The organism is uncultured Streptomyces sp., assembly GCF_947488945.1.
Taxonomy (GTDB): domain Bacteria; phylum Actinomycetota; class Actinomycetes; order Streptomycetales; family Streptomycetaceae; genus Streptomyces.
Genome location: NZ_CANLBS010000008.1, coordinates 1 through 57,671, shown reverse-complemented (window position 1 = coordinate 57,671; position 57,671 = coordinate 1). Strand labels below are relative to the sequence as shown.

Here is a 57,671-nt window from a genome sequence, read left to right as displayed (position 1 = left end):
CGGGGGACGAACCCGTCCCGGCCGAGGACGGTCTCCAGCGCGTCCCGGACCAGCGGATCGCCCTTTCCCATGGCGTCGAGGAGGGCGGCGCGGCCGGCGGGCGCGGCCAGCCGGGGGGTGACGTCCACGAACAGCCTGCCGCCGGCCGCGTGCATCGGCACCATCGCCGTCAGCTTCCACATCGACAGCCCGAGGGCCCTCATGGGGTCCGTCATCATCTGCCCGTGGCCGACGGAGACGTAGACGTGGTTCTCCCCGTCGTCCGCTTCGGGGACGGGGAACAGCGTGGTGATCGGCCGGCTCTGGACGATCCGGAACCCCTCGTCGTCCAGGCACCACTCGATGTCCTGGGGGCGCCCGAAGTGCGCCTCGATCCGCCGCCCGGTCTCCACGAGCGCCACGGCCTGCGCGTCCGTCAGCGCCGGCCGGTCCCGCAGCCGGGGCTCGACCTCCACCTCCCGGATGCCGCCGGACGGCACGGCGCGCACGGCACGCTCCTTGACGGCGACCGTCCTCGCGACGACCTCGCCGTCCCGCACGGTGAAGACGTCCGGGTTCATCAGGCCGGAGACCAGGGCCTCGCCGAGGCCGAATCCGGCGTCGACCACGGCGGCCGTGCGGTCGCCCGTCACCGGGTCGGCCGTGAAGAGCACGCCGGACGCCTCGGGGAACACCATCCGCTGCACGACCACGGCCATCAGGACCGTGCGGTGGTCGACCCCGTTGCGCAGCCGGTAGGCCACCGCCCGCTCGGTGAACAGCGACGCCCAGCACCGGCCGATGTGCCGCAGGACCGACGCGGCGCCGACCATGTTGAGATACGTGTCCTGCTGGCCGGCGAAGGAGGCCGTCGGCAGGTCCTCCGCCGTCGCGCTGGACCGGACCGCCCAGGCGGCCCCGTCGCCGTGCCGGGCGAGGGCGTCCCGCACGGCCTCCCCGAGACCGTCCGGCAGCGGAGCCTCTTCGAGGACCCGCCGGATCTCCGCGCTCAGCGCGGAGATCGCCTCCCGGTCGTCCGGGCCGAGACCGGACAGCCGGTCCAGCCGTTCACCGAGCGAGGGCACCCGCGCCGCGACGTCCCGGAAGGCGTCCGTCGTCACGCAGAAACCGTCCGGCACCCGGATGCCGTCGATCCTCGACAGCGCCCCCAACTGGGCGGCCTTGCCGCCGACGGTCCCGAGCCAGGTCCCGTCGACCTCGCGCAGCTCGCGTACGTACGCCCCGCTCATCGGGTCGCCCCCCGTGCCGCGCCGCCCGTACGCGTCGCACGGCCCGGTCCTCCGCCCCGCCGTCCGCCCACGGGGCCGACATGGTCGCGCTTCCCGTGTCCCGACATCACCACACGCATGTCGTGCCCTCGTTTCCGCTGGTCGTGGCCTCGGCCGGACATTCTGTGCCCCGCGGGGGGCCTTGCCGCAAGGCCCCCCGTGCGCGATATCCTGACCGTGGCAGGGAGAGGGTTCTCCCTGCCCTTGTTGTTTTCGGCGCACGGGGTGCGGAGCTGTACGACGGACGCCGTGCCGGACGGACGTGGTGCCTCGCCCTGGGGAAGCGCGCCGCCTCTCTCCCCTCCCTGCCGACCCCTTGGCCCCTCCCGTCCCCACCGGTACCCGCGACCGGTGTGCGGTGGGTCACGTTCGCGCGTGGCGGGGTGTGCACCCGCTGTGAAGGTCGGGCATCCTCTCCCGGCGGCCGTGCGAGGGGGCACGGCCCGGTGACCGACCGGGGGAGAGATGTCGAGACAGACGGGCGAGGCGAGTGAGCGGGGAACGGACCGCGGGCGAGGGGTGATCGAGGGCGCGTTCGCCCTCCTGGAGGCGTTGCGCAGGTGCGGCGGGGAGGCGGGGCTCACCGAGATCGCGGCGGTGTGCGCCCTGCCGAAGGGCAGCGCGCACCGGCTGCTGGAGCAGTTGCTGCTGGTCGGCGCGGTGGAGCGGCGGGGCAGCCGCTACCGGGTCGGCTCGCAGCTCTACTGCCTCGGACAGGCGTGGGAGCCGCACCCGGGCTTACGGGTGGCGGCCCGTCACCCGCTGCACCGGCTGCGGGCGGCCACCGGGGCGAGCGCCCTGCTGACCGTCCTGCACGACGGCCGGGCCCTCACCGTCGCGTCCGTGCCGGGCGAGGCGGAGCCGCTGGTGCCGGTGCGGAACGGAATGAGCTTCCTGCTGGACACGGCGGCCGGCCAGGTGCTGAGCGCGGAGAAACGCAGACCGGCAGCCGGCTCCGGGGGCCGGCTGCCGGGGGCGGTGCTGGAGCGCGGGGAGGTCGTGGACGGGGTGTGCTGCGCGGCCCTGCCGGTACGGGGCCGGGACGAGCGGACCGTCGCCGCGATCACCGTCATGACGCTCTCCGCGCAGAAGCTGCAACGGGCGGCCCGGGAGGCGGCGCAGGCGGGCGCGGCCGTCACCGCGGCCCTCGCTCGGGCCGGCGTGTCCTCCCCCCGCCTGCCACCCGTCCTGCATTACTGACGGATCGTCAGGGGTGGGGCCGTGCCGCGGACAGGCTCTCCCCGCGCGGCGGTTCCGCTCAGCGGAACGCGCGTAGAACGGTGGGCCCGCGGTCCGGCAGTCTGTTCCTCGAGCCGGTCGGGGGACCGGCGACCACCTGAGACTACGGGGGACATCATGAACGTCCGACGACTGACCACCTTCGCCCTCGCGGGCGCGCTGGGCCTCACCTCCCTGGTGGGCGCCGCGGGCGCCGCCCAGGCCGATCCGGTCGACTACGTGCAGATCCAGCTCGTCGACCTGTACTGCAACGACGAGAGCGAGGGCGACCACGACGAGGCCTACCTCAACATCGCGGCGAACGGCGGCAAGGCCGTGAAGCTCTGGCCCGCCAACGCGTCGTACCAGACCATGGGCACCGGCTACCGCCGCGCCCTGGACGGGAGCAACGGCAACGGCCTGCTGGTGCTCGGCAAGACCGAGTCCCGCACGCTCTCGCTGTGGGACTACGACAGCACCAGCAGCGACGACCGGCTCGGCTCGGTGACCGTCACGGGCAACGAGTTCGGCGCGGAGACGCAGTACCGGGTGCTGGAGGGCTCCGGCGGCGTCTACACCCTCGCCTACCGGGTCGTCGACATCTGATCGGACGGGCCGGACGGGTCCGACCGCCCGTCCGGCCCGCGCGGCGGAGACGCGTCCCACCGCCCGATCGGGGGAACGCATCGCCGGACCTACGGGGTGCGCGGGGGAGCGGGGAGGCACAGGCACATACGGGGGACGCACCGGGCGTCATCGGCCGACGGGCCGGTGGCGCCCGGTGCCGTGCGGCCCGGCCCCGGTGGCCGTGCCGGTGCGGGTGGCCGTGCCGGACGGGGCGGTGCACCCCGCCACCGTCCTCCGGAAGCCGGAGAGCCGGAGCACCGTGAGCGCCTGAGCGGCGAGCGCCGGCGGCGTCGCTCTCCGCTCAGGCGCTGGCGGCCAGCACCGGCAGCCGGCCGCCCAGTGCCAGGGAGAAGCGGTCCGTCACCTCCTCCAGCGCCCCGGCGGTGCCGGGCGCCACCCGCAGGGTGCCGTCCTCGCCCACCGTGAGGTCCTTGTCGAGGGTGAACCAGCCCGGCACGATGTGCGCCGCGCCCATCGAACTCAGCACCGGGCGCAGCGCGTAGTCGATCGCCAGCACGTGCGCGGTGGAGCCGCCGGTGGCCAGCGGCAGCACGGTCTTGCCGGTCAGCGCGTACTGCGGCAGCAGATCGAGCAGGGTCTTGAGCAGCCCGGAGTACGCCGCCTTGTAGACGGGGGTGCCGATGACCACGCCGTCGGCCTGCTCGAACAGCGCGGCGGCCGCGACGATCGCCGGATGCCCGAAATCGGCGCCGAGCAGCGCGTCGGGGGGCAGGGTGCGCACCTCCAGCGAGGTGACGTCATGGCCCTGGTCCCTGAGCCGGTCGTCGAGATGCCGCACCAGGCGGGCGGTACGGGAGGTGGCGGAGGGGCTTCCGGAGACGGAGAGGATGGCGGCCATGGGACGACCTTTCGGGGTCGGAAGACTTTCGGGGTCGGGCAGAGGGGTGTGCGGGGCGGACCGGGCGGGGCCCGGTCGGGGAGGACGGCGACGTGCCCGGCCGCCCGCGCGTCGGTCACGGTCCGGACGGCCTCACCAGGAGCTCGACCGCACGGCGACGGCCGGCACCAGCGCGGTGCGCAGGGCCTCCAGGAAGGTGACGATCTCGGCCGCCACGGAACGGTGCTGAAGGTCGTTCAGCACATCGTGACGCGCCTCCCGCACCACCGACAGGCGCGCCCGGGTCAGTCCCTTCACCGCCGCCGCCATCGCGTCCAGGTCCGCGAGAGGATCGGCCTCGCCGGCCAGGAACAGGGCCGGGACGCCGATCGTGCCGGTGCACGCGGCCGTGAGCAGGGACGCGGGCACCGCCTCGCGGAGCGAGCCGCGCCGTACGAGTGCGTCGTCGGTGAGGACGCCCCGGTGAACGGGACAGGCGGTGCGCACGTCGAGCTCGCCCTCCCAGTCGTCGCCGGCCGGGACCGGGGCGTCCGGCGCCGGGAGCCCCGCCAGGACCACGGCGTCCGGCGTCCGGCCGCCGCCGTCGGCCGCACCGCCGAGCAGCGCGGCTATGGCGACCGCCCCGGTGTCGGCGCCCACCACCACGACGGGGCGCACCACGCCGTCCCCGTCGGCCGTGTCCTCGGCCGCTCGGTCGAGGGCGGCACCGAAGCGCGCCAGCCACCCCGCCGGATCGTCGGCCGCCCCGGCGGGATCGGGGGCGTCGAGGACGCGGACCCGGTAGGCGTCGGCGGCGAGCCGCCTGCCCAGCCGGGCGTACGTCGCACGGGACTCGCCCCGCCCCGGCACCACCAGGATCGTGCCGCGTACGCGGAGCCCCTCGGGCGTCCGGTGATCGGTGTACTCGGTCATGTCGGTGCTCCTGGGGTTCGGACGGTACGGGGAGGGGACGGGGGAGCGGTGCGGGTGAGGGGTGCCGGGAGAGGCTGCGCGGGGGGCGGTCACGCGCTCGCCGCACCGGCGGGCACGGCTCGGGCGGGCACCGCACCGGTGGCCGGCGGGCCGAGGTGCCGGCCCGTCACCCGGTCCAGCACCGCCCCGGCGCCGCCCGGCGGCAGTGTCGCGCCGCGCCAGGCCACGTGCTGGTCGGGCCGCACCAGGACGTGGGTGGCCCCGCCCGCCCCGTACACCGCGCGCGCCGCCGGATCGGTGAGGTGGACCACGGTGAAGGGCAGCGAACGGCCCACCGCCTCGGCGGCGAAGGCGTGTTCCACCGATCGGTCCTCGACCAGCACCAGCAGCGCGAACGCGTCGCCCATACGGTCGTGCAGCGTGCCGCCGTACGGATCGACCGGGCCGTCGGGCGCCCGGTGGCCCGGCCGCGCGTCGTCCTCGTAGACGTCGGCGCGCCAGGGCGGCTCCGACTCCCGTTGGCCGGGCTCGTACCAGAGCACGTCCGAGGAGTCGTACCGCTCGTCGAAGGTGACGCCCGCCCCCTCGGACCGGTCGCGGCGCAGCCGTTCGCCGATCTCGGCGCGGCGCCGGGCCGCCTCGGGGCCCGTGTCCGCGTCGTCCGGGACGCCGCCCCGCCGGATCTCGGCGAGCGTCGCCTCCCTGCGCAGCGACTCCTCCAGCGCGTGGTCGGCGACCCGCTGGTCGTGCGTCCGCCGCTCCTGGTCGTACGAGTCGAGCAGGGCGGGCGGGGCGTCGCCGGCGATCACGGCCGCCAGTTTCCACCCCAGGTTCACCACGTCCCCGATCCCCTCGCCGAGATTGCCGCCCGGGGTGCGCACGTGGGCGGCGTCCCCGGCCAGCAGCACCCGGCCGCGCCGGAACGTCTCCGCGACCCGGGTCGCATGGTGGAAGGTCGTCGCCGAGACCAGTTCCAACCCGGCGTCGAACCCGAACGCCGCCCCCGCCACCCCCAGCAACTCCCTGTCGGTGGGCTCGTGTTCCAGTGGATACGGTCCCGCGTAGACACGCCATTCGCGGGTCGAGACCGCCGCCAGGAAACCGGACGCAGTGGCGTTGACGACGATGTTGGTGGCGTTCGGTGCGGCGCCCACCCGGCCGGAGATGTCGCCGGTGCGGACGATGAGCCGCAACCGCTTCTCGGTCGCGTACGCGCCGGTGCGGCCGATACCGGCCAGCCGGCGGGTGGTGGAGCGGGCGCCGTCCGTGCCGAGGACGTACCCGGCCCGGACCGTGCGCCGCTCCCCGGAGCCGACGCCCACGATCTCGGCCTCGACGCCGTCCGCGTCCTCGCGCAGCGCGACCAGCTCCCAACTGCCCGCCACGCTCACCCGCTGCTCCTCCAGGTGCTCCAGGAACACCCGCTGGAGCACGGTCTGCGGCCGGCGCAACGCCTCGCCCGCACCGGCCCCGCGCGCCGTCCCGCCGGTGAAGGACGGACGGGCGGCGGGGACCAGTTCGTGACCGGCGAGCGAGGTGACCCAGCGCAGGCCCTGGTTCCATTCGGGCGGGTAGGTCCACGCGTCGCGGATCCGGCGCAGCAGCCCCCAGCGGCGGAAGTGCTCGACCACCCGGGCGGTGTGGCCCATCGCGCCCGCCCGGACGAGCGTGGCGGTGCGGGCCCGGTCGACGACAGCGACCTCGACCCCGCGGGCGGTCAGTTCGACAGCCGCCGCCAGACCCACCGGGCCCGCACCGACGACCAGCACGTCCACCGAGGCCGGTGGTGCGCCGACCGGGAAACGGACGGTGTGCACGTCGCGGCCACCGGTCGGCGACAGTCCTGTTCCCTTCTGTCCCTCGGCCATGTCCGCGCCCTCAGCCGTTCAGCGCGTGGGCGCCGGCGGCGGTGTGGCGGTTCTCGGGGACGGGCAGGCCCAGGTGGCCGCGCAGGGTGTCGGCCGTGTACGCGGTGCGGTACAGCCCGCGCTTCTGCAGGAGCGGCACGACGCCGTCGACGAACAGGTCGAGTTCGTCACCGGTGCGGAAGGCCAGGTTGATGCCGTCGAACGCGCCTGCGTCGAACCACTGCTCGATGGTGTCGGCGACCGTCTCCGGTGCCCCGACGAACGGCGAACGCCGGAACTCACTCAGGGAATCCGCTACCTGACGCAGCGTCAGATTGTTCTCGCGGGCCCGCTGGATGATGGCCGACGCCCCGGTCCGGCCGCCCTTCTCGGCGAGGTGCGCCACGTCCGGGAACGGCGCGTCCAGATCGTGCACGCTGAAGTCGTACGCGCCGAACGACCGCCCCAGCAGGGCGAGATTGCGGGTGAAGTCGTTGTCCTCGTCGTGGATCTCCCGCTCGCGCCGCAGGGCCGCCTCGTCGGTCGCGGCGACCACCGGGGAGCCGTGGATGAAGATCTTGATGTGCTCGGGGTCGCGGCCGTGGGCCGCGGTGCGCCGCTTCACGTCCGCGTAGTACTCCTGCGCCTGCTGGAGCGAACCGCCCGGCGCGTAGACGCCCTCGGCGACCCGGGCCGCGAGGTCGCGGCCCTCGTCGGAGACGCCGGCCTGGAAGATCACCGGCTGGCCCTGCGGCGAACGCGAGATGTTGAGCGGACCCGCCACCCGGAAGTGCTCGCCCTCGTGGTCCAGCGCGTGCAGCTTGGCCGGGTCCAGGAAGAGGTCCCGGGCCACGTCGGCCGGGAACGCGTCGTCCTCGTAGGAGTCCCACAACCCGCGCGCCACCTCCACGAACTCCAGGGCCCTGCCGTACCGGGTGGCGTAGTCCAGGTGCTCCTCCAGCCCGAAGTTCCGCGAGGTGCCGGTGTCGAAGCTGGTCACCACGTTCCACCCGGCGCGCCCGCCGCTGATGTGGTCGAGCGAGGCGAACCGGCGGGCCAGGTTGAACGGCGAGTTGTACGTCGAACTCGCCGTGCCCACCAGTCCGATGTGCCGGGTGTGGGTGGCCACCGCCGACAACAGGGTCAGCGGCTCCAGCCGGTTGAGGTAGTGCGCCGGGTAGGTGGCGTTGATGAACTGGCTGTCGACGATGAACAGCGCGTCGAACAGGGCGTGTTCGGCCGCCTTCGCCTGCTGGATGTAGTGCTGGACGTCGATGCTGGAGTTCTTCGCGATGCGGGGGTCCTTCCACAGGCCGTGCTGGCCGGGACCGCCGACGCCGTACGGGTGCAGGGCGAGGTGGATCGTGCGGGACATGGGGTGGTCCTTCCGTCGGAGCGGGGAGGCCGGGGGGCCGGGGATGCGGGGTCAGGCGTCGAGGAGGGCGCGCAGCGCCTCGCGCTCGGCCCGGCTCGCGGGGGCGGCGCGCAGGGTCGGCGCCGACCCGACGAGCAGCCGGGTGTACGGGTGGCGGGGGTCGCCCACGACGTCGCGGGCGGCCCGGTCCTCGACCAGTTCGCCGCGGTGGAGGACGGCGATGCGGTCGGCGGTGCCGGCGACCGAGCCGAGGTCGTGCGAGATGAGGACGAGGGCCGTGCCGGAGTCGCGGAGCTCCTTCAGGATCTCCAGGACCTGGACCCGGTTGGCCGAGTCGAGGGCGCTCACCGGCTCGTCCAGGATGATCAGCCCGGGTTCGGTGACCAGCGCGCGGGCCACCGCGACCCGCTGCCGCTGCCCGCCGGACAGCTCTCCCGGCAGCCGCTCCAGCAGTTCCCCGGAGAGCCGCACCCGGTCCAGGAACGCCCGTGCCCGCGCGGCCGCCGCGGCCCGCGGCACGCCCTGGACGAGCAGCGGTTCGACCAGTGATTCCTCGATGGTGAGGTCCGGGTCGAGGCTGCGCAGCGGGTCCTGGAAGACGTGACCGAGGACGCCGCTGCGGCGTAGCGCCCGCCATCCGCGGCTGCCGTACCCGGTCACGTCCTCGCCGCCGACCACGATCCGGCCGGCCGAGGGGCGGACCAGGCCGAGCGCTGCCCGCGCGAGGGTGGACTTGCCCGAGCCGGTCTCGCCGATGAGGCCGACGGCCTCGCCGGGCGCCACCCGCAGCGACACCCCGCGCAGCACGGTGCGCCGCCGGCGGCCCCGGCCGTAGTGCACCTCCAGGCCGGTGACCTCCAGGGCGGGACCGGGACCGGGGCCGGCGGACGGGCTGCCGGAAGGTTCGGGGGTCACGACGGGTCCTCCTTCGGGGCGAGGAACTTCTCCAGGCCGTAAGCGTCGTGTTCGGCGATCAGCAGCCGGGTGTAGGCGTGCCGGGGCTCGTACAGCACCTGGTGCGTCGGCCCCTGCTCCACCACCTCGCCGTCCCGCATGACCAGCACCTCGTCGCACAACTGGGCGACGACGGCGAGGTCGTGGGAGACGACGAGCAGGGCCAGGCCGTCCCGCTCCCGGAGTTCGGCCAGCAGGTCGAGGATCTCGGCCTGCACCGTCACGTCGAGCGCGGTGGTGGCCTCGTCGGCGATGAGGACGCGCGGTCCGGCGGCGATGGCCGCCGCGATCAGGACGCGCTGGAGCATCCCGCCGGAGAGTTCGAAGGTGTACTGGCCGTACACCAGCTCCGGGTCGCGCAGCCGCACCGCCCGCAGCAGTCCGACGGCCCGGCGCTTCGCCTCCCGCCGTTTCAGGCCCTGCTTGACCCGGACGACCTCGGCGATCTGGGCGCCCACCCGGATGGACGGGTTGAGATAGGACGCCGGGTCCTGGAAGACCGCGCTGATGGTGGTGCCCCGCAGTGCCGTCCAGGCGGCGGGCGTCAGCCCGGCGATGTCGGTGCCGGCGATCTCCACCGAGCCGCCGGTGATCTCGAAGTGCGGCGGCAGGATGCCGAGCGCGGCCCGGCAGGTGAGCGTCTTGCCGCTGCCCGACTCGCCGACGATGCCGACGGTCCGGCCGGGGGTGAGGGAGAAGCTGACGCCGTGCACGATCTCGCGGTCGGTGGCCCGGTCGCCGATGCGCACGTCGCGCACGGTGAGCACCGGGGGAGCGGTGGGGGCCTGGGCGACGGCCGCCGGGCTCCCGGCGGCGGTGTCCCGGTCGTCGTGCGACAGCACCTTCTGGGACAGGGGCGTCATCGGGTACCTCCGGAGTGGACGGGGCGGTTCCGGTCGGGGCGGCCGGCGCGGGCCCGGCCCGCCAGGGCGAACGCCCGGCCCGCCTCGCCGGAGACGTCGCGGATCGCGTCGGCCAGCAGATTGCTCGCCCAGACGGTCACCATGATCAGCAGCGCGGGCGCCAGCGGGGCCCACGGCCGCTGGCCGAGGTAGCCGAGGTCGGAGGCGAGCAGCCCGCCCCAGGTCGGCGCGGGCGGCTGCACCCCGATGCCGAGGAACGTCAGGCTGGAGACGATGACGAACCCGACGCCGATGGTCTGGGCGAGGGCCACCGCGATCGGCGGCAGCACCTTGACCCACACGTGCCGGCGCACCACCCACCCGACCGAGGCGCCGGAGACGATCGCCGCCTCCACGTACGGGGAACGGGCGACGGCCAGCGTGGCGGCACGGGACACCCGGTAGAACAGCGGGGACACCAGCACCCCGGTCACCAGCATGGCCTGGGTGATGCCGTTGCCGAGGAGCGCGATCACCGCGACCGCGAACAGCAGGAACGGCAGGGCGACCAGGGTGTCCGCCAGTCGGAGGGTGAGCCACTCGAAGACCCGGCCGAGGTACACCGACAGGATGCCCGGCACCGCACCGACGGCCAGCGCCGTGAACGCGACCTCCAGCGACCCGAGCACGCTGACGCGCGAGCCGTCCAGCAGCCGGCTCAGCACGTCCCGGCCGAGGTAGTCGGTGCCCAGCCAGTGCGCCCAGGAGGTGACGGCGAGCGTGTCGTCGCTGGTGGCGAGCGGGTCCTGCGGCGCCAGCCACGGCCCGAGGAGCGCCAGCAGCGCGACCGCGGTCAGGATGGCGAGGGCGATCCGGCCGGAGGTGAGGGTAAGGACGCGGCGCACCATGTCACACCCCCCGCTGCGAGGCCGGCGTCACGCGTGCCAGCACCAGGTTGACGATCAGGTTGAAGGAGACGACCAGCACGATCGAGACGACCAGGACGCCTTGCACCGCCGGCACGTCCCCGGCCTGCGCCGAGTCGTTGGCGAACCGGCCGAAGCCCTGCAACCCGAAGATCCACTCGGTCACCACCGAGGCGCCGACCAGGGCCGGGAACTTCAGCCCGAGGGTGGCCAGCGTCGGCCCGAGACCGTTGCGCAGCACATGGCCGAAGAAGATCCTCCGCGGGCCCAGTCCCCGTACCACCGCGCCCGTCACGTAGTTCTCGCCGTACGCCTGGACGAGACCGGTGCGCATCTGGCGCGCCACGTCGGCGACGACGTCGCAGCTCAGGGCGAGGGCGGGGAGCGTGATGTGCGCGAGCCACGGGCCGAACCCCTGCTCGGCCGGGACGTAGCCGGCCGAGGGGAACAGGCCGAGGCCCACCGCGAACACCGACACCAGCACGATGCCGACGACGAACGGCGGCATCACCGAGATGACGGTGACCAGTCCGGTGATGGCGCGGTCCAGCAGTGTGGTGCGGCGCAGCGCGGCGACCGTGCCGAGCACGAAGCCGCCGACGACTCCGATGACCAGCGCGAACGTGGCGACGGACAGGCTGACGCCGAGGCCCAGGCCGATCAGGGTCGAGATGTCGGCCCCGTTGACCCAGCTCGCGCCGAGCTGCCCGTGCAGCACGCCCGAGAACCAGTCCCCGTACTGCGCCAGGAAGGGCTTGTCGAGGCCCCATTGGGCCTCGACGCGGGCGATCGCCTCGGGGGTCGCGTTCTCGCCGAGCTGGATGCGCGCCGGACTGAGCCCGCTGAGCGACCGCAGGGCGAAGGTGACGAACGTCGCCACCAGGAACACCGGGACGAACAGGGCGACCGACCGGGCGAGGACCGCCAGGACGCGGCCGAGCGAGTGCCGCGCCCTGGCGGCGGCGACCCCGCGACGGCGGGCGGCCCCGACCGGAAGCGTGTGCGTCGTCATGGAGGTGCCTCCTCTCTGGAGGTGGGGAGGGGGACGGGCCGGTGGTGGTCAGCCGCCGGAGAGGGTCACGCCGGTCCAGTCGAGGTGCGCCGGGTTCTTCGGCAGGTCCGAGAGGGCGGCGCTCTTGGCCAGCAGGTTCGGCGAGGAGTAGGTGAAGACCAGTGCCTTGCTGGCCAGGCCCGCCCGGGTCGCCGCCCGCAGCGCCCGCGGATACTCCGGTGCGTCCAGCGGGGTCTGACGGACCTTCGCGGTCGCTTCGGCGAAGCCGTCGGGCTCGTACGGGGTGGAGAGGTTGAGGGGGCCGTCGGGTCCGAAGTGGGCGGTGAGCGTCTGCACCGCGGAGTCGCGGCCGGTGGTCCCGTACAGCGACAGAGTCAGGTCCTTGGCGAAGAACGGGGTGGCCCAGTTCTTGTCGATCTTGATGGTGACCTTGATGCCGACCGCCGCGAGCTGGGACTGCACGATCTCGGCCTGCGGGTCCTCGGTGGGGATGACCAGGTCGAGCGTGATGTCCCCGGCCGGGTGGCCCGCCTCCGCCAGCAGTTTCCTGGACTTCGCCGGGTCGTACGGATAGGTGTTCTCCGACTCAGGGTCGTAGGCCACGTAGCCCTTGGGGAACGGCTGGTCGGTGGCCTCGCCGTAGCCGAAGGTCAGCTTGTCGACGAACTCCTGGCGGTTGATCGCGTGCCGTACCGCATCGACCACCCGGTCGTCGTCGAAGGGCGCCTTGTTGACGTTGAGGCTGATGTTGGAGGCGTTGAAGCCGGGCTGCACGAACACGTCGAGGCCGGCCTTCTTGGCGGCGTCGGCCTGACTCGGCTTGATGTCGGCGAAGTTGTAGACCCCGGTCTGCAGACCCGAGACCACCGTCGACGCGTCGGGCGCCGAGGTCAGTTCCACCTGCTCGATGTGGATGTTCTCCGCGTCCCAGTAGTCCGGGTTCTTCGTCAGGACGGCCTTGGTCCCGGGGACGAGCTGCTTCACGACGAACGGGCCCGCGCCGACCGGGTTCTGGTCCAGCTTCTCCGGTGTCTTCGCTGCCTTCGGGCTGGCGATCTGGAGGACCCGCTGACCGAGCAACTGGGGTATCTGGTAGTCGACCTGGCTCAGTTCGAGCACCGCGTCCAGGCCCTCGGCCCGCACCGACTCGATCGAGGTCAGGTCGCCGAAGAGCGCCGAGTTCTTCTGTTTCTGGGCCCGCTCGATCGCCGCCTTGACGGCGGTCGCGTCGACCGGCAGACCGTCGCTGAACTTCAGCCCCGGCCGCAGATGGAAGGTGATCCGGTCGCCCTCGTCGTTGTACTCCCAGCTCTCCGCGAGGTCCGGAACCGCCTCGCCCTTCTCGTTCGTCCGGGTCAACGAGGCGTACACCAAGGCAAGTTCGCGGAACTGGGCGCCGCTGCCCGAGACCACCGGGTCCCAGTGGGCCGGGAAGTAGGAGGACGCCCACTTCAGCGTGGAGCCGCCCGCCGAAGCCGAGGCGCCGCCGCTGCAGGCGGCGAGAGCGGGGACCAGCAGGGTGGCGAGGGCGGTGCCGAGAGCGGCGGTGCGCAGCCGGCGGGGCCGCCGTGCGGCGGTGCCGTCCGGCCGGGGGCGTCGGATCGTGAGACGTGGAGACATCGCGTTCTCTCTGTGACGGGCTCCGCCGGGGCGGGGCGCGGAAGCTCGGGGCGTGGGCGATCGGGGCGTGGGTGATCGGGACGCGACGGCCCGGCGTACCGGCGTCGGAGTACGGGCGTACCCCGCCGGGGCGCGGGTGGGCGGTGCGTGGCGAGCGGTGCGTGGAGAGCGGCGCCGGGCGTACGGACGCGGCGGGCCGGGCGTCGGCCGACGGGGGCGTGCGGGATCGGGGCGTGGCGGGGTCGGGGGCGTGGAGGCGGACGGGAGCGCCTGGGCACGGCGCGGCGCACAGCGGGTGGCGGGTGACATCGCGGGGTCGCCCTCGCGGCGCGCGTGTTCCGGCGGTACGGATGCCTCGCGGGCGACGCTGCCGAGCGGGGCGGTACGCGGACGAAAGTCGCCGTGGGACCGCCGTACGGGCGGACCCCGCACGGGCGGATCACCCCGGAGCGGGCGTCACCTTCGGACGTGATCGCCCGCGGCGCGACGGGAGGCGGGATGCGGACACGGCGGACGGACGGGTCCGGCCGTACGGCGGGCGGTCGTGACCGCCGGCAGCGGGCGGGCGGCGCTCGTGGTCCGGGGGCGGGCGGAGGTCAGCGACAGAGAGCGCTGGACGTGCGCCGCAGGTCCACGTAGCGGCACTCCACACCGGGGTGCGTCGTAAGCATGGTGCACATCCTGGGGTCGTTCGTCGTCGACTGTCAATGGACACCAAAGGGTGTCTCATTCTGCGGAACAGCGGCCCGACAGCCTCTCAGTGGCCGGTCTCCGAGCGGTCCGTGGCCGCCGGGTGCGTCGCGGCCTCGTCCGGATGCAGCCACAGCGGCCCGTTCCCGGTCTCCACCCGCACCGCCCCGGGCGGCGGCCACGACCCCGGCGCCGACCAGCGCCTTTCCGGCTCGGTCAGGCTGCGGTGCCGCTCCAGCGCCTCGGCCGGCTCCAGCCGCCGGGGCTCCGGAGCCGGACCGCTCAGCAGCGCCTCCACCGCCTCCGCGTAAGCCCCGTAGGGACGCCAGCCGGGGACCACGCGCCGGCCCGCCGGGGACCGGAACAGCAACGTCGGCAAGGCGTAGCGGAGTTCCCCGTCCGAGGTCTCCTTGGCCGTTCCGGGGTGCGGCGATCCCTCCGCCCCACCGGTCCCGGAGAGCACTTCCGGGACCGGCCGCCGCGCCTCCGCCCGGTCGGCCCGGACCCGCTCCCGGGTGCCGTCGGACGCGGCGTCGGCCTCCAGCCGCCGCAGGTCCAGCCCCGGCACGCCCCGTACCGCGGCCAGGGCGCGTGCGGGCGTGTCCGCCGGGTCGCCGAGGACGAACACGGTCTCCCGCAGCCGTCGCAGCACCCGGTCGGCGACCTCCGCGCCCTGCAACTCGGCCGCCTTGGCGACCAGCGAGGCCGGCCAGGACTCCGCCGCCACCCGGAGCAGCCGGACCGGGTACGGGGCCAGAGTGTGGCCGCTGATCCCGGCCACGTGGCGCGCGTACCAGGCGGTCTCGGCGGCCGGGTCGGGCGGCGGGTCGTCGTCGTGGTCGAAGAGGATGGCGTGGACGCGCCGCCACCGGGCCCGGTCGCCCAGCGCGTCCCGCACCGCGCGGAAGACGGGCTCGGAGCCCCAGGCCCACGGGCAGAGCGGATCGGTGTACTCCACCACCTCCAACGCGGCGCCCTCCCCGGCGGGTTCGGGCCGTGTCCGGTCCCCGCTCATGCGGCCCCGGACTGCTGCGGCACGGCGCCGGCGGGCAGCAGAGAGGTCAGCGGCAACCCGCCCAGCACCGCCACCGCGGCCTCCTCGATCTGCCGCCACACCCCGGGCAGAGCGGCGGCGGGGCTCGGATAGGCGAGCCCCGCCAGCGGCTCGCCGCGCAGGGTGAGGACCTCGCCGTCCACCGCGCGCACGACGTCCAGCAGGGTGATCTGGTCGGCGGGTCTGCCCAGCCAGTACCCGCCCTCGCAACCGCGCTGGCTGCGGACCAGGCCCGCCCGGCGCAACTCGCCCACCACGGACTTCAGGAAACGGAACGGAATCTCCTGCGAGGAGGCGATCGCCTCACAGGTCAGCGGGCGGCCAGGCTCACGGGCGAGCTCCATCAGAGCACGCGTGGCGTAGTCCGCCTTCGCGGAGATATGCATGCCGCCATCATGACCGGACACCCGGCCCCCGGGCGAGCGGTTCCGCCGCTTCCGCGGCCCGGCCGGCACCGGCGTCCGTCGAACATTGCGGGAACATTGCCGCAGGTGAACCGCAATGGATACCTCTTGACATCCTTTTCGGCACCGCCCTAGCGTCGCGCCATGACCGAGCCGCTGACGACCGCCGGTGAGGGCTTCCACCCTCACCTCCACGACGCCCCGGGCCGGCCCGCCGCGCCCCTGCACACCCGGCTGCACCACATCCGCGCCGACGCCCTCGACGGCGACACCGCCCAGACCGGCGGCATGCGCCGGTTCGCCGCCGTCAGCGGGAAGACCGTGGGTTCCGAGAAGCTCTGGATGGGGCAGACCCACGTCGCCCCCTCGACCTCCTCCTCCGACCACCACCACGGCGAGTCGGAGACCGCGATCCACGTGGTGTCCGGTCACCCCGAGTTCGTCTTCGTGGACGACTCCGGCGACGAGCCGCAGGAGGTGCGGCTGCGCACGTCCCCCGGCGACTACGTCTTCGTCCCGCCCTTCGTCCCGCACCGCGAGGAGAACCCCGACCCGGCCGAGGAGGCCGTGGTCGTCATCGCCCGCAGCACCCAGGAGGCCGTCGTGGTCAACCTGCCGGGCCTGTACGCGCTCCCGCGGGACGCGGGCTCCGAGGGCTGAGGTGCCCCGGGTCCGCGCGCCGGTGCGCGGGTCAGGCGCGGACCAGTGGGGTGTCGACCAGGTGCTCGGCGAGGAACCACGCCTGGAGCTCCCCGGTCCTGATCACCTGCGAGACCAGCAGATCGTTGGTGCCGTCGTCGCCGGACCCGGCGGCCCGTGCGGCGGCGTCGTGCGCCGCCACCAGAATCGCCTCGTGGGCCTCCAGCAGCCGCGACAGCATCGCCGGAACCTCCTCCACGCCGTCCGGCGGACGCGGGACCGAGGTGATCTCCGCGACGTGCCGGGGATCGCCCACCGCCACCCCGCCGAGCGTCTGTACGCGCTCCGCCAGCGCGTCCACGATGTCGAGCTGCTCCCCGGCGTGCTTGTCCAGCACCAGGTGGAGCTGGTAGAAGGTCACCCCCCGCATCAGCCAGTGGTGCTTCTTGTAGAGGCCGTAGAGGATCTGGGTGTCCGCCAGAAGCTGGTTGAGGAGCCGGCAGGAGGACACGCGCGCCTCCTGCGACAGCCCGATCGGGAACTGCTTGACCGTCCCGAAGTCCTGGACGAGCACCCCCGTCCGGTGCGACGACGGCCGGCGCTCGCCGACGGCGGGGGAGTGTGCGGTGGTCATGATGCGCCTCCTGCGGGGCGTGGTGAAGTACGGAACACGACGACGCTAGGTGCCCGCGGCAGACCCGATTGACCGGCAGCGCACCCGTTGCTGACCGCCCGCGCACACCCGCAACGCCGGAGCCGTGCGCGCGCCCGGTCGGGGTGCGCACGCACGGCTCGGCGGTGGCGGAGCGGCCGGACGGGCCGGTCGCCCCGCGGGTCAGCGGCTCGGGGACACGGTCAGCCCGTCGCGCGCACCGCGTCCAGGATCAGCTGGGCGACGGCCTTCGGCTGCGACACCGCGACCGCGTGGGAAGCTCCGTCCACCTCGACGACGGTGGCCCCGGCCCGCTCGGCGCCGAAACGCTCGACCTCGGGGTTGATGGCGTGGTCCGCGCCCGCCACCAAGGCCCAGGACGGCTTGGTCTTCCAGGCGGCGGCCGACGCGGTCTCGGCGAACGCGCCCGCGGCCAGCGGACGCTGGGAGACGGCGAGGACCTTGGTGACGTCCTCCGGGACGTCCGCGGCGAAGATCTGGGGGAACGCCTCGGCGGTGATGGTGACCTCCACCGCCGGCTCCGAGCCCGGCACCGGGTACGTGCCCTCGCTGAGGTTGCTCACCAGCGCCGAGAGCGGGAAGCGGCCCTGCAACTCGCCCAGGCTCTCGCCCTCTTCGAGCACGTACGCCGCCACGTAGACGAGACCGACCACGTTCTGCGCGGTGCCGGCCACCGTGATCAGCGCACCCCCGTAGGAGTGGCCCACCAGAATGACGGGACCGTCGATCCGGGACACCACGGACGCGATGTACGCGGAGTCCGCCGCCAGTCCGCGCAGCGGGTTCGACGGCGCCACCACGGGCACCCCGTGGCTCTGCAGCTCGGCGACGACCCCGGACCAACTGCCGGCGTCGGCGAAGGCTCCGTGGACGAGGACGACCGTCGGGGACGGCTGAGTGGTCATGTGTGTTCTTCTCCTCGGGGAGGGTTGGGGTGGGTGAAAGGGACGCGTCAGCGGGCGGTGAGAGCGGTGCGCAGGGTGCCGACGGCGAGGTCGATGGCCACCTGGGCGCCGTGCGTCTCGCGCAGGGCGTTGAGCATCACGAAGTCGTGGATGACGCCCTGGACCCGCACGGCGGTGACCGCGACGCCGGCGGCGCGCAGCTTGGCCGCGTACGCCTCGCCCTCGTCGCGCAGCACGTCCGCCTCGCCGGTGATCACCAGCGCCGGGGGCAGACCGGTGAGCTGCTCGGTGGTCGCCCGCAGCGGGGACGCGGTGATCTGCGCCCGCTCGCTCTCGTCGGTCGTGTACTGGTCCCAGAACCACTGCATGCCGTCGCGGCGCAGGAAGTAGCCGGTGGCGAACCGGTGGTAGGAAGCGGTGTCGAAGGATGCGTCGGTGACCGGGTAGAACAGCACCTGCTGGACCAGCGGGAGACCGCCGCGCTCCTTGGCCATCAGGGTCAGGGCGGCGGCCATGTTGCCGCCGACCGAGTCGCCGACGACGGCCAGCCGGCCGCCGTCCAGGTCCTTGGAGGCGCCCTGCTCGACGACCCACCGGGCGACCGTGTAGTTCTGCTCGATGGCCACCGGGTAACGGGCCTCGGGGGAGAGGTCGTACTCCGGGAAGACCACGGCGGCGTGCGCGCCGACGGCGAGTTCGCGCACCAGCCGGTCATGGGTGTGGGCGTTGCCGAACACCCAGCCCGCCCCGTGGATGTAGAAGACGACCGGCAGCGGGCCCGTGGCCCCGGCCGGCCGTACGATCCGCGCCCGGACACTGCCCGTGGGACCGCCGGGGACGCTGATCCACTCCTCGTCCACCGCCGGCTTCGCGATGTCGCCGGACTGCACCTCGTCCACGGCCTTGCGGCCCTCGGCGGGGGCCAGGTCGAAGAGGTACGGGGGGTTGGCGGTGGCCTCGGCGAACGCGGCCGCGGCCGGTTCCAGCACGGGTGCCACGGGTTCCACTGCGTCGGACATGTGCGTCTCCTGAATGATCACGGGGGGTGGCTGAGCCGCCGGGAAGGCCGGCGGTGGTGAGGGGTGCTGCGGTCGGCCCGCTCGGTCCCGGTCATACCGTAGGACCGCCAGCCGGGGGTGACTTGTCCCAGGACGCACCGCTTCTGCACTGCCCGTGCACCGGCGGGACAGGGCGCCGGCGGGACAGGGCGCCGGCGAACTCGGCACCGGCCGCGCATGGCATCGGCGACGCAGCGCTCAGTGCGTCGCCACGACGGCACCGGGGGCCGTGGGTTCCGGCGCCCCGCCCGAGTGAGGATCCCCGTTCGTGCCGGGATCCCCGCCCGCGAGAAGATTGGTGTCCGTGCCGGAATCCGTGCCGCGCAGGGTGCGCCATTCGCGCGGGGAGACCCCGTAGGCGTCCCGGAAGGCACGGCTGAAGTGGGCGGGATTGACGAACCCCCAGCGCTGGGCGACCGAGGCCACCGTGGGCGCCGTTCTTCCGCCGCGTGCCAGCACCCGCGCGCACTCCTCCAGCCGGCGTCGCTGGATCAGCTTCCGCACGGTGGTGTCCTCGCCCTCGAAGAGCCGGTGCAGGTACCGCACCGAGATGTGATGGGCCCTGGCCACCGCCTCCGGGGAGAGCGCGGGGTCCGCGAGATGCCGGTCGATGTGGTCGCGCACCCGCGCAACCAGGGGGTCGGCCTCCCCGTCGCGTGCCGACTCCGCGAGCCGGGTCCGTTCGGCCGCCACGGTCACCAGCAGGTCGACCAGGCCCGCGGCGATCCGTCCGGCCACTGCCTGGCCGGCGCCGGTGGACGCCGTGAGGAACGGGGTCAGCGCCGCCCCGAACCCGGCCACCGTGCCGGTGACCAGCCGGGCGTCCCCGTCCGGCAGTGCGAGCGTGCGGTGCGGTACGTGCACGACGTGGGTGGAGAAGCGCTCGGGATAGTCCAGCGAGAACGGCCGCGCGGTGTCGTACACGACGAGGTCGCCCGGCCCCGCGACGGACCGCCGGCCGTCCTGGACCAGGGTCACCGATCCCGACGTCTGGACGCCCACCGCCACGAACTCGCCGCCGGGCGGACGCTCCCCGGCCGGGAGCGCGAGGTGCCGTGCCGTGCGGGACGCCCGCAGCGGGCCGGCCTCGACGGTGGTGACCCGCAGATGTCCCAGCCGCCCGCCGGTGACCCGCCCCTCGAACGGGCCCCCGCCGTGCGGGACGACCGTCATCGGCACCAGCGCCCGGCCCAGGGCGCGGCCGTCGCTCACCGTTCCGTCCCCCTCGGGTTCCGCACCTCTCGTCAGCACCAGACTCACCCGGCTCTCCTCTCCCTCGCGCCGTGTCCAGCCAATCAGGGACGAATCCCCCGCTCCAGGCAGAAGGCAGGCAGAAACAGGCAGGCAGAAACCGCGGGGAGGAGAGGTGCCGCCGCGCACGGGGTGACGGCGAGCCCCACCCGTGCGCCGGGAGAACGGCCACCGTGCGCGCGCGGAACACGGCCCGGTACCCCGCCGTGTACCGTGAACGAGGTCGGGGCGCCGGGAGGAGACGCGCCGGTCAGGGGCTCAGCCGACGCCCGGCGCGGCCAGCCGTTCGCCGGCCTCGGTGACGGCGCGGGGGTCGGCTTCCGGGCCGAGGGCGAGCACGCGGGTGTACGCCTCGCGGGCCTCCTCCGGGCGCCCGGCGGCCAGTAGCACCGTGCCCAGGTCGATCGTCCGGCGGCTCTCCAGTGAGGTGTTGCCGGTGTCCCGGCAGACCCGCAGAGCCGTGCCGAGGTGTTCCAGCGCCTCGTCCCACCGCTCCAACAGGGCATAGGTGCTGCCCATGTTGGAGTGCAGTTCGAGCCGGGTGATGTCGGCGATGTGCGGTTCCACGCGCTCGCCCGCCTCCTCCAGGAGGGCGTACGTACGCCGGTAGGCGGCCAGCGCCTCGTCGGGCAGGCCCTGTTCCATCAGGCTGATGGCGTGTCCGTGCATGCACTGCAAGGTGCCGTGCACGTCCCCCGCCGCGTCGAACAGCCCGGCGGCCCGGCGGTTGTCGTCGCCGGACGACGCGTGGTCGCCGATGCTGCGGTGGGCCCAGGCGCGGTACTGGTACGCCCACGCCTCCTGCGACGGGTCGCCCGCCCGGCGCGCGGCGGCGAGCGCCTCCCCGGCCTTGGCGACGGCATCGTGCAGACGGCTCTCGCACACGATCAACGCCCAGGCGTGGTAGTTGAGTTGGGTGGCCTCCAGCAGCAGGTCGCCCATCGCGCGGGCGCCTTCGGCGGCGGTGGCGAAGACCTCCGGCCAGTGCACCCAGGAGATCCACTGGTCGGAGAACCAGTGCAGCGCCTCCGCCACCTCCACCACCGTGGCGTGCCGGCCCGTCGCCGAGGCCGTGCGCAGCGCCGCCAGCCAGTTGGCGCCCTCCGCCTTCAGCCACCCGCGGGCCCTGTCCGCCGACGACAGATCGACCTCGCCCCGCCAGTCCGCGGGGGGAGCCCCGTGCTCGGGTTCGAACCACCGGCCCGCCACGATCGTGGTCCGCAGCAGCCAGTCGCCCAGTGCCGCCGCCGCGCGGGCCGACCCCTCCGCGCTCTCCTCCGCCGCCAGCCGGGTGCGTGCGTACAGGCGCAGCAGGTCGTGCAGCCGGTAGCGGTCGCCGTCGGCGCCCAGCAGACCCGCCTCGACCAGCTCCTCCAACGTGTCCTCGGCGTCGAAGAGTTCCTGCCCGGTGAGCTGCGCGGCGCCGGCGGCCCCGGTGTCCGGCCCCGGCACCAGGGCGAGCCGCCGGAACATCCGGGCGGCCGTCGGCGTCAGCTGCCGGTACGAGAGGTCGAAGGCGGCCGAGACCCGCAGGTCCCCGGCCGACAACGCGTCCAGCCGCCGGTCCTCCAGCGCGAGGCGGTCGGCGAGCCGGCGCACCGACCAGCCGGTCCGGGTGGCCAGCCAGTTTCCCGCCACCCGCAGGGCCAGCGGCAGGTGCCCGCAGAGCCGGGCGACCTCGGCGAGCGGCCCGGGATCGGCCGCCGCCCGCTCCCGGCCCACCAGCCCGGCGAGGAAGCCCGCGGCCTCCGCCGGGGTCAGTTCGCCCAGCGGCAGCCGGTGCACGCTCTCCAGACCGGTGAGCATGCGCCGGCTGGTCACCACCACCATCCCCGCGCCGCTGCCCGGCAGGAGCGGACGGACCTGCCCCTCGTCGCGCGCGTTGTCCAGCACCACCAGGCAGCGCCGCTCGGCCAGCAGCCGCCGGTACAGTCCCGGATGCCCCTGCGGACCGGCCTTCGCCAGCTCGCGGTCGGACACCTGGAGCGCCTTGAGCACCGTCAGCATCAGCTCGGCCGGACCCGGCGGCTCGTCGTCCATGCCGCGCAGGTCGACCACGAGCTGGCCGTCCGGGAAACGGCCGGCCAGGTCCCGCGCCGCGTGCAGCGCCAGCGTGGTCTTGCCGGTGCCGGGCGGCCCGGAGACCGCCACGGTCACCGGCGGGGCGGCCGGCCGCTGCGCACCGTCCCCGGCCCGGTCGCTGCTCCTGGCCGCGGCCGACTCCGCCAGCGCGCGGAGCGCGTCCAGCTCCCGGTCCCGGCCCGCGAAGTCGTCGATCCCGCGCGGGAAGGCCCGCACCCCGGCCGGGCTGTATCCGGTGCTGCGGCCCGCGCGGGCGGTCGCCAGCAGCCGTTCGCGGTCCGCGTCGGCCAGGCCCAGGCCGTCCGCGAGCGCCGCCACGGTCCGCCGCTGGGGCGCGGCGCGCCGTCCGCGCTCCAGGTCCCCGATGCCCCGCACGCTGACCCCGGACGCCTCGGCGAGCCCTTCCAGGGTCAGGGAGGCGGCGATCCGCAGCTCGCGCAGTGCCGTCCCGAAACCCCCGTGATCGTCGCTCACCGTCGTATCCGCTCCTCGCCCAACCGTGTTCCCGTCGCTGCCCCCGAGCACGGTCACCAGAAGTCTAAGGACTGCCGGAGCGCAGGTCACCGCCGGTATGCGGCCGCGCCGCCCGTGGGTCCCCGGATCCGGTCCGGGGAAGCACGGGCGGCCGCCGGGGCGCCGGGCTCAGCTCTCGCAGAGGGCCGTGTCCACGACCTTGAGCATCTGGGCGCTGGGCGGGTTGATCTGGAACGCCGCATTGGTCATGGCGGAGGCGTGCCGGCCGTCTTCCGTGACCATGGTGTACGAGAAGTATCCCGGCAGCATGCCGCTGTGGCCCCAGGCGGTGATGCCGCAGGACATCACCTTCGAGGACAGCCCCACGCCGGAACCGGGGTCGGAGACCTCCTTCATCTCGGCGAGGGACGCGGGCGAGAGCAGTTCACCGGCGAGGAGCGACGTGTAGAAGGCGGTCACGTCCTCCAGGGTGGACACCATCGCTCCGGCGCTGCCGTAGAGGGACGGGTCGAGGATCTCCGCGGTGTACCAGAGGTAGAGGCCGCCGAGCCGGGCCCCGTGGTAGCCGGTGACCGCGGGGAGGGGCAGCGTGCGCTCCCCGGGAGCGGGAAAGAAGGTACGGGCGAGGCCCAGCGGCTCGATCAGGCGGCTTCGGACCGCCTCGCGCACAGGTGCTCCGGTGACCGCTTCGACGAGCAGCCCGAGGATCACGTAGTTGGTGTTGGAGTACGTGTAGGCAGCGCCCGGCACGGAGACCGGATCAAAGGTGAGCCCGGTGCGCACGACCTCCCGCGGATCATAGGTACCGTCGGGCCTGCGCGGGGGCTGGACCGTGAACGAACCGGGGAGGCCCGGGGAGTACGACGCGATGCCGCTGGTGTGTCGCAGGAGGTGGCGCACGGTGATGCGAGTGCCGTCGTAGCCGTTGCCGGTCACGACACCGGGCAGGTAGGTCTCGACGGGAGCGTCCAGGTCGACCCGGCCCTCGTCGGCCAGTTGCAGCACCACGGTGGCGGTGAAGCTCTTGGTCTGGCTGCCGATGAGGAAGTGCTCGTCCTCACGGATCGGCCGGGCGGCGCCGTACGTTCCGGTGCCTGCGGACAGCGTCCAGTCCTCGCCGTCCGTGCCGGCGTGGACGGCGGCTCCCGGGCCCGCGGCGGCCTGGAGCGTCCTCAGGGCCGCGAGCGTCGCGGCGTGGTCGCCGGTGTCGGCGTACGCCGTGCCGCCGTGCGCGGCGAGCGTCAGCGTCGTCGCGCACACGGCGGCGACGAGGGCGGAGGCCTTGGTCTTGTTGCGGCGGATGGTCATGCGGTTCTCCTCGACGATTCGGTGGGGCGGTGGGGCGGTGGGGCGGTGGGCAGGCGGTCGGCCGGTGCTTCAGGAGGCGGACGCGAAGGCCGCCGTCAGGCGCGGGACCCAGTCCGCGAACGCGGGCGCCCAGCAGGTGTAGCTGTGGTTTCCGGTGCAGGCCGGGTCGAGGGAGGCGCCGTTGCCGTAGTCGACGAGACGGCTCGGGACGCCGAGCTGCTTCAGACGGGACGCGACGGTGCGTGCGGCCCTGGCGGTGTATCCCTCGATGAGGTCGTTGTCGCCCGTGTAGAGGGTGACCGCGGTGCCGGCGAGGCGGGACAGGTTCGTGGGCGCGGCGGGGTCGTACGCCTTCCACACCCGGTCGGCGTCGAAGACCGGGTACGGCGAGCCGAAGATCGCGTCGCTGTCGACGTACGGGCCGTAGTCCGCGCAACTGCCCGGGGTGCCGGAGCCGAGGGCGCACCACGCGCCCGGCAGGTTCAGCTCCGTGGCCAGGACCGCGGCCCGGACCTCCGCCATGGAGAAGTCGAGCCCGCCGGACAGGGCCGCCACATGGCCGAACAGGTCGGGACGGGCCTCGGCGTAGTGCAGGGCGCCGCTGCCGCCCATGGACAGCCCCGAGACGGCGCGGTGGTCGCGGTCCGGCGCGGTGCGCAGGTTGGCGTCGATGAACGGGACGACCTGATCGAGGTGGAAGGTCTCCCAGTTCGCCGCGCCCAACGCGGTGTTCCGCATGACCCAGTCGGCGTACCAGCCCTTCCGTCCGCCGTCCGGCACCACGGTGATCATTTCTTCGGAACGCAGAGCGGGTACTCCGGCCGCGTCGTCGACGGTGCCGGGGCCGCCGTGCAGGAAGTAGGTGACGGGCCAGCGCCGGTCGGGGTCGTCGGCGTACCCGGACGGCAGGAACACGCGGATCCGGTGGGGGCCCGCGACCTCGGCGGAGGTGACGGTGAGGGTGAAGTCGGTTCCGCTGCGGACCACGGAACCGTCGGCGACCTGGGTGAGGCCGAACCCGTCACGGAACACGGGGGCCTGCGGGACGGCGTCGGCGTGGGCCGGCGGCACCGAGAGCGCGCCGAGCACGGCGACCGCCGCGGCGGCGGTGGAAACGGTCCGGCGGGTGAGGCGCCGGGCACGGGATTTCGGTGGGGTCATGGCGTATTCCTTCTTCCTGTTCGACGGTGTGGTGCGGTACTTCGGGCACCGGTCCGGACGACCGCGGGGGTCACCGGTCCGGATCACCGCTGGCAGGCGGCGGGGAGAAACAGCAGAAGCGTGAGAACGAACAGGACCAGAAAGCATCCCGATCCCCCCGCGGGGTCCTTGCCGTTGGTCTCGACGCGGCCTCCCGGCGCGATGCGCGGATGCGCGGCCACGTAATGGTCGAGGTGTTTCCGTTCGGCTTCGGACTCGCGCAGCCACGAGGTGTGGTGGCGGCATTCGCCGCACCAGAAGCGATAAGCCATGTCGATTCCTGCTCTCTTGTCACGCGTGGTCGGTCCAAGGGGCCGGCCGGCCGGTCCGGAACGGCGGTCGGCCAGGGTGACGGCCCTCGGCGGTCCGGATGGCTCCGAGCGTGGCAGCGGACCCAACGGCAGGCCATGACATGGGCGTTGACATATATGTCAAGACCCTCCCGGTAGGCTGCGGGGCCCGGACCACCAGGCGGAGGAGTGTCGAAGTGGCTGATGAGATCGGTCTCTTGCTGAGGGAGCTGCGGGAGAGGGCGGGACTGAGCCAGCAGAGGCTGGAGGAGCGTTCCGGAATCAGCGCGACCCATATCAGCCGGATCGAGACCGGAAAGTCCCGCAACGTCCGCAGGGACACGGTGAACCGGTTGCTCGACGCCATGGAATCGACGCCCGAAGACCGAAAGAGAATGGCGGCGGTACTCACCGAAATCCAAGGCGGAGTTCCGGCCGGACCCGCGGAGGAAGAGATCTCCCGGCCGGAAATCCGACGTCCGTTCTCCCGGCCGGCGAACGGTCTCCTCTCCGGCGCCGCCGCCGAACTGGCCACCGAGACGAGGCGCCGCTGGCAACGCGAGGAAGAGCAGCGCATGATCCTCGATCCGTACCCGCTGCCGGTGCGCTGGCGCTCCGCGTCCACCGGGATCACCGACCTCGAGGCGAACATCCGCCGCCTGCCGCCGGGCGCCGCGGCCGAACCGCTGGACCTGAGCAGCGACCGGTGCGGCATCGGCGAGCTGTACCGGAGCATCGGTTCGGGGCGACTGGTGATCCTCGGCCGGGCCGGCTCGGGCAAGTCGGTGCTCGCCATCCGGCTCGTCCTCGATCTCCTCCGGGACGACTCCCGCACCGGCGCCGATCCCGTACCGGTGATCTTCACCGTCGGTTCCTGGGACCCGACCGTCCACTCGCTGCGAGCCTGGCTGACGGGTCGGCTGCTGCGCGACTTCCCGTACCTGGCCCGCGCCGCGTCCCCCGCCTCGACGCTGGCTGCCGCGCTGGTCGACGACGGTCACGTCCTCCCGGTGCTGGACGGGTTCGACGAGATGGCCGAGGGGCTGCGGGGCCGGGCCCTCGACGAGCTCAACCGGACGTCGCTGCCGCTCGTCCTGACCAGCCGCCCGGACGAGTACGCGAACGTCGTACGGCGCGTGGGCGGGGGTGCGGCGGACGGGGCAGCGGCGGGCGGGGGTGCGGCGGCGCCCCTGAAGTGGGCCGCCGCCGTCGAGCTGACCGGGATCACGCCGGCCGATCTGCTGGAGTACATGCCCCGGGCGACCCGCTCCGCCCCGTCGGACGGCGATCCCTGGAGCCTGGCCCTGACGGGGCGGACGGAGCAGGACGAGCGGCTCCGCCGGGTCCTCAGCACCCCGCTGATGGTGTTCCTGGCCCGCACGGTGTACGGCGAGGGGCAGGCGGGGGACCCCGGTGAGCTGACGGACGCGTCACGCTTCCCGACGGAGGACTCCCTGCGGCGGCACCTGCTCGCCGCCTTCGTGCCGACGGTCTACCGCGCCCGCGCCCCCGAAGGACCGGCCCGGAACGGCCGCCGCCCGGAATGGACCCCCGAGCGCTCCCAACGCTGGTTCGGCCACCTCGCCCGCCACCTGGTCCGGGCAGGCCGGGAGGGGCAGGACATCGCCTGGTGGCAGATCGGCGGGTCGGTGCGCACGTCCACCCGCGCGCTGGCCGTGGCGGCGGTGTCCGCCCTCTGCGTCGCCGTTCCGGTCTGGCTGGCCGACGTGCTGATCGCCCTGTTCGTCCGGGAGGGCAAGTTCTGGTCGGCGCTGACGCAGGGCGCCGCCCTGGGGCTCGGCGTGGGGATCACCAGCGGCGCTCTCTACGCGTCGATGGCCACGATCGGCGGCAGTGTCTTCGCACCCTCGCGGACGCGCCTGCGCCTGCGCGGGGCACTGGGCACCGGGCGGTCACCGGTCCGTACGTTCGCCGCCCGTTTCGGCGCGATGCTGCCGGTGGGGCTCGCCGTGGGCGTCGGCGTCTCCTTCACCACGACGCTCCAGCGGGTCCTCTACCTCGGCTGGTCGCCCACGTCGCCCGAGGTGCTCCGGGTCTTCGCGACCGACGCGCTGCTCCTGGCACTGATCCTCGGTCTGGCCTTCGGGACGGTCTTCGGGCTGGCCGCCGTGCTGGAGGCGCCTCTGGACGTGTCCTCCGCGGCCACCCCCGACAGCCTGCTGAACGACAACCGGAGGGCGGTGGGCATCCAACTCCTCTTCGTCGCGCCCGCGCTGGCCCTGTCGATCTTCTTCGGCGGCGGACTCGTCACCGATCTGCTCGACCCGGTCCTCGGGCCTCTGCTGTGGCTGCCGCAGGACGGAGTCCTCATCGGCACGCTGGGCGGCATCGGCGGCGGCCTCACCTACGCACTGTGCTTCACCGCCTGGGGGCAGTGGCTGATCTTCACCCGCCTCCTGCTGCCGCTCCGGGGCCAGTTGCCCTGGAACGCCGACGCGTTCCTCAGAGACGCGTACGACAGAGGCGTCCTGCGGCGGACGGGCGCGGTCTACCAGTTCCGCCACATCCATCTCCAGCGCCACCTCTCGCACCGCCCCTACGGCGACGGCGGCGACGTGCGGCGGGACAGGGTGTCGTAGCCGGCCGGGCGGTCCGGCCGGGGCCGGGACGGTGTGGCCTACCGGCCCCGGCCGCGCAGCAGTTCCAGGTCCGCGACGACCGGGCGGTGGTCCGAGGCCACGGTGTCGGGCACGGTGGCGGAGCGCACCCGTACGGCTGCCCCGCCGCCCGGCCCGGAGACCGCGACGAAGTCGATCCGTTTGACCGGAGCCTGGGCGGGGAAGGTGGCAGCGCCCGGCTCGGCATCCGTCAACGCCTGCCACAGTGGGTCGAGTTCGGGAGCGTCCGGTTCCGCGTTGAAGTCGCCGAGCAGGATCTTGTGGCCCCGGTCCTCACCCATGACGCGACGGGTGTCCGCGACCTGCGCCGTCCGGACGGACGGATCGGGCCGGTAGTCCAGGTGCGTCACGTAGACGTGCACCGGGAGGCCGCGTACCCGCAGGACCACCTCGCCGAAGCCGGGGGCGGGCGACGGCACGGGGTCGGGGTCCTGGGTGGAGAACCGGGTGATGTCGTGGTTCTCGGTGCTCAGGAACGGGAACCGGGACAGCACCGCGACCCCGTACTCGCGCCGGTGCCCGCCCGCCGTCACCGGGTCGAGGCTGTATATCGGGGCGAACGACACCCGCATGCCGAGCCGTTGGGCCAGTTCCCCGGCCAGATCGCGCGACCCGCTGCGCCCGCCCCAGTGGACGTCGACCTCCTGGAGCCCGATCACGTCCGCGTCCAGCGCCCGCAACGCCGTCACCTGGCGTTCCAGGTCGAAGACGCCGTCCGCCCCCGCCCCCGCGTGGATGTTGTACGTCGCCACCCGCAACGACACCCCGCGGCCCCGGCCGTCGGCGGCCGCCGACGGCGCGAGCGCCGTGAGCAGCAGGGAGGCGGCGAGGACCGCGACGGTCGTGCGCGTACGCGAGGTCATGGGGCTCCGCCCGTCGTCCGGTCGTCGACCCGGCGAGCCGTCGACCCGGCAAGAGCTACCCGCGCCGCCCCCACCCGCAAACGGGGCCGGGGCGGCGGCGTCGTCACGGCGTGACGGGGGCGTCCGCGCAGGCGTCCGGGGAGGTGCCGGGATCCGTCAGCGCGAGGCCCAGCGACGCGCGTTCGGTGACCCAGCGGGTCGGCCGGTGGCGCGGGTCGCCCGTCGACGCGTACAGGGCCCGGTGCAGGTCCAGCATCCGCCCGGCGCCCACCCGGTCGCCCCAGGCGAGCGGCCCGGCCGGGTAGCCGAGTCCGGTGGTGACGGCGAGGTCGATGTCGGCGGGGGTGGCCAGCGACCGCTCCGCGAGGGATGCGGCGACGGAGACCACCGAGGCGAGCAGCCGCTGCGCGACCGACCCCGCGGTGTCCCTGACCAGCGACACCGCGTGCGGTTCCTCGCCCTCGGCGGCCCGCGCCAGCACCGCGCGGGCGTCGCGCGCCGCGGCCGGGTCGGCGGCCGGCGTCACCGCGAGCACCCGGCGGCGGCCCGTCGCGGCCAGCGGGTCCACGCCGAACGTCCGCCCGGCCGGCAGGCCCCGCGCCACCACCTCGGCGGCTACCGTGTTGCCCCAGGTCGGGACCAGCACGACCGCCCGCTCCGACGGCCCGGCGCCGGTCTCGACCGCGGCGCCGGCCGCGACCAGCGCCGCGCGCAGCGCCTCCGCCCCCGCGGCGCCGCCCGCCGGGGCGTCCGCCAGGAACACCGGGCGGTCCGCGTCCCCGGTGACCGGCGGTTCCCCGGCAGGGGCGGGCGCGTCGGGGCCGTACACGAACCAGCCCCGACCGGTCTTGCGGCCGTGCAGCCCGGCCGCCACCCGGTTCGGGGTCAGGTACGAGGGGCGCAACCGGTCGTCGTACCGGAATCCCGCCCAGATGGAGTCGATCACGGCGGCCGTCACGTCCAGCCCGGTGAGGTCCATCAGCTCGAACGGCCCCATCCGCAGGCCCAGTACGTCCCGTGCGATCCGGTCGATGCCCGCCGGATCGGCGACCGTCTCCTCCAGCAGGGCGAGCGCCTCCGTCACCAGGCCGCGGCCGGCGTGGTTGACGAGGAAGCCGGGAGTGTCGGCGACGGTCACCGCCCGGTGGCCGCAGCCCTCGACCAGTCGCGTCAGGGCCGCCGGGATCTCCGGGCGGGTCGCGGCCCCCGGCACCACCTCGACGATCTTCATCAGCGGAACCGGGTTGAAGAAGTGCAGGCCGGCCAGCCGCGACGGGTCCCGGAGCGTGGCTGCGATCCGGGTCACCGACAGGGACGAGGTGTTCGTCGCGAAGACGGCGGTGGCGGGCAGCGCCCGCTCCAGCTTCCCGAACACCTCGGCCTTGGTGTCCAGGTCCTCCCGCACGGCCTCGACGACCAGTTCGACGTCCGGGCCCGGCTGCCACGGGTCGTCCAGCGGGACCAGCCGTTCCAGGGCGGCGTCCCGGTCCTCGGCGGACGTCCGGCCCTTGAGGACCGCCCGGTCCAGCATGGACCGCACGAAGTCCACGGCCTCGGCGACCGCCTCCTTCCTGACGTCGGACAGCTCGACGGTGTGTCCTGCGGTCGCCGCCCACTGGGCGATGCCGCGGCCCATGGCCCCGGCGCCGACGATCCTGATGCGCATGGCGGTTGCGGTCCTCTCGTGGTGGCTGGTCGGTAGCGGTGTGTGCGACCGGGGGCGTCCGGTCAGCGCAGGTAGACGCGGCCCGGGTCGACATCCTCGCGCAGCAGGCGCAGTTCCGCCGGGGTGGGTGGCGCCACCGTCGCCACGGTGGCGGCCACCTTCAGGTCCCAGCCGGTCGCCACCCGCACCTGCTCGGCGGTGACGCCCGGGTGGACGGCGACCAGCCGCAGTTCGTCGCCGACGCCCTCCCGGGCCAGGACGCCCAGCTCCGTGACGACCCGTGTGACACCGGCGCCCAGCGGGCGGATGCCCTCGGCCAGCGCCCGGTCCGGGCCGGGGGTGGTGCAGAAGTCCAGTGTCCGGACGAAGGAGCGCGGGTCGTGCCGGCGCATCACCACGAACACCTCGCGGGAGTTGGCCATCACCTCGACGCCGCCGCCGGAACCGGGCAGCCGCACCTCGGGGCGCTCCCAGTCGCCGATGACCGAGGTGTTGAGATTGCCGAAGCGGTCGATCTGGGCCGCGCCCAGGAAGCCGACGTCGATGTGGCCGCCCTGGAGTACGCAGCCGAACAGCGCGGGCATGGACAGCACCGCCTCCGCGCCGGTGATCAGGACCGCGTCCGCGATGGTCTCCGGCAGGTGCGAGGGGTGCGCCCCGCACACCCCGGACTCGTACACCACCTCGGCCCGCGGCGCGACCGTCAGACGGGCGAGTTCGGTGGCCAGCGTCGGCAGGCCGATCCCGGCGAACACCGTGCGACGGCCCGCGAGTTCGCGGGAGGCGACGACGGAGAGCAGCTCGGAGGAGGTGACCTGTGCGGCGGCCGGGGACGTCCCGGCGCCGGTGGCCGCCGCAGCCGGTCCGTCCCCGCCGGTGCGGGCTCCGTCAGGGATGGTCAACGCGGACTCCTTCTCGTGCGCCGCGCTCACAGCCGCCGCCCGTAGTTCACCGGTTCGCTCAGGGCCTCGCCGACCGCGAGCCCCTCCCAGAACGCCTCGCCCAGCTTGTCCACGTAACCCGCGTGGTCGGCCGTGCCGTACACCCACTCCGCCAGCCAGTCCCGCAGCCGGACCGGGTCCTTGCTGATGTGCGACCAGGCGCGGTAGAAGGCGTTGTCCCGGTCGTAGTAGCCCTGCGCGAACGACGGATGGGCCCCGCGCGGGCAGACCACCACCGCGTCGACGGCGTGCGCCGGGACGAGGGTGCGGTTCGGGTCCGAGCGGACCACCTCGTCGGCGACGATCTCCTCCACGACGACGACCGCCTTCCGGGCCGCGTACACCGCCTCGGCCTGGACGCCGGTCAGCCCCCACATCTGGGTGTTGCCCCGGCGGTCGGCGCGCTGGGCGTGGATGATCGTCACGTCCGGGTTGACCGGCGGCACCACGTAGATCTGCTCCGGCTCGCCGTCCGCCCCCGGATAGGGCGACGTCACCTTCCGCAGCGCGGAGTTGACCGAGGGCAGGTCGCTGCCGCCGTAACTGCGCAGCGGGTAGAACGGCAGCCGCTGCGAGCCCGCCAGATAGCGGCAGACCATGCCGTAGTGGCTGTACTCCTCGAATTCCAGCGGTTCCGGCACGGCGCGCTCCAGCCGCCGCCGCAGCTCGCCGAGCGAACCGGCCGAGGAGTTGCCCACGAAGGACGAGACCAGCTTCGCGACGCAGCCCGCGGCGATCATTTGGTCCACCACGATGTCCGCCGTCATCCGCACGACCGTGAGGTCGCGCCGGCCCTGGCGGATGATCTCGTGCCCGGCGGCGGTCGGGACGAGATGGGTGAACCCCTCCAGGCAGACGGTGGCGCCGTCCTGGACGAAGGCGGCGACGGCCGCCTTCATCGACATGACCTTGTCCGGCCCGTCGGACCTGTCCGTCGTCCGTTCCACGGTGCTCCTCGGCGTTCGGCGTGCGGTGTTCCGGTGCTGCGCCGCCCACCCTCCCAGCGACCATTGATTGCCGTCCAATACCAAATTAAGGTCGTATCCAGACTGTTGGTTAATGAATGGGCACGGGTATGGAACTGCGTCATCTCATCGCGTTCACCGCGGTCGCCGAGGAACTGCACTTCGGCAGGGCCGCGAAACGGCTCCAGATGGCCCAGCCGCCGCTGAGCCAGCAGATCCGGCAACTGGAGAAGGAGCTGGGCGTCCAGCTCTTCGAGCGCAACACCCGCTCCGTGCGGCTCACCGGAGCGGGCGAGTCCTTCCTCGACCCCGTACGCGCCGTGCTGGAGGACCTCGACACCGCCGTACGGGCCGCCAAGGCCGCGGGCCGCGGCGAGTACGGCCGGGTCACCATCGGCTTTGCGGGCGCCTCCAGCCACGAGACGCTGCCCCTGCTGACCCGCGCCGTACGCGCCGCCCACCCCGCGGTCGAACTGGTCATGAAGGGCCAGACCTACGCCAACGTCGCCCTGTCCCGGGTCGCCGACGGCTCGCTCGACCTGGGCTTCGTCCGCCTCCCGGTGACCCAGCCCGGCGTCGCCCACCGGGTCATCGACGAGGAGGAACTCGTCTGCGCGCTGCCCTCCGACCACCGGCTCGCCCGGCTGGAGAGCGTCCCGCTCGGCATCCTCGCCGACGAGCCGTTCGTGTCCTTCCCCGCCGGCGCCGGATCCACCGTGCGCGACGCCATGGTCGAAGCCTGCGAGAGCGCCGGATTCAACCCCCGCGTGGTGCAGGAGGCCCCGGATTCCTACACCATCCTGGCCCTGGTCGCGGCCGGTGTGGGCGTCACCCTCACCGTCACCTCCTGCCAGCACATCCAGCAGAACGGACTCGTCTACCGCCCCCTCGCCGGGCCCCCGATCCGGCGGCAGGCCGCGCTCGCCTGGCGCACCGACAACCCGTCGCCCGCCCTGCACGCGGTGCTCGCCGTCGCCGAGGCCGCCCTGCCCACCCCACCCGGCTGATTGAGACGCACCACGTCTCGGAGCAGGGTCAATTCGATATTGGACCGACTCAGTGGTGCGGTGCGAAGGTCGCCCCACACACCCGAGCCGCCGAAAGGTACCGCCGTGCCCGACCAGACGGATGTCGTCATCTGCGCACCGCTGCGCACCCCCATCGGGCGCTTCGGCGGGGCGTTCGCCCGGCAGACGCCCGCCGCGCTCGCCGCCCGCGTCGTCGCCGAGGTCGTCACCCGCAGCGGGATCGACCCGGACCGCGTCGACGAGGTCATCCTCGGACACGCCTACCCGACGGCCGACGCCCCGGCGATCGGCCGGGTCGCCGCCCTCGACGCCGGCCTGCCCGTCTCCGTCACCGGCACCCAGACCGACCGCCGCTGCGGCTCCGGCCTCCAGGCCGTCCTGGACGCCGCCATGCAGATCCGGGCCGGCTTCAGCGACGTCGTGATCGCCGGCGGCGTCGACGTGATGAGCGCCGCGCCCTACTACACGCACGACGGCCGCTGGGGCATCACCGGCCCCGGCCTCCAGCTCCACGACGCGCTGGCACGCGGCCGGGTCACCGCCGGAGGCGTCCACCACCCCGTCCCCGGCGGCATGATCGAGACGGCGGAGAACCTGCGCCGCGCCTACTCCGTCAGCCGCGCCGACCAGGACGCCCTCGCGCTGCGCTCGCAGCAGCGGGCCGCCCGCGCGGCACGGGAGGGCCGCTACGGCGCGGAGACCGTGCCCGTCACCGTACGCAGCAGGAAGGGCGAGACGGTCGTCACCGCCGACGAGCACCCGCGCCCGGACACCACCGCCGAGCAACTCGCCGCACTGCGGCCGATCATGGCCAAGAGCGACCCGGACGCGACGGTCACCGCGGGCAACGCCAGCGGCCAGAACGACGCCGCCGCCGCATGCCTCGTCACCTCCGCCGGGACCGCCGAACGCCTCGGCCTCCTCCCGCTGGTACGGCTCGTCTCCTTCGCCCGCGCCGGCGTCCCCGCGGGGACCATGGGCATCGGCCCCGTCCCCGCCACCCGCACCGCACTCGACCGCGCCGGACTCACCCTCGCCGACCTCGACCTGATCGAGATCAACGAGGCGTTCGCCGCCCAAGTGCTCGCCTGCACCAGGGAACTGGGGCTCGGCGAGAAGGACCACGAGCAGCGGATCAACGTCAACGGCTCCGGCATCTCGCTCGGCCACCCGGTCGGCGCCACCGGAGCGCGCGTGCTCGCCACCCTCGCCCACGAGATGCACCGCAGCGGCGCGCGCTACGGCCTGGAGACCATGTGCATCGGCGGCGGCCAGGGACTCGCCGCCGTCTTCGAGCGCGTCACCGCCTGACCGCCCCGCGCCGTCCCCCCTCCTCTTCCGCCCTCCCTCCTCCGACAGCCGCGGCGCCGGGCGTCCGGGCGACGCCCCGCTCCGCCGCGCCCCCCTCCGCTCGTACCACGATGTCCGGGAGCCACCCATGAGCACGTCCACCGCCGGCGCACGCGAGAAGACGAAAGCCGCCAACCGCGCGGGATTCGGAGCCTTCATCGGCTCCACCATCGAATGGTTCGACTTCTACATCTACGGCACCGCCGCGGCCCTCGTCTTCGACAAGGTGTTCTTCCCCGAACTCGACGGCGCCCTGGGCACCCTGGTCGCCTTCGCCACCTTCTGGGTCGGCTTCCTCGCCCGCCCCATCGGCGGCATCGTCTTCGGCCACTACGGCGACCGCCTCGGCCGCAAGAAGACCCTCGTCATCACGCTGCTGATGATGGGCGTCTCCACCACCGCCATCGGGCTGCTCCCCGGCTACGCCTCCATCGGCATCGCCGCCCCGATCCTGCTGGTCTGCATCCGCATGGTCCAGGGCATCGGCCTCGGCGGCGAGTGGGGCGGATCCGTCCTCATCGCCTCCGAACACGCGCCCAAGGGCAAGTCCGTGCTGTACGGGGCGTTCGCCCAGCAGGGCTCGCCCGTCGGCAACACCCTCTCCACGCTGAGCTTCCTCGCCATCAGCCAACTCCCCGACGACGCCTTCGTGTCCTGGGGGTGGCGGGTGCCGTTCCTCGCCTCCGCCGCCCTCGTCATGGTGGGCCTCTTCGTCCGCCTGAAGGTCGCCGAGTCCCCGGCCATGGCCGGCCTCATCAGCCGCAAGAAGGTCGCCAAGCTGCCGCTGACCGAGGTGCTGCGCAACCACCCGATGCTGATCGTGCTCGGTATCGGGGCCTGCACCATCGGTCTCTCCGCCACGTACTTCAAATCGACCTTCGCGCTCTCCTGGGCGACCTCGTCGCTCGAATTCGACCGCAGCTCGTTCCTCACCATCATCCTGGTCGCCAACATCACCCAGATCCTCGTGCAGCCGTTCGGCGCCGTCCTCGCCACCCGCATGAAGAGCTGGTCCCGCGCGGTCACCGTGATGCTGCTGCCCGAACTCGTCCTGATGCCGCTGATGTTCGTCCTCATCAGCACGGAGAACTACGGCCTCGCCATGGTCGGCGTCGCCGTCGCCACCATCCCGCACTGCCTCTACTACGCCGCCCTGGCCGGCATGCTCGCCAGCCGGTTCCCCGCCCACGTCCGCTACACCGGCATCTCGCTCTGCTACCAGCTCTGCGGCACCCTGCTCGGCGGCACCACCCCGATCATCGGCCAGTTCCTCCTCAACCGGACCGGATCCATCACCGCCGTCATCGCCTACGCCGTCTTCCAGGTCGTGCTGACGCTCGGCTGCATGCTGCTGCTGCTCAAGCGCCCCAACCACGACGAACTCGCCGCCACCCCGGTCGCGTCACCGCGCACCGCCCCCGCCACGGCCTGACCGGCCGCCCCCAGCGCCTCGCGCGCACCGCCCGCAATGACACACCCGACGAAACGGAGTCACGGCCGATGCCGCTGACCGTGCACGGAATCCCGGAGATCCTCGCTCTCGAAGGCCGCGACCTCGGCCACTCCGCGTGGAAGGACGTCACCCAGGAACTCATCGACGCCTACGCCTCGGTCTCCGGCGACCACCAGTGGATCCACACCGACGTCGAACGAGCCGCCGCCGGACCGTACGGTCGCACCATCGCCCACGGCTTCATGGTCCTCAGCTGGGGCATCCCCCTGTTCGGCGAACTCCTCCAGGTGCGCGGGGTGGGCCGCGCCCTCAACTACGGGGTGAACAGAGTGAGGTACCCCGCCCCGGTGCCCGTCGGCAGCCGGGTGCGGCTGCGGGCGAGCGTCACCGAGGTGAAGGAGGTCCCGCGCGGGGGAGTGCAGATGACCCGCGGTTTCACCTTCGAACTGGAGGGCTCGCCGAAACCGGCCTGCGTCGCCGAGTCGCTCACCCACTTCTACCCGTGACGGCGGGGGTGGACGGCGCTGTCCTCACCCGGCGGCGGCGCGGAGCAGGTCCCGCAGCTCCACGGCCGCCGGGAGCGGAGCGTCCGGCAGGGCCACGTGCACGGTCCGGTGCGGCGGGAGACCGCCGAGACGGCACAGCACCAGGCCGGCCGGCACCGCCCGCGCCGCCAGCGCGGGGACCAGTGCGATGCCGAGGCCGGCGGCGGCGTAACCGAACTTCCCCGCCCACTCCGCGACCCTGATGACCCTCCGGGGCCGGAACCCCGCCCGCGCCCAGGCGTCGGCCAGCAGAGCAGGACTGTCCGCCGGAGCGTCCTGCACCCAGACCTCGTCCCGCAGATCGCGCAGTTCGACGGTGCCGGCCCCGGCCAGCGGGTGCTCGTGGCGGAGCGCGACGAGCAGTTCGTCCTCCCTCAGCGGGTAGGTCGTGACGCCTTCCGTGGCGGGGAGGCCGGACGGGTAGTCGCTGACCACGGCGAGATCCAGCGAGCCGTCCACGAGCCGGTCCACCAAGGTGCCGCTCCGGCCCTCGACCACCGTGATCCCGACCCCGGGCCGCGTCCGGCCGAAGGCACTCAGCGCTCCGGGCATGAGGGAGATGTTGGCCGTGGCGAACGCCCCGACCCGCAGCAGCCCGCCCCGGCCCGCGTGCAGGGCGGCGAGTTCGTGCGAGGCCCGGGTGAGACCGTCCAGCACCTCCACGGCCCGCAGGTGCAGGACGCGTCCGGCCGGGGTCAGTCTGACGCCCCGGGGCAGCCGCTCGAAGAGCGGCCCGCCCGCCTGACGCTCCAGCGACGCGATGCGCCGCGACACCGCCGACTGCGTGTAGTTGAGCTTCAGGGCCGCACCGGTGAACGACCCGGTGTCCGTCACGGCGACCAGCAGACGCAGCGCGTCCGTCTCGAACACATTCCCTCCCGGCATGGCTCCGATGCGAACCAGTCGCTGGTGGCATGGGACGTCACACCCTAGCTTCATCGGTGTCGGGACCGAAGAGGGAGAGAGGGAACGCAGATGCCTCGCAACAGTGGTGTGGAGAAGATCCGTTGACGCCGAACGGCAGGTTCGCGTTGCCCGGCATGCTGGCCGGTCTGAAACGCCTCGTGCTCCGCGAGTCCTTCTCGGCCGATCACGTGGCCCTGCGCCGCAGCGCCGACGAAGTAGCCGCCCTGGGCGGCGAATTGCTCGGTGCGGCACCCGAACGGATCGTGATTGACGGGGTGACTCACCTGCGGTGGTCCTCGGGCGTCCCCCGCGTGCTCCTGGTCGGACACCACGACACCGTATGGCCCACCGGCTCGTTGCGGGAGCACCCGTGGTCGGTGGCGGACGGCGTCGCACGCGGGCCGGGGGTGCTCGACATGAAGGCGGGCCTGGTGCAGATGTTCCACGCGCTGGCCTCCCTCCCGTCACTGGACGGCGTCTGCGTGCTGGTGAACGGGGACGAGGAGATCGGATCGCCCACCTCCCGGAGCCTGATCGAGGAGACCGCCCGCAACTGCGCGGCCGCCTATGTCCTCGAACCCGCCGCGGACGAGCACGGGGCGCTGAAGACGGAGCGCAAGGGGGTGGCGAGGTACGAGATCGTGGTGCACGGGCGGGCCGCCCACGCCGGGTTGGAGCCGGAGCGGGGCGTCAACGCCGCGATCGAGGCGGCCCACCAGGTCCTGGCCGCCGCGGAACTGGGCGTTCCGCCGGGCTTCCGCGGCCCCGGCTCCGGCCGTACCACCGTCACTCCGACGCTCGTGTCGGCCGGGACCACCGTGAACACCGTGCCGGCGGCCGCCCGCGTCTCGGTGGACGTACGCGCGCCGAACGCCGCGGCCCAGCACCGGGTCGACGGCCTGATCCGGGCGCTGTCCCCCCGGCTCGGCGGCGCGTCCCTGGAGATCCGGGGAGGCATCCGCAGGCCGCCGCTGGAGGCCGCCTCCTCCCGTGCCCTGTTCGCCCTGGCCGTGGAGGCCGCCGCCGAACTGGGCCAGCAGCCGCCGCGGGCCGCGGCGGTGGGCGGCGCGTCCGACGGCAACTTCACCGCGGGTGCGGGCTGTCCGACGCTGGACGGCCTCGGCGCGGTCGGCGGCGGAGCGCACGCGGACACCGAGTACGTCGACGTCACCCGACTCGTCCCGCGCGCCCGTCTGCTCGCCCGACTGGTGGCGCGGACCCTGGCCGCGACCGATCCCCGTACCCGCGACCCGAGGAGCACCCGATGAGGGCACGGCCCGCACAGTCCGCCCAGCACGCCCCGGCCCCCCTGCCTCCCGACGTCGCCGCCCTGGCCGCCCGCCACGGACTGGGCGGACCGGTGGGCGTGTTCCGCCCCCGGCGGATGGGCCGGCCGACGCTGGCCCTCCACCTCTTCACCCTCACCTACCTGCTGGTACTCATCGTGCCGCCGGTGCTCTACGTCCTGTGGCTGCACCGTCGGTACCCCGAGTTCAGCAGGAAACAGGCGGCCAAACGCCTCTGGTTGTTCGAAGAGGGCCTGATCGCGCACCCGTTCAAGGGGGACGGGCCGAGCGCGCTGCGCTGGGACTCCGTCAGCCTGTACACGGACGTCCGGCAGACCATCGTCAACGGCATTCCCGGACCGGTCACGTACGCGTACACCCTGGTCCCGCGGAGCGGCGTCGGCGGTGGGCTGACGCTCACCGAGTTCTACGAGTCCCCCGCCGTCTGGGGGCCGTGGATCCAGGAGGCGGTGGCCAGGGCCCAGGCACCTTCGGTGCTGCACGAGGTGGCGGCGGGGGAGCCGGTGCGCTTCGGAGGCTTCCAGCTCTCCCGGACCGGTCTGGCCGGCGGCGGGAAGCCCTCGCTGCCCTGGGACGAACTCCAGGGCGTCGAGGTGGTGAACGGACGGGTGCGTGTCATGAGGACCGGTGACCCTGTCCCCTGGGGCACGGTCGACGTCTCCCGTTTCGGCAACCTCGCGGTCTTCCTCACCGTCGCGGAGAACCTCGGCGGGCGACGGACGGCCGGCTGAGCAACCGGCCCCGGCCCGGCCCGCGCCAGGGGCCCGCCGCCATGCCCCGTCGGCCCTCAGCGGCCCGCCGCCGCGTCCGCCCCCGCCCGGCGGTCAGCGGTGCCCGCCGGCGTACGCGGCCGCGCGGCGGTCGGCGGTCCCCGCCGCCGTGCCCCGCCGCCCGGCCGTCAGCGTTTCGCCGCCGTGCTCCCGCCGGCCGTCGGAGCGGGCGTCGCGAACGGGCCGCCCGCGCCGAAAGCGGCGCGGGCGAAACGTTCCGCGATACGCCGGTGGGCGGCGGGGTCCGGGTGCAGGTCGTCCGGGAGCGGCAGTTCCGCGTGGTCCGCCTCGCCGTAGAGGGCGAGGCCGTCGAGGAGGTGCAGCTGGGGATCGGTGGTCAGGCGCTCCTCGACGATCCGCGCCAGCTCGGCCCGGACGACCGTGAGGGTCAGCTTCCCGGCGGCCGCCTCCGCCGGATCGCCGGCGGCCCTGAACCGCATCCGGCCTTCGCCCATCGCGCCGAGGTCGGGGGCGCTGGGGCCGGGCGTGGTCTCGTGGATGGGGCAGAGGACCGGCGACACCACCAGCAGCGGCGTGCTCGGGTGCCCCTCGCGGACGGTGTCGAGGAAGCCGTGGACCGCGGGGCCGAAGGCACGCAGCCGCATCAGGTCGGTGTTGACCAGGTTGATGCCGATCTTGACGCTGATCAGGTCGGCCGGGGCGTCCCGCATGGCGCGGGCGGTGAACGGGTCGAGCAGCGCGCCGCCGCCGAAGCCCAGGTTGGTCAGTTCGACGTCGCCGAGCGCCGCCGCCAGCACCGGCCAGATCCCGGTCGGGGACGTGGCGTTGGATCCCTGGCTGATGGAACTGCCGTGGTGCAGCCAGACCCTGCGGTCCCCGGTCGGCGCGGGACGGACCGGGGCGTCGGTGCGCAGGGCGACGAGCAGGGTGGCCTCGTCGTGCGGCAGCCAGATCTCCACGCCCTTCTCGGTGTCCGGCAGACCGGTGAACCGCAGGGTCTCCACCGGCCCGGTCCGGGTGGACAGGGACCCGGTGGTCATGTCGAGGGTGAGCGTGTCGCCGTCGGGCGCGCTCGCCCGGCCCGCCGGACGCCCGTCCACGAGGGGCCGTACACCCCGTCGGGGCGCGGCGGGGCTCCGGCGTAGACGCGCTTGGTGGCCACCACGTCCAGCTCGACGGCGGTGGCCCGGGTGCGGAAGACCAGCCGCACCCCGGAGGGCTGTGACTCGGCCATCGCGAGCTGGCCGTCCGGGATCTGCCGCCGGGCCTGCGCGGGCAACCGGTGCGGCAGCACGCCGCGCCCGGTGTGCTCCAGGTCGAGCGCTCCCCGCAGGATGTCGGGGCCGATGGGGGTCGTGATCCAGTCGTGCCGGGTGTCCATGTGCGCGGTTTCCTCGGTCTCGTCGGTCTCGTCGGTCTCGTCGGTCTTGGCGGTCTTGGAGGTCTTGTCGGGCGCCGTCCTCGGCCGGGCGGGCGGACGTGCCCCTCCGCGCCGCCCGGGGGAATCGGGTAGGGGGCCGGTGCGCCGGTCCGGTCAGCGGGCGGTGGGCCAGTTGCGCAGCAGGGTGTCGAGCGCGCCCAGGATCTCGGTCCAGCTCTCCTGCGAGGCGGGGGAGCTGTGGCTGAAACCGCCCGCGCTCTCCAGTTCCACGTAGCCGTTGAACACGCTGCCCAGCAGACGGACCGCGTGCGTCTGCTGCGGTTCGTCCAGGTCGTAGCCCCGCAGAAGCGCCCGCGTCATCTGGGCGTGCCGGACGCCGGCGCTCGCCGCCGCGGTCTCCGGATCGAGCCGGAAACGGGCGGCGGCGAAGCGGCCCGGGTGGCGCACCGCGTAGTCGCGGTACGCGTCGGCGAACGCGATCAGGGCGTCCTTGCCCGCCCGCCCCGCCAGCGCGGCCGCCGCCTCGTCGGCGAGTTCCTCCAGGGCCAGCAGGGCGATCCTGGTCCTGAGGTTCTCGGCGTTCTTGACGTGGGAGTACAGGCTCGCGGTCCGCACGCCCAGCCGCCGGGCGAGTTCGGAGGGGGTGACGTGCGCGAACCCGATCTCGTCGGCGAGCTCGGCCCCCGCCCGTGCGACACGTGCGGCGTCGAGTCCCGTCCTTGCCATGCCACGCTCCGAATGGTCGTCCGCTATTGCCTAAAACAATATACGTTTGCCTAAAACCTTTAGGCAAATTAGCGTGGAGTGCATGAACCCACTCAGCGAGCGAGAGATACGCGCCGCCTTCGTCAACTGCACCAAGGGCGAGGCCAAGCGCCTGTACGTCCCGCGCGACCTGACCGAGCGGCCCTGGGACGATCTCGACTTCCTGGGCTGGCGCGACCCGCAGGCCCCCGACCGCGCCCACCTCGTGGCCGAACTGGACGGCCGCCCGGTCGGCGTCCGGCTGCGCTCCTCCGACGCCGGCTCCTGGCAGACCCGCCGCAGCATGTGCACGCTCTGCGTGACCGTCCACACCGGCGGAGTCTCCCTGCTGGTCGCCCCGCGGGCCGGGAAGGCCGGCCAGCAGGGCAACTCCGTCGGCGCCTACATGTGCAGCGACCTCGCCTGCTCCCTCTACGTACGCGGGAAGAAGGACGCGGGGCCCGGCGGCCGGATGCAGGAGTCGCTGACCCTGGAGGAGAAGATCGGGCGGACCGTGGCCAACCTGGCCGCGTTCGTCGCCCGCGTGCGGGGAGCCTGAGCCGGTCCCGTCCCGGCACGTCGCCCCCCCGATTCGGACGTTCGGACCTTCGGACGTTCAGACCACGTCCGTGGGCTCCGCGTCATCGAGGAAGCCGCCCGACTGGTGCTGCCACAGTCTGGCGTACGCACCGCCCGAGGCGAGCAACTGCCGGTGCGTGCCCTGCTCGACGATCCGGCCCCGGTCCAGGACCACGAGCCGGTCCATGCCGGCGACCGTGGAGAGCCGGTGCGCCACCACGAGGGCCGTCCGCCCCTCCATCAGGTTCCACAGCGCCTTCTGGACCAGGACCTCGCTCTCCGAGTCCAGCGCGCTGGTCGCCTCGTCGAGCAGCAGGACCGGGGCGTCCCGCAGAATCGCCCGCGCCAGCGCGACCCGCTGCCGCTGCCCTCCGGACAGCTTGACCCCGCGTTCGCCGACCATCGTGTCGAAACCGTCCGGCAGCGAGTCCGCGAACTCCGTGACGTGGGCCGCCTCCGCGGCCCGGCGGACCTCCGCGTCCGAGGCCCCCGGCCGGGCGAACGCGATGTTGTCCCGGAGCGTGCGGTGGAACATGGCCGGATCCTGCGGCACATAGGCGATCAGGCTCCGCAGATCGCTCTGGCGCACCCTGCTGATGTCCTGGCCGCCGATCAGGATCCGGCCGGAGTCGACGTCGGTCATCCGCAGCAGCAGGCGGCTGAGCGTGGTCTTCCCGCCGCCGGAACGCCCGACCAGCCCGATCTTCGCGCCGCTGTCCACGTCGAGGCAGAGCCGGTCGAAGAGCGGCCCGGCACCCGCGTGGCCGAACGTCACCCGGTCGAAGCGGACGTCGGCGGCTCCGGCCCGCAACGGCTCGGGCGACGGCGGGTCGAGCACGGTCGCAGGCTGCAGCAGCAGTTCGGTGAACTGCGCCGCCTCCGTCAGCGAACTCTCCAGCCTGCGGTAGATCTGGTTGAACTCGAACATGATCCGGGTGGCATTCGTGTAATACGTGAACGCGACGACGATCGCCTCCACACCCGTCCCGCCGCCCAGGGTGACCGCCAGCACCAGACCCATGACGTTGGTGAGCACCGACAGCGGCGCGACCAGGGTGTCGATGCGCAGATTGCCGTAGTCCCAGGAACGCAGGGTCAGGCGGCGTGACTCCGCCACGCGGGCGCGGTGCTCGGCCGCCTCCCGCTCCTCCGCGCCGAAGGCCCGCACGGTGTCCATGTTGCCGAGGCTGTCCGCGACATGGCCCGAGACCCGGGCGATCGCCTCCTCGCGCAGGCTGACCAGCACCTGGCGGCGGCGGATGAGGGGCGCGACGCAGAACGCGGTCAGGGCGATCATCACCAGCAGACCGACCACCAGCAGGGGTTCGTACCTCCACAGCACCACCGACCCGAACAGCAACGGCACCAGGCTGCCCACCACCGAGAAGGTCAGGGTGTCCACGAACTCCTCGAAACGGGAGGCGAAACTCAGCACCCGCTTGGTCAGCGACCCCGCGAAGTTGTCGTGGAAGAACGCCGCGTCCTTGGCGTACAACTCGTCCATGCCGATGACGTACAGATTCTCGATGCCCCGTGCGTCGAGGCGGTTGAGGAGGTGCAGACCGATCCGCCACGTCGCCTCCGCCGCCAGCAGCACCCCGGCGAAGCCCAGCAGATACGGCGTCAGCGCGTCGAGCGTGCTGTCACCACCGTCCGTGACGTGGCCGATCAGCTTGGCGACGATCAGCGGCGCGAGGTAGTGGATCCCGATGTTGCCCACCGCCGGCGCCAGCATCCCCGCCCACGTCACCCACCGCAGCCGCGCCAACTCCCGTCCGTAGTACCGAAGAGCCAGCAGCACCGGCCCCTTGCCGGGCGTCTTCCCCCGTGTTCCGGGCACGTCCGTCTTCCCCCTCGTGTCCGTGTGCCACGGGACGGCTCGGCCCGCCTCGGCGGGGCACCGCCGTGCTCCTCCCGTGAGTGATCGACCCGGTCCTCGTGTCCTGGTGGCGTCGTGTTCTCGCTCCGCGGGAACCGCCACCGGCCGCCTGCACGACGCGGCACGGGCCGGGCGGGCGCACGGGCCGTGGGTCCCGCAGGAGGCAGTCTCCCGCGACGTCGCACGGGCGGGCCACGCGTTATTCCCGGCCAGGGGGACGGCCGGAACGCGCCGTCCGTCGTCCGCCGGGGCGTGGGGCGCCGCCGCGCCGGCCGGAGCGTCCGGCCGGGACGCGCCCCGGTTCGGGGGCAGGAAGCCTCGGTTCGGATGTCGAGTGGTCAATGCACATGCGGTGCGTACTCGAATGAGTCGTGCTCAGGAGATCCGGCCGCACGGGTTCGCCGTGGCGTCGGTTTCGGAGAATAGAGGTCCATGCGCCCTTGCTAATCTCCGCGGGCCGCCTCAAGCGGTGGTCCCGGTAATGGTTCGGAAATCAACCGCCCTCTCCGACCCCGTCGGCCACGCTCGCATTGCCCGGTAATCCCTCACTGAGGAGTCCTGTGTCGAAGGAAGACAAGTCCATGCGTTCCCTCCTGGCCGCAGGCGCCCTGACGCTGGCCGCACTGGCCGCGCCCCAGGCCGCCCACGCTGTCCCGAGCGACACGAGTGCCACCTGCCCCGCCCGGGCGATCTGCCTCTGGACGGGCGTGAACTACTCCGGCGCGCAGTACAACTGGACGGGGGGATACAAGGACCTCCCGGCCGCCTGGCGCGATCACTCGTATTCGTTCATCGCCAATCGGTCCGGTGGGTTCATCGACTGGAGCGGCGGCCAGAAAGTCTGCCGCACGGTCGCCAAGGGAAATTACGGCGCCCACTACGACACCGGATTCGGAAAGAAGATCGACGGCGTCGACAACGCGTGCTGAGGCCGTGATGTGGGCACGGTGAGCCGCCTCCGCCCGAGCGCCGCAGGCGCCGAACCGCCATGCCCCATCCGGGGCGAGCTCCCGAGGAGTTGGGCGCGGCCGTACACCCCGTGTCCCCCGCCTTCGTCGGAGCCGGGGGACTCCGGCCCGGTGCCCGGCCCATGAACCGGAGGGGGCCCGGCCCTGTTGTCAGTGGGGCCGCCTAGAGTCTTCCCCACTCGTCACGGTGCGTCGCCGCGGACGGGTCGCATCAGCGTGCCGCCGGTTCGGCGGCCGTCCGGATCAGGGGGAGAACAGCGCATGGGGTGGGTTCCGGCGGGCGACTACGAAGTCGCTCTGGAGGCGGGCACAGTGGTCTGCCGCAACGGCAAGGGCCGACGGCTGAAGTCCGTCCCGGCCGCGTTGAAGGAGAACTCGGCGGTCGTCGGGCTCCGGCAGTTGACCGAGTGGCTGGACCGGCACGAACGCCAGTGCCTGACCGACGTCGAGCGGTGGATGGTGCGCTCGCAACCGGTGCCCACCGCCGTGCTCGCGCAGGTCTGGCCCGACCCGGCGTGGCAGGCGGCGCTGCGGGACGTCGTGGTCACCGGTGCGGACGGCGGGGTCGCCGGGTTCCTGCGCGATGTCGACCCCGATCGCGGTCTCGGCCTCGTCGACCTGGACGGCGACACGGTACGCATCACCCCGGACGTCGTCAGCGTGCCCCACCCCGTCCTCCTCGACGACCTCGACGACCTGCGGGAGTTCGCGGTCGAGCTGGGGGTGGGCCAGAACGTGGAGCAGTTGTTCCGCGAGGTGTGGCGACGCCCGCCCGGCCTCGCCCCGGACACCGTCTCGGTGGACACCTACGCCGGCGGCGTCTTCAAGGAACTGCGCTTCCTGCACGGCCGCGTCACCCAACTCGGCTACCGGTCGCGCGGCGGGTACGCCGTCCTCCCGGTCGTCGAGGACGGCGCCACCGTCGAGGCGCGCATCTGGATCGGCGAGCACGACGGATACGGCGAGTACGACACCGAGACGGGCCCCCTGGCCTGGACCGACCCCGCGGGACGCGCGCTGACGGCCGCGGAGGTCGGCCCCGTCGCGTGGTCCGAGGGCATGCGCATGGCCGCGGCGCTCTACGCGGGCCGCGACGTCGAGGACGAGGAGCGGGCGGCATGAGCACCACGACGACCAACACCCACACGGACCCGACCGCGACCGCCGGAGCCGCTCTGCCCGCGCAGACCCGGAGCGGCGGCGGTCCCGCCGCGCAGGCCCGCGCGGCGGCCATGCTGGACGCCGGCGCCATCCTCCCGGCCGGTGCCACCGACCGGGACGACGCCGACGCGCTGACCGCCCGTACCTACACCCACACCGCCCTCGACGACCGCCCCGTGGTCCGGCTGGTGCCCGGCACGCTCGGCGAAGCCGAGGACCTGGCGCTGGAGTTCCTCGGGCTGGCCCGGACCGCCGAGGCCCCCGTCGTGGGCCAGGTCCGCCGCGAGACGCTGGGCTTCCCGGCCTGGGCACTGGTCAACGACCCGGCCAACGGCCACCACGCCCTGGCCCTGGTCAAGGACATCGAGCGGCTCGGCCGTCAGGCCAGGACCCGCGCCGGAGCGGCCAAGGAGGGCTTCGACGAGCTCGGCACCCGACTCGGCCGCGCCGTGCCGCACTTCCTCCCCACCTACTACGAGCAGGTGGCCCGCCTCTTCCTCCAGGCCGAGAACACCACCTACGCCGCGACCTTCTTCGGCAAGGCGCGCGAGGCCGAGCGGGTGCACGGCCTCGCCGTGGACGAAGACCGGCAGCGCGCCGTCTTCCTGGAGTTCGCCTTCGCCGGCGCGCTCACCGTGAAGGCGCTGCGGCAGTACGTCCGGGACCTGGTGGCCCGGCTCGAACCGGCCTACGCCTGGGCGCAGTTCCGTCGCCTGCTGGTCGAGCGCTGCGCGGCCGGCATGCCCCCGTACGCGGCGCTGCCGCAGGACGTGCGGGCACTGGTCAAGGCGGCCGGACTGGACCGCGAGGCCGCCGAGCGCGACCTGGTGGCCGACCTGATCGGCTCGCCCGGTGTCGTCCGCGCCCCCGCCTCCTTCTGGACGGCCTACCGCCCCGCCCTCGTTGCCCTCGCCCGTGAGGACGCGGCGGTGCGGGCCCGGCTCCTCGGCTTCTTCCCCGAGACCTTCGGCGAGAACGGCCGGGAGGCGGACGGCGAATCCGGCTGGCTCGCCCTGCTGGCGGAGGCCGGCGCCCAGGACCTGCTGACGGCCCTCCCGGACACCTCCGGCCACGTACCGGCCGGCGGTGCCCCGCCCACCGATCCGTCCGTCTCCCCGGCGGACTGGCTCGCACGGTGGGAGGCCCACCGCCGCCGCAACCGCGCCACCTCCGGCCGCAGCCCGCAGACCCTCGACCTGGCCGCCCGGATGACGGACCGGCTCCGTGCCGACGGGCGCCCCGTGGAACTGTTCCAGGGCCGCTGGCAGCGCACCGCCGATCTCGACCTCCTCGACCTCTGTCTCGCCGCCGGTGTCCCGGTCGCCGAACCGGACGACCAGGAGACCCGTGGCGCACGCTCCGGGCAACTGGCCTGCGGGCCGTGGCTCACCGACGACGCGCCCGGAGCACGGGACCTCACCGCCCTCGCCGGACGGCCGGTTTTCCGGTCCCTGCTGAGCCAGGACATCGGTGGCATCGGCGGCCCCGGCGACCGGCGCGGCCGGCAACTGGGCGACACCGCCATGGCGAAGCTGGCGGCACATCCGGTGCTCTCCGTGATCCTCCGGGAACGGCTGATCGCGTGCGCCGAGGAGTACGCGGCCGCGCGGGGGCTTCCCGGCCTGCGGACCGCCCTCCACAAGCTCTCGGCGTTCCGTTCCGTGGTCGCCGACGTCGCTCCCGAGGCCGTGAGCCTCCTCGAAGACCACGACCCGATGCCGTTGCTCACTGCCACGCTGCGCACCGGCGTCCTCGACGAACTCGGCTGGCCCGCACTGGACGAGGCGTACGCCGAACTGGCGGCCGAGGCCGCCGCAGCCGCAGCCGCAGCCCCGCGGCACCGGCGCTCGGAAGGCGTCGGCGTCACCGGCGCCTGGCCCGCACTGATCCTGAACACGCTCGAACGGGCCGTCGTCGTCGGCCCGGACGGGGTTCTGCTGCGGCACACCCTGCGGCTGCCCGCCACCGTCGACCACTGGCACACCCCTGCGTTCCGCTACGTCGACGGCGAACTGCTGGTCATCTGGTGGGAGGACGGCAACCAGCGCGGGTACTGGTCGCACCGGCCCGCCGAGATCTTCACCGTCGGCGGCGAGCAGACCCCCCGCTGGGGCGGCTCCGGACCCTCGGACGAGGTCTGCCTGCCGCTGCCCGGCGGCGGCCGCGCCACCGGCGGCAAGGCCCTGCACGCGGGCGACACCTCCCTGCCGCCCCAGCGCGCCGTCATCTCCGACGGCACCGGTCACTGGCGCGAAGGCCACCAGGGCACCCAGCGGGTGTGGCTGGAGTACGACCCGGCCGGCGGCACCCACGGCCGCGCGTCCCTCCCCGCCTTCCTGCGCACCGGGGTGCGGGACGGCAGCCGGCTGCTCACCGAGCACTGCCAGGTGCTGCCCCTCCAGCCCGGCCTGGAGAACACCCCGTTCGGCACCGACGGCACGGTCCTCGGTCGCTGGGTCCGCCGCACCCTGACCGAGCCCGGTACCGCCGCCCCCGCCGGCGGTCACCGGACCGTCGCCGGCACCCCCGACGGCCGCACCGTCAGCCTGCCGCACCCGCTGCCCGACGGAGCGACCGTGGTGCCGCTCGGCGCCCTCACCCTGCCCGGCGGTTCCCGGCCCGCCCTCGCCCTGCGCCACCGCTCCGTCGACGCGTATCCGGCCGACACGGACGGCGCGGGCGGCCCTCTGTGGTCGGTGGTCCCCGACTCCTGTGCGCGGGACAGTGCCCCGGGCACGCCCTACCTGCCGCCTCTCGCCTACTGGCACGCCCTGCGCCCGAGGGACGAGAAGGGCTCCGCCGCCCTGCGCGAGATGACGGACACCCGCGCGGACGCACTGTTCGAGGCGGTCGCCCGTGCGGTCGTCCAGCACGGGGAGGCGTTCCGGGCGGTCGAGGAGTACACCGGCCCCTCGGCGCGGGAACTCAGCCAGCGGGCCGTCGCCCACCTGCTGCCCGAGGTGTCCGACGCGCGGCTCCTCGCGGGCGTCACCGCGATCGTCCGCAAGGCCGTGGACCAGTCCCTCGCCGTCCTCCAGTACCTGGAACCACCGACGCCCCCGCAGCCGGCCGACTCCCGCAACACCGCACGCACCCACGGCATGTTCTTCGAACAACAGCCTGAACACGGCGACGACCTGACCCTGCGGCACGCCACCGCGTGGGGTTCCGAACGCATGGACGGAAGCTGGTGGGGAGGGGGTCTCCGCTGGACCGTGATCCGGCAGATCCTCGCCGTCAACCACGTCCTCGGCGGTGAGCCCGCCTTCGGCCCGCCCGTCCCGCCCAAGGCCCCGTTCACGCCCGTGGACGGCTGGCAGCGGGACGAGTACACCGCGCCCAGCGACGCCTCGGACTGGACCGTGATCCTCGACAAACTGCCCCAACTCGCCTACCGTGCGGCGACGGAGACCACCTCGCCCGAGCACCGGGCCGGCCTCCTGACGCTGCTCGACACCGTGGCCGCCGGCCCGCTGGCCGACCCGGCCGGCACCGTCCGGCGGGTGGAACTCGTCGAGCCGCACGGCGTGGTGGCGGCCGGGTCCGGACGACCCGAAGCCGCACACCGCCTCGGTCAGGTGTTCCGCAAGGGCCCCCGAACGGTCGTGATCCTCGCCCATCAGGGCCGCAACACCCGTGACGACGCGACCCGCTGGCTCGCCCTCGACCACGACCCGACCGGCGCCTTCGGCCCGGTGCCCGGATTCACCCTGAACCGCGAGCACGTGTTCCGGCAGGGCATGCCCCGTGACCGGCTCACCCGGCTCACCGCCCTGGTGCGGGAACACGGCCCGGCACCCTGGCGTCCGGAGGCCGTCGACGCGTTCCACGCGGCCACCGGGGCCGGTCCCCTGCAGTCCGCGGCCCTGCTGTCGGCCGTGGGCGAGGAGCCCGGGACCGACACGCTCGCCCTGCTCGGGGCGAAGAAGCGCGCCTTCGAGGAGGCCATGGCCAGGCTGGACGAGCTGCCGCGCGACGACCGGGACGCCGTGCTCCGGGCACTGCTGCCCGCGGACCCGGCCGCACTGTGGTCCACGGGCCCCGAGGCCAAGGCCGCTGCCGAGGTCTGGCAGGAGCGTCTCGGGTCCCTCGTCCGCGTCCCGGAAGAACTGGAGCTCGACCTCTCGGGCACCGCGCCGGGCGCCGTCGACCTGGTCCTCAACACGCACACCCGGCCCTGGCTGGCCCACGGCACCCACGTCGAGGACGGCACCGGCCGCCCCGGCCCGTTCCAGGTCGGCGCACGCGGCGCGGTCTCCACCGCGCTCACCGCCCTGCGGACCCTCGCCTACACCCTGCCCTACGGCCACCCCCTGCGGGCGCACCTGCCCGTCGGGCTCGCGGCCCTGCGCGCCCGGCTCGCCGACCCGGCCCTCGTGCTGGACCTCGGTCTGCACTGGACCGAGTCGGGAGACGGGATCGGGCGCGTCGTCCGCACCGCCCACGGGCTCCCCGAGACCGGAGGCGCCGACGCCGACGGTCTGGTCCGGGTGGGAACGGCGCTGCTCCTGGCCCCCGGCCATTACCGCGACAACGAGAAGCTGCTGATCCGGCCTGCCGGGCTCGCGGGCCCCGACGACCCGGTGTTCGGCTTCATCGAGGGCACCGTGGGCCGCCACGCCGCCGCTGATCCGCTCGCGCTGCGCGCCCTGCTGGGCGAGGAGACCGCGGCCCTGGCCTCGGCGGGCGCTCCCGACGGCACCCCGCACCACCCGGCCCAGGACCCGACGCGCACGGTGCCGGAGCTGGTGGCCGAGGCGGCCGGCACGCTCGGCCTGGGTGCGGACGCCGCCGCCCTCTACCTGATGCTGCTCGCTCTGCCCGATCCGACGGACCGCAACTGCGTCCGCTGGACCGGGTGGAAGCCGGCCCGCGTCAAGAAGGCCCGGACCGAACTCGCCGCCACCGACCTCGTCGTGGAGGCGAAGCGCTCCCGCGCCGGCCGCACCCTGTTCCTCCCCTGCGGCTGGCTCGAACGCGGAGCCCCCGGACTGCCGCTGGAGACCTGGAAGGAAGGCCTGTACCCCGTGACGGGGTCCGCCCGGACCCTGCCCCACCTCCCCGTGCCCGCGCTGTTCGCAGCCGCCTGGGCCCGGGTCGGCGACGGCGACGCCCCCGCCTTCGAACAACTGGACACCCGCACCACCCGGAAGGGCCGCCGCCGATGACGAACGACACCACGACCACCATGCCCCCCGACGGCACCGTCACGGGCGGCGTCCCGGCCGGGGCGACCACACCAGACCCGCAGCGGCGGCAGGTAACGCTGCCCGAGGACCGGTACGCCACCGAGCTGGCCTTCCTCGCCGCCCACGACTCCGGGCCCCGCCCGCCCGGCTGGCTGCTCACCCCGCGCGCCGTCGTCACCTTCGTGATGGGCACCGCGGGCGAGGCACTGAGCCTGCCCAAGGGCGCCCGGCCCGCAGCCGGCGTGCCCCGCCGGCTGGTGATCGAGCAGAAGTTCGTCGGCGAGCGCGCCCTGGTCGAGCGGTGCGTGGTCACGCTCGCCGGTGAACGCGGACTCCTCCTCGTGGGCGAGCCCGGCACCGCCAAGTCCATGCTCTCCGAACTGCTGTCGGCGGCCGTCTGCGGGACCAGCGCCCTCACCGTGCAGGGCACCGCCGGCACCACCGAGGACCAGCTCAAGTACGGCTGGAACTACGCGCTGCTGCTCGCCCAGGGCCCGACCGAACAGGCCCTGGTGCCCTCCCCGGTGCTCGCCGCCATGACCCGGGGCGCCGTCGCCCGCGTGGAGGAGGTCACCCGGTGCCTTCCGGAGGTCCAGGACGCCCTGGTGTCCCTGCTCTCCGAGCGCCGTATCGCGGTCCCCGAACTCACCGGCGGTGAGGGCGCCCAGGTGCACGCCGCGCCGGGCTTCACCCTCATCGCCACCGCCAACCTGCGGGACAAGGGCGTCTCGGAGATGTCCGCGGCGCTGAAGCGGCGCTTCAACTTCGAGACCGTCGGGCCCATCGGGGACCTGGACGCCGAGACCGCTCTCGTCCGCAGCCAGTCGCGCGCGGCGGTCGAACGCGCCGGCGCCGCCTACCAGGTGGACGACGCGGTCCTCGAAGCGCTGGTCACCGCCTTCCGGGACCTGCGCGCAGGCCGGTCCGCCGAGGGCTGGGAGGTCGAGCGGCCGTCCACGGTGATGAGCACGGCGGAGGCGGTCTCCGTCGCGGGTTCGCTGGCTCTGGCCGCCGCCTACTTCCCCGGCGACCGGGACGTGCTCTCCCTCCTGCCCGGCCATCTGCTCGGCGTCGTCCGCAAGGACGACCCCGCCGACGCGGCCAGGCTGCTGGGATACTGGGACGGGCCGGTGCGCAGGCGCGCGGAGCAGGGGTCGGCGACCTGGCGCGCCCTGTGGGAACTGCGCACGGTGCTGGAGAACTGACGCATGAGCGACTCCGCCGCCCCGGGGGCCCGCCCCGCCCCCGCCCCACGATCCACCCCCGCCCCACGGTCCACGCCCGAGACCGGGTCGGCCGCCGACAGCCGGTCCGCCGCCGGCCGGGGGCCCGTCCCCGGCCGGCGGTCCGCCGCCGGGACCCGGTCCGCTCCCGACGTCCGGCATGCCGTCGCACCGGAAGCAGCCGTCGCCCCGGAAGCCGCCGTGGCTCCGGGGCCGGCGGCCCGACCGGCCGACCCGGAGGCCGCGGTGGCGGCCCTGGCGGCGACCGGTCCCGGACTGCCGTATCTGATCGGGGTGCGCCACCACGCGCCCTCGCTGGCCGCCGCTCTCCCGGCGCTGCTGGACGCGGCTGCCCCCGACGTCCTGCTCGTCGAGCTGCCGGCGGAGTTCCAGCCGTGGCTGGGATGGCTCGCCCACGAGGAGACCGAGGCCCCGGTGGCGCTGGCCGCCGTGCCGGCCGCCGGGCCCGGCGCGGCGGGCGAACGGGGCCCCGCCTTCTACCCGTTCGCGGACTTCTCGCCCGAACTGGTCGCGTTGCGCTGGGCGGACCGCAACGGGGTCCCGGCCGTGGCCTGCGACCTGCCGCTGGCCGACCGGGCCTGGGCACGAGGCGGACCGGACACCCTCGCGCCCGCCCCCGTTCCGGGCGCCCACACCGTGCCCGCGCCGGGGGAGGGGATCGGTCTGACCGAAGCGATCCGGTCCCGGCTCACCGGCAGGCAGGGTGACGACCTGTGGGACCGGCTGGTGGAGGCGCTCGCCCCCGGCTCGACCCCCGAGGCGCTGCGCCGTGCCGCCCTGCTCACCGGCTGGGCGCTGCGCAACGAGGCGGAGGCCCGCGACGGCGTGGACGGCACGGACCTGGCGCGTGAGGTCTGCATGCGCGGTCATATCGCCGAGGCCCTGGCCGAGGGGCGGCGACCCGCCGTGGTGGTGGGAGCCTTCCACGCTCCGGCGCTGCTCCGGCCCGCCGCCGACGGACCCGAACAGGAAGCGACCGGCTCCGGAGCCTTCCCCGGGGGCACCCGCACGGGTTTCCGTACGGACGGCGGGGCGGCAACCGGTCCGGACGGTGACACGGAAGCCGGTACGGACGGCGGGGCAGGTGGTCGCACGGACGGCCCCGCCGCGAAGGACGCGTGCACGGTGTCCCTGGTCCCGTACACGTATCCGCTGCTCGACTCGCGTTCCGGCTATCCGGCCGGCATTCGCGACCCGGAGTGGCAGCACACCGTCCTGGACGCCGCCGGGGACCCGGCCGCGTTGCAGGAGGCGTTGGTCCGCACCGCGGTCCGCGTCTGCGCGGCCCTGCGCGCACAGGGCCACCCCTACGGTCCCGCGGACGGGCGGGAGGTCGTCCGGGTCGCCGGTGACCTGGCCCGCCTGCGCGGCCTGCCGGCCCCCGGACGCGGCGAACTCCTGGAAGCCGTACAGACGGTGCTCGGACGCGGCGAGATCCACGGCACCGGCCGCGCCGTCGCCCGCGCCCTCGAAGGAGTACTCGTCGGAATCCGTACCGGACGGCCCGCGCCCGCCGCGCCGCGCAGCGGCCTGGCCCCCGCGGTCGAGGCCGAGACCGCCGCGCTCTCGCTGCCCGGTCCTTCGGACACGCACGAGAAGACCCCGCGCGACCTCCGGCTCGACCCGGCCCGCTCGCCCCTCGACCGGCGCCGCGAACTGCTGCTGCGCAGGCTGACGGTGTGCGGCATCCCGTACGCCCAGGAGCAGGCGGTGACCGGCGCGGCGGGCGCGGAGGGGCTCACCACGCGCTGGCAGGTGCGTTGGACCCCGGCGACCGCCGCGATGCTCACCGCCGCCGGCGCGCGGGGCGTCACCCCGGCCCAGGCGGCCGAGGGCGTGCTGCGGCAGAGGCACGCGGCCGAACGCGCGGAGGGCGGCCCGACAGCGGCCCAGGTGGTCCGCGGCCTCACGGAAGCCGCCGAGTGCGGACTCCACGCCCAGGCCGACGAACGGCTGACGGAGCTGGCGGCCGTACTCCCGGCGAGCGGCACCCTCCCCGAACTCCTGTCCGGACTCGACCTGTTGGATCGCCTGGACGCCGGCCACCTGCCGAGCCCGGTCGCACCCGAGCCCGCCGTCTCCCTGGACGGCCCCCCTACGCCGGAGGGCCCCGACGCCTCCCTGCCGCCGGCTGCCGGAACCGCCCCGGAGGCCACCGACGTCCCGCCGCCCCCGGGCGCCGCCACCGTCCCGAAGGCCCCCACCCCCGACGGCCCCTCGTCCTCCGGTCCCTCTCTCGGCCTCTTTGCCCCCTCCGCTTCCTCTGCCCGTGCCGCCCGCCTCGCGCACGCGGCCGAACTGCTGACCTCGGCCGCGGTCCGCCAGGTCGACGGGCTGACCGGGTCGGACCGGCCCGAGGACGCACGGGCGCTGCTCGAACTGGCCCAGCGGGCCGACCGGGTGGGCGGCATCCGGCTCGCCGACGCCCTCGCCCGCCTGGCCGCCGACGGCACCCCGTTGATCGCCGCGGCGGCCGGAGCGGTCCGGGTGCTCACCGGCCACGAGGCGGCGGGGACCTTCGGGTCGCGCGTTGCCTCCTGGGTGGACGGAGCCGCCGACAGTGCCTCCCGGTCCGCGCTCACCGACCGCCTCACCGGCGTCCTGACGGTGGCGGGCCCGCTCCTGACCGTGGGCGTCGAAGCCCTGGACCCGCTGCTGCACCGGGTCGTCGAGCTGGAGGACGCCGCGTTCCTGGCCCGGCTCCCGGCCCTGCGCGGTGGGTTCGACACCCTGAGCCCGGCCGCCCGGGACCGGCTGCTCGACACCGTCGAGGAACGACTGGGCGAACGGGTCGACAGCCTCGACGCGGACGACCCGGCCGAGCTGGCCCGCCGGACGACCGCCGACCTCGCGGCCCGCGCACTCCTCGCCGGACTCGGCCTGCCCGTCCCGCCACCCGCGTACGACGACCAGGCGCCCCCGCCCTCGGACGCCCCCGCCGCGCCCCACCCCGGAAGCCCGCCCGCACGGCTCACCGCCGTCGCTGCCACCGCACCCGGCACCCCACGTGCACCTGCCCCGGCCACGGACCCCGAGGCCGGCCACGAGGCCGCCCCCGCCCCCGTCACCACGGGCGCGCCCGGCACCACCTCCGTGCGGGCCCTGGCGCCCGCCGACCGGTGGCGCCTGGTGCTCGGCCGGCGAGCCGATCGACTGCCGTCCGGCGCGTCCCGCCTGGCGAGCGCCCTGGACGAGCTCTACGGCGCGGGACGGGGCGAGGGATCCCGGGGCGGCCTGCCCGGCCCCGGCTCCGGACCGCGCGGCGGCCGGGAACCGTCGTTCCCCGGGGTCCGCGAGTGGTCCGAGGAACTGGCCGCGCTGTTCGGCCCCGGCGTCCGCGAGGAAGTCCTCGCCGCCGCGGCCGCGAACGGACGGCAGGACGTCCTCACCGCACTCGACCCGGCGGCAGCCACCCCCTCCGTGGAACTGCTGCGGACGATCCTGCGGTACGCGGGCGGCCTCCCCGAGGCCCGGCTCGCCGCGCTCCGCCCCCTGGTCCGCCGGCTGGTCGACGAGTTGACCCGGCAGCTCACCACCCGGCTCCGCCCGGCCCTCACCGGCGCGATGTCGGCCCGGCCCACCCGCCGCCCCGGCGGCCGGCTGGACCTGCCGCGCACGCTGCGCGCCAACCTGGCCACCGCCCGCCGGACGGCGGACGGCACGGTCCAGGTGATCCCGGAGAACCCGGTGTTCCGCAGCCGCGTCCGCCGGTCGGCGGACTGGCGCCTGATCCTCGTCACCGACGTTTCCGGATCCATGGAGGCGTCCACGATCTGGTCGGCGCTGACCGCCTCGGTGCTCGCCGGGGTGCCGACCCTGAGCACCCACTTCCTGGCCTTCTCCACGGAGGTCGTCGACCTCACGGGGCACGTGCGCGACCCTCTCTCCCTCCTGCTGGAGGTGAGCGTGGGCGGCGGCACGCACATCGCCGCCGGACTCCGGCACGCCCGCAGCCTGATCGAGGTGCCCTCCCGCACGCTCGTCGTCGTCATCAGCGACTTCGAGGAGGGAGCGCCGCTCGGCGGACTGCTGTCCGAGGTGCGGGCGCTGGTGACCACCGGCTGCCACGTCCTCGGGTGCGCGAGCCTCGACGACGCCGGCCGGCCCCGTTACTCGACGGGGGTCGCCGGACATCTCGTGGCCGCCGGCATGCCCGTCGCGGCCCTCAGCCCGCTGGAACTGGCCCGCTGGATCGGAGAGAAGACCGCATGAACGCCGTTTTGCTGCCACCCGTCGCGCCGGAGGTCACGGCCACGCTGGTGGAGGATCTCTCACCGCGGCTGCGCAAGCGGCTGGACGCGGCGGTCACCAAGCTCGGCGCCCGCCCGACGCACCGCGACGGGGACACGGTCACGATCCAGGTCGACGACGAGACCGAGCTGCGCCTGCGCGCCACCGCCGGCGTGGTGGCGACGGCGGACGCCATCACCTGCGGCTGCCTGCTCGCCCCCGCCTGCGTCCACCGCGCGGCCGCCGCCTGCGCCGCCCCCACGGCCGACCTGCCGCCGGAACCCGCGGACGAACCCACCCCCCACGCCCACGACGTGACCGCCCCCGACGTGACCGGCCCCGGCACGGCCGCCCCCGGCACGGCCGCCCCCGGCACGGCCGCCCCCGGCACGGCCGCCCCCGGCACGGCCGCCC

The 57,671-nt window shown here is 74.2% G+C and carries 43 protein-coding genes and 2 pseudogenes (1 of these 45 running past the window's edge); 17 read left to right on the top strand and 28 right to left on the bottom strand.

From position 1 onward, the window contains the following. Positions 1-1,229 carry the beginning of a rifamycin-inactivating phosphotransferase gene (rph, locus tag Q0994_RS14775; RefSeq protein ID WP_299534280.1) on the bottom strand. The gene continues 1,378 nt to the left of window position 1, outside the view, so 1,229 of the gene's 2,607 nt are visible here — the first part of the coding sequence; its start codon is at positions 1,227-1,229; its stop codon lies beyond the left edge, outside the window. A 504-nt stretch (positions 1,230-1,733) separates the two neighbouring features. Between rph and Q0994_RS14770 the strand changes: the two genes are divergently transcribed. Together Q0994_RS14770 and Q0994_RS14765 are read left to right on the top strand one after the other, a co-directional pair. Beyond that, positions 1,734-2,468: an IclR family transcriptional regulator gene (locus tag Q0994_RS14770; RefSeq protein WP_299534278.1), complete on the top strand. Its 735-nt coding sequence runs from the start codon at positions 1,734-1,736 to the stop codon at positions 2,466-2,468. Positions 2,469-2,624: 156 nt separating this feature from the next. Further along, a complete protein-coding gene (locus Q0994_RS14765) occupies positions 2,625-3,092 on the top strand; it encodes a hypothetical protein (RefSeq protein WP_299534277.1) in 468 nt (155 codons plus the stop codon). 322 nt (positions 3,093-3,414) lie between these two features. Here the strand turns inward: Q0994_RS14765 and ssuE are convergent, their stop codons facing one another. The 11 genes from ssuE to Q0994_RS14710 all read right to left on the bottom strand — a co-directional run bounded on the left by ssuE (position 3,415) and on the right by Q0994_RS14710 (position 15,590). After that, complete coding sequence (gene ssuE, locus Q0994_RS14760; protein WP_299534276.1) at positions 3,415-3,972, bottom strand: NADPH-dependent FMN reductase; 558 nt, start codon at positions 3,970-3,972, stop codon at positions 3,415-3,417. A gap of 132 nt (positions 3,973-4,104) precedes the next feature. Continuing rightward, positions 4,105-4,884 carry an alpha/beta hydrolase gene (locus Q0994_RS14755; protein WP_299534274.1) on the bottom strand — a complete coding sequence of 260 codons (780 nt, stop codon included), beginning with the start codon at positions 4,882-4,884 and terminating at the stop codon, positions 4,105-4,107. A gap of 89 nt (positions 4,885-4,973) precedes the next feature. Then, positions 4,974-6,752: an FAD-dependent monooxygenase gene (locus Q0994_RS14750; RefSeq protein WP_299534272.1), complete on the bottom strand. Its 1,779-nt coding sequence runs from the start codon at positions 6,750-6,752 to the stop codon at positions 4,974-4,976. Positions 6,753-6,762: 10 nt separating this feature from the next. Continuing rightward, complete coding sequence (locus tag Q0994_RS14745) at positions 6,763-8,106, bottom strand: LLM class flavin-dependent oxidoreductase (protein WP_299534270.1); 1,344 nt, start codon at positions 8,104-8,106, stop codon at positions 6,763-6,765. Positions 8,107-8,157: 51 nt separating this feature from the next. Beyond that, positions 8,158-9,021: an ABC transporter ATP-binding protein gene (locus Q0994_RS14740; protein WP_299534268.1), complete on the bottom strand. Its 864-nt coding sequence runs from the start codon at positions 9,019-9,021 to the stop codon at positions 8,158-8,160. Continuing rightward, entirely contained in the window at positions 9,018-9,923 is a 906-nt protein-coding gene (locus Q0994_RS14735) for an ABC transporter ATP-binding protein (protein WP_299534266.1), read from the bottom strand. The genes Q0994_RS14740 and Q0994_RS14735 overlap by 4 nt, the downstream gene beginning before the upstream one ends. After that, positions 9,920-10,810 (bottom strand): ABC transporter permease, encoded by an 891-nt coding sequence (locus Q0994_RS14730; RefSeq protein ID WP_299534264.1) that lies wholly within the window; start codon positions 10,808-10,810, stop codon positions 9,920-9,922. The genes Q0994_RS14735 and Q0994_RS14730 overlap by 4 nt, the downstream gene beginning before the upstream one ends. 1 nt (position 10,811) lies before the next feature. Then, positions 10,812-11,840, bottom strand: a complete 1,029-nt coding sequence (locus Q0994_RS14725; RefSeq protein ID WP_299534262.1) for an ABC transporter permease — start codon at positions 11,838-11,840, stop codon at positions 10,812-10,814. A gap of 48 nt (positions 11,841-11,888) precedes the next feature. Next, positions 11,889-13,460 (bottom strand): ABC transporter substrate-binding protein, encoded by a 1,572-nt coding sequence (locus tag Q0994_RS14720; protein WP_299534260.1) that lies wholly within the window; start codon positions 13,458-13,460, stop codon positions 11,889-11,891. 757 nt (positions 13,461-14,217) lie between these two features. Further along, the gene (locus Q0994_RS14715) at positions 14,218-15,165 is read right to left on the bottom strand and encodes a DsbA family protein (RefSeq protein ID WP_299534258.1); all 948 of its coding nucleotides are present in this window, start codon (positions 15,163-15,165) and stop codon (positions 14,218-14,220) included. After that, entirely contained in the window at positions 15,162-15,590 is a 429-nt protein-coding gene (locus tag Q0994_RS14710) for an Rrf2 family transcriptional regulator (protein WP_299534256.1), read from the bottom strand. Before Q0994_RS14710 ends, Q0994_RS14715 begins: the two co-directional genes overlap by 4 nt. A 162-nt stretch (positions 15,591-15,752) precedes the next feature. Between Q0994_RS14710 and Q0994_RS14705 the strand changes: the two genes are divergently transcribed. Continuing rightward, positions 15,753-16,268, top strand: coding sequence for a cupin domain-containing protein (locus tag Q0994_RS14705; RefSeq protein ID WP_299534253.1), 516 nt, complete (start codon positions 15,753-15,755; stop codon positions 16,266-16,268). A gap of 31 nt (positions 16,269-16,299) precedes the next feature. Here the strand turns inward: Q0994_RS14705 and Q0994_RS14700 are convergent, their stop codons facing one another. From Q0994_RS14700 to Q0994_RS14665, 8 genes are all read right to left on the bottom strand, one after another. Then, positions 16,300-16,881, bottom strand: a complete 582-nt coding sequence (locus Q0994_RS14700; RefSeq protein WP_299534250.1) for a Dps family protein — start codon at positions 16,879-16,881, stop codon at positions 16,300-16,302. Between the two features lie 221 nt (positions 16,882-17,102). Continuing rightward, positions 17,103-17,825, bottom strand: a complete 723-nt coding sequence (locus Q0994_RS14695; protein ID WP_299534247.1) for an alpha/beta fold hydrolase — start codon at positions 17,823-17,825, stop codon at positions 17,103-17,105. Between the two features lie 47 nt (positions 17,826-17,872). Continuing rightward, positions 17,873-18,844: an alpha/beta hydrolase gene (locus Q0994_RS14690; RefSeq protein WP_299534245.1), complete on the bottom strand. Its 972-nt coding sequence runs from the start codon at positions 18,842-18,844 to the stop codon at positions 17,873-17,875. 237 nt (positions 18,845-19,081) lie between these two features. Further along, on the bottom strand, positions 19,082-20,143 hold the full coding sequence (locus Q0994_RS14685) for a helix-turn-helix domain-containing protein (protein ID WP_299534242.1): 1,062 nt from the start codon (positions 20,141-20,143) through the stop codon (positions 19,082-19,084). Positions 20,144-20,392: 249 nt separating this feature from the next. Then, positions 20,393-22,690 carry a tetratricopeptide repeat protein gene (locus tag Q0994_RS14680; RefSeq protein WP_299534240.1) on the bottom strand — a complete coding sequence of 766 codons (2,298 nt, stop codon included), beginning with the start codon at positions 22,688-22,690 and terminating at the stop codon, positions 20,393-20,395. A gap of 168 nt (positions 22,691-22,858) precedes the next feature. After that, positions 22,859-23,998 (bottom strand): serine hydrolase, encoded by a 1,140-nt coding sequence (locus Q0994_RS14675; RefSeq protein ID WP_299534238.1) that lies wholly within the window; start codon positions 23,996-23,998, stop codon positions 22,859-22,861. Positions 23,999-24,067: 69 nt separating this feature from the next. Next, positions 24,068-25,159, bottom strand: coding sequence for an alpha/beta hydrolase family protein (locus Q0994_RS14670; RefSeq protein WP_299534236.1), 1,092 nt, complete (start codon positions 25,157-25,159; stop codon positions 24,068-24,070). 83 nt (positions 25,160-25,242) lie between these two features. After that, the gene (locus tag Q0994_RS14665; RefSeq protein ID WP_299534234.1) at positions 25,243-25,470 is read right to left on the bottom strand and encodes a hypothetical protein; all 228 of its coding nucleotides are present in this window, start codon (positions 25,468-25,470) and stop codon (positions 25,243-25,245) included. Between the two features lie 215 nt (positions 25,471-25,685). Here Q0994_RS14665 and Q0994_RS14660 point away from each other — a divergent pair, with 215 nt between their 5' ends. Further along, complete coding sequence (locus tag Q0994_RS14660) at positions 25,686-28,088, top strand: helix-turn-helix domain-containing protein (RefSeq protein ID WP_299534232.1); 2,403 nt, start codon at positions 25,686-25,688, stop codon at positions 28,086-28,088. A gap of 38 nt (positions 28,089-28,126) precedes the next feature. Here Q0994_RS14660 and Q0994_RS14655 read toward each other — a convergent pair whose 3' ends face one another. From Q0994_RS14655 to Q0994_RS14640, 4 genes are all read right to left on the bottom strand, one after another. Then, positions 28,127-28,990 carry an endonuclease/exonuclease/phosphatase family protein gene (locus Q0994_RS14655; RefSeq protein WP_299534230.1) on the bottom strand — a complete coding sequence of 288 codons (864 nt, stop codon included), beginning with the start codon at positions 28,988-28,990 and terminating at the stop codon, positions 28,127-28,129. A 103-nt stretch (positions 28,991-29,093) separates the two neighbouring features. Continuing rightward, the gene (locus Q0994_RS14650; RefSeq protein ID WP_299534228.1) at positions 29,094-30,656 is read right to left on the bottom strand and encodes a 3-hydroxyacyl-CoA dehydrogenase; all 1,563 of its coding nucleotides are present in this window, start codon (positions 30,654-30,656) and stop codon (positions 29,094-29,096) included. 62 nt (positions 30,657-30,718) lie between these two features. Further along, on the bottom strand, positions 30,719-31,456 hold the full coding sequence (locus Q0994_RS14645) for a CoA-transferase subunit beta (protein ID WP_299534841.1): 738 nt from the start codon (positions 31,454-31,456) through the stop codon (positions 30,719-30,721). A 128-nt stretch (positions 31,457-31,584) separates the two neighbouring features. Next, positions 31,585-32,502: a CoA transferase subunit A gene (locus Q0994_RS14640; RefSeq protein ID WP_299534839.1), complete on the bottom strand. Its 918-nt coding sequence runs from the start codon at positions 32,500-32,502 to the stop codon at positions 31,585-31,587. Between the two features lie 170 nt (positions 32,503-32,672). Between Q0994_RS14640 and Q0994_RS14635 the strand changes: the two genes are divergently transcribed. From Q0994_RS14635 to Q0994_RS14620, 4 genes are all read left to right on the top strand, one after another. Further along, positions 32,673-33,569 (top strand): LysR family transcriptional regulator, encoded by an 897-nt coding sequence (locus tag Q0994_RS14635; protein WP_299534226.1) that lies wholly within the window; start codon positions 32,673-32,675, stop codon positions 33,567-33,569. Between the two features lie 105 nt (positions 33,570-33,674). Beyond that, positions 33,675-34,901 (top strand): acetyl-CoA C-acetyltransferase, encoded by a 1,227-nt coding sequence (locus Q0994_RS14630; protein WP_299534223.1) that lies wholly within the window; start codon positions 33,675-33,677, stop codon positions 34,899-34,901. Positions 34,902-35,028: 127 nt separating this feature from the next. Next, on the top strand, positions 35,029-36,372 hold the full coding sequence (locus Q0994_RS14625) for an MFS transporter (RefSeq protein ID WP_299534221.1): 1,344 nt from the start codon (positions 35,029-35,031) through the stop codon (positions 36,370-36,372). 68 nt (positions 36,373-36,440) lie between these two features. Beyond that, on the top strand, positions 36,441-36,899 hold the full coding sequence (locus tag Q0994_RS14620; RefSeq protein WP_299534218.1) for a MaoC family dehydratase: 459 nt from the start codon (positions 36,441-36,443) through the stop codon (positions 36,897-36,899). A 24-nt stretch (positions 36,900-36,923) separates the two neighbouring features. Here Q0994_RS14620 and Q0994_RS14615 read toward each other — a convergent pair whose 3' ends face one another. Continuing rightward, complete coding sequence (locus Q0994_RS14615) at positions 36,924-37,808, bottom strand: LysR family transcriptional regulator (RefSeq protein ID WP_299534837.1); 885 nt, start codon at positions 37,806-37,808, stop codon at positions 36,924-36,926. A 170-nt stretch (positions 37,809-37,978) separates the two neighbouring features. Here Q0994_RS14615 and Q0994_RS14610 point away from each other — a divergent pair, with 170 nt between their 5' ends. Then, on the top strand, positions 37,979-39,112 hold the full coding sequence (locus Q0994_RS14610) for a M20/M25/M40 family metallo-hydrolase (RefSeq protein ID WP_299534834.1): 1,134 nt from the start codon (positions 37,979-37,981) through the stop codon (positions 39,110-39,112). Beyond that, complete coding sequence (locus Q0994_RS14605; protein WP_299534215.1) at positions 39,109-39,882, top strand: DUF6585 family protein; 774 nt, start codon at positions 39,109-39,111, stop codon at positions 39,880-39,882. Before Q0994_RS14610 ends, Q0994_RS14605 begins: the two co-directional genes overlap by 4 nt. 167 nt (positions 39,883-40,049) lie before the next feature. On the opposite strand, the pseudogene Q0994_RS14600 reads toward Q0994_RS14605, so the two are convergent. Together Q0994_RS14600 and Q0994_RS14595 are read right to left on the bottom strand one after the other, a co-directional pair. Continuing rightward, a pseudogene (locus Q0994_RS14600) lies at positions 40,050-41,263 on the bottom strand (lipase). A gap of 153 nt (positions 41,264-41,416) precedes the next feature. After that, entirely contained in the window at positions 41,417-41,989 is a 573-nt protein-coding gene (locus tag Q0994_RS14595) for a TetR/AcrR family transcriptional regulator (protein ID WP_299534213.1), read from the bottom strand. Between the two features lie 82 nt (positions 41,990-42,071). Here Q0994_RS14595 and Q0994_RS14590 point away from each other — a divergent pair, with 82 nt between their 5' ends. Next, the gene (locus Q0994_RS14590; RefSeq protein WP_299534211.1) at positions 42,072-42,566 is read left to right on the top strand and encodes an FBP domain-containing protein; all 495 of its coding nucleotides are present in this window, start codon (positions 42,072-42,074) and stop codon (positions 42,564-42,566) included. Positions 42,567-42,623: 57 nt separating this feature from the next. Here the strand turns inward: Q0994_RS14590 and Q0994_RS14585 are convergent, their stop codons facing one another. Then, positions 42,624-44,387 (bottom strand): ABC transporter ATP-binding protein, encoded by a 1,764-nt coding sequence (locus Q0994_RS14585; protein ID WP_299534832.1) that lies wholly within the window; start codon positions 44,385-44,387, stop codon positions 42,624-42,626. 659 nt (positions 44,388-45,046) lie between these two features. Here Q0994_RS14585 and Q0994_RS14580 point away from each other — a divergent pair. The 6 genes and pseudogenes from Q0994_RS14580 to Q0994_RS14555 all read left to right on the top strand — a co-directional run. Then, on the top strand, positions 45,047-45,394 hold the full coding sequence (locus Q0994_RS14580; protein ID WP_299534209.1) for a peptidase inhibitor family I36 protein: 348 nt from the start codon (positions 45,047-45,049) through the stop codon (positions 45,392-45,394). A 300-nt stretch (positions 45,395-45,694) separates the two neighbouring features. Beyond that, positions 45,695-46,555 carry a DUF4132 domain-containing protein gene (locus Q0994_RS14575; protein ID WP_299534207.1) on the top strand — a complete coding sequence of 287 codons (861 nt, stop codon included), beginning with the start codon at positions 45,695-45,697 and terminating at the stop codon, positions 46,553-46,555. Beyond that, on the top strand, positions 46,552-51,762 hold the full coding sequence (locus Q0994_RS14570; RefSeq protein WP_299534204.1) for a hypothetical protein: 5,211 nt from the start codon (positions 46,552-46,554) through the stop codon (positions 51,760-51,762). Before Q0994_RS14575 ends, Q0994_RS14570 begins: the two co-directional genes overlap by 4 nt. Continuing rightward, on the top strand, positions 51,759-52,988 hold the full coding sequence (locus Q0994_RS14565; RefSeq protein WP_299534201.1) for an AAA family ATPase: 1,230 nt from the start codon (positions 51,759-51,761) through the stop codon (positions 52,986-52,988). The genes Q0994_RS14570 and Q0994_RS14565 overlap by 4 nt, the downstream gene beginning before the upstream one ends. 3 nt (positions 52,989-52,991) lie before the next feature. Further along, positions 52,992-57,239: a DUF5682 family protein gene (locus Q0994_RS14560; RefSeq protein WP_299534196.1), complete on the top strand. Its 4,248-nt coding sequence runs from the start codon at positions 52,992-52,994 to the stop codon at positions 57,237-57,239. Next, positions 57,236-57,671: pseudogene (locus Q0994_RS14555) on the top strand (hypothetical protein); the annotation flags it as partial. The gene Q0994_RS14560 and the pseudogene Q0994_RS14555, both read left to right, overlap by 4 nt.

Bases quoted from the DNA above. Each gene is read 5' to 3' on its own strand.
- Q0994_RS14770 (WP_299534278.1), top strand. From the start codon at position 1,734: ATGTCGAGACAGACGGGCGAGGCGAGTGAGCGGGGAACGGACCGCGGG.
- Q0994_RS14765 (WP_299534277.1), top strand. From the start codon at position 2,625: ATGAACGTCCGACGACTGACCACCTTCGCCCTCGCGGGCGCGCTGGGC.
- ssuE (WP_299534276.1), bottom strand. From the start codon at position 3,972: ATGGCCGCCATCCTCTCCGTCTCCGGAAGCCCCTCCGCCACCTCCCGT.
- Q0994_RS14755 (WP_299534274.1), bottom strand. From the start codon at position 4,884: ATGACCGAGTACACCGATCACCGGACGCCCGAGGGGCTCCGCGTACGC.
- Q0994_RS14750 (WP_299534272.1), bottom strand. From the start codon at position 6,752: ATGGCCGAGGGACAGAAGGGAACAGGACTGTCGCCGACCGGTGGCCGC.
- Q0994_RS14745 (WP_299534270.1), bottom strand. From the start codon at position 8,106: ATGTCCCGCACGATCCACCTCGCCCTGCACCCGTACGGCGTCGGCGGT.
- Q0994_RS14735 (WP_299534266.1), bottom strand. From the start codon at position 9,923: ATGACGCCCCTGTCCCAGAAGGTGCTGTCGCACGACGACCGGGACACC.
- Q0994_RS14730 (WP_299534264.1), bottom strand. From the start codon at position 10,810: ATGGTGCGCCGCGTCCTTACCCTCACCTCCGGCCGGATCGCCCTCGCC.
- Q0994_RS14725 (WP_299534262.1), bottom strand. From the start codon at position 11,840: ATGACGACGCACACGCTTCCGGTCGGGGCCGCCCGCCGTCGCGGGGTC.
- Q0994_RS14720 (WP_299534260.1), bottom strand. From the start codon at position 13,460: ATGTCTCCACGTCTCACGATCCGACGCCCCCGGCCGGACGGCACCGCC.
- Q0994_RS14715 (WP_299534258.1), bottom strand. From the start codon at position 15,165: ATGAGCGGGGACCGGACACGGCCCGAACCCGCCGGGGAGGGCGCCGCG.
- Q0994_RS14710 (WP_299534256.1), bottom strand. From the start codon at position 15,590: ATGCATATCTCCGCGAAGGCGGACTACGCCACGCGTGCTCTGATGGAG.
- Q0994_RS14705 (WP_299534253.1), top strand. From the start codon at position 15,753: ATGACCGAGCCGCTGACGACCGCCGGTGAGGGCTTCCACCCTCACCTC.
- Q0994_RS14700 (WP_299534250.1), bottom strand. From the start codon at position 16,881: ATGACCACCGCACACTCCCCCGCCGTCGGCGAGCGCCGGCCGTCGTCG.
- Q0994_RS14695 (WP_299534247.1), bottom strand. From the start codon at position 17,825: ATGACCACTCAGCCGTCCCCGACGGTCGTCCTCGTCCACGGAGCCTTC.
- Q0994_RS14690 (WP_299534245.1), bottom strand. From the start codon at position 18,844: ATGTCCGACGCAGTGGAACCCGTGGCACCCGTGCTGGAACCGGCCGCG.
- Q0994_RS14675 (WP_299534238.1), bottom strand. From the start codon at position 23,998: ATGACCATCCGCCGCAACAAGACCAAGGCCTCCGCCCTCGTCGCCGCC.
- Q0994_RS14670 (WP_299534236.1), bottom strand. From the start codon at position 25,159: ATGACCCCACCGAAATCCCGTGCCCGGCGCCTCACCCGCCGGACCGTT.
- Q0994_RS14665 (WP_299534234.1), bottom strand. From the start codon at position 25,470: ATGGCTTATCGCTTCTGGTGCGGCGAATGCCGCCACCACACCTCGTGG.
- Q0994_RS14655 (WP_299534230.1), bottom strand. From the start codon at position 28,990: ATGACCTCGCGTACGCGCACGACCGTCGCGGTCCTCGCCGCCTCCCTG.
- Q0994_RS14650 (WP_299534228.1), bottom strand. From the start codon at position 30,656: ATGCGCATCAGGATCGTCGGCGCCGGGGCCATGGGCCGCGGCATCGCC.
- Q0994_RS14640 (WP_299534839.1), bottom strand. From the start codon at position 32,502: ATGTCGATGAAGGCGGCCGTCGCCGCCTTCGTCCAGGACGGCGCCACC.
- Q0994_RS14635 (WP_299534226.1), top strand. From the start codon at position 32,673: ATGGAACTGCGTCATCTCATCGCGTTCACCGCGGTCGCCGAGGAACTG.
- Q0994_RS14625 (WP_299534221.1), top strand. From the start codon at position 35,029: ATGAGCACGTCCACCGCCGGCGCACGCGAGAAGACGAAAGCCGCCAAC.
- Q0994_RS14620 (WP_299534218.1), top strand. From the start codon at position 36,441: ATGCCGCTGACCGTGCACGGAATCCCGGAGATCCTCGCTCTCGAAGGC.
- Q0994_RS14610 (WP_299534834.1), top strand. From the start codon at position 37,979: ATGCTGGCCGGTCTGAAACGCCTCGTGCTCCGCGAGTCCTTCTCGGCC.
- Q0994_RS14605 (WP_299534215.1), top strand. From the start codon at position 39,109: ATGAGGGCACGGCCCGCACAGTCCGCCCAGCACGCCCCGGCCCCCCTG.
- Q0994_RS14595 (WP_299534213.1), bottom strand. From the start codon at position 41,989: ATGGCAAGGACGGGACTCGACGCCGCACGTGTCGCACGGGCGGGGGCC.
- Q0994_RS14590 (WP_299534211.1), top strand. From the start codon at position 42,072: ATGAACCCACTCAGCGAGCGAGAGATACGCGCCGCCTTCGTCAACTGC.
- Q0994_RS14580 (WP_299534209.1), top strand. From the start codon at position 45,047: ATGCGTTCCCTCCTGGCCGCAGGCGCCCTGACGCTGGCCGCACTGGCC.
- Q0994_RS14575 (WP_299534207.1), top strand. From the start codon at position 45,695: ATGGGGTGGGTTCCGGCGGGCGACTACGAAGTCGCTCTGGAGGCGGGC.
- Q0994_RS14570 (WP_299534204.1), top strand. From the start codon at position 46,552: ATGAGCACCACGACGACCAACACCCACACGGACCCGACCGCGACCGCC.
- Q0994_RS14565 (WP_299534201.1), top strand. From the start codon at position 51,759: ATGACGAACGACACCACGACCACCATGCCCCCCGACGGCACCGTCACG.
- Q0994_RS14560 (WP_299534196.1), top strand. From the start codon at position 52,992: ATGAGCGACTCCGCCGCCCCGGGGGCCCGCCCCGCCCCCGCCCCACGA.